Here is a 41,048-nt window from a genome sequence, read left to right as displayed (position 1 = left end):
CGCCACTGGCCAGAGAATTCTTCACATAGAAAACATTCCCCCGCCGCACCGCAAACGTATCAACACCATCACCATCCCAATCACCGACCAGGACCTCATCACCAACCCGGCCATAGGAGAACACGGCATCCGCCACGCCACTGGCCAGAGAATTCTTCACATAGAAAACATTCCCCCGCCGCACCACAAACGTATCAACACCATCACCATCCCAATCACCGACCAGGACCTCATCACCAACCCGGCCATAGGAGAACACGGCATCCGCCACGCCACTGGCCAGAGAATTCTTCACATAGAAAACATTCCCCCGCCGCACCGCAAACGTATCAACACCATCACCATCCCAATCACCGACCAGGACTTCATCGCCGGCCCGGCCATAGCTGAAAACGAGGTCGGCCACGGTGGTCTGCCAGTTATTGGATAGGTAGAACATATTTCCGGTGCTCGGTGCCGGCGCGGGTGCCGGTTCGGATGTTGGCGCCGGCACAGGTGCCGGTTCGGATGTAGGCTCCGGCCGCGTGGGTTCCGGTGCAGGCTGAGTCGGTTCGGGCGCGCTCGGCTCCGGTGAAGTCGGCTCCGGCTCAGGTTGAGTAGGCTCAGGTTGAGTAGGCTCCGGCGCAGGCTGCGTAGGAGTTGGCACCGGCGCGGGATCCTCCTGCTCCGGAATCACCTTGAGCCCCACCTTGAAGGGGTCATGATCCGAGGAACGGAAAGCGCTCTCGTCCCACAGATCCTTGATGTTGTAGTTATAGCGGGAGTATTCCAGGGCCACTGCCTCGGGGGAATTAATATTCCACACCTGCCCGCCGGTGGCGAGCTTCGCGGCGGCTGGATTCGCCAGCACGTGATCGAGCGAACCCACCAGCCCCGAGAATTGATAGGTGTAGGTATCCGGCTGGAAATGCGCGTGCAGGTTGGTGTATCCGGCCTTCTCAAAGACCCGGATCGGATCTTCCTTCGAATAAGAGTTGAGATCCCCCACCACGAACACCGGTTTATCGGCAAACTCCGCCGCGATCCAATCGCGCAGCGTCTCCGCCTGCTTGGTGCGCAAAAGGTTGTTATTGCCCTGGTACACATCCTCGTCATTCGCGATCTTCTTGGATAGCGACCCCTTGGACTTGAAATGGTTGGCAATCACCACGAACTCCGGGCCCACGCCTTCGCCATCCACAACCGCCTGGAAGCTTTGCGCCAGCGGCTGGCGCGCGGTTCCGGTGTACCACTCGCTATTGAGGATCTGCGAGGGCCCCACCGCCCGCACCTTGTCCTTCTGGTAGATAAAAGCAAGGCGAATATAGTCCTCATTCTCCCCCACCTTCGCCGGGGAAGGAACATAAGCCCAGCGCTCCGCCTTCGCGTCCGCATTGAGGGCCGCGACTAGCTCCCGCACCGCCGTATCACGATCCCCGCCGGAGACCCGGGCGGTATTCTCAATTTCTTGCAGCCCGAGCACGCTGGCGTCCAGTTCATTGATAGCCCGCACAATCTTGGTTTGCTGACGTGCGAAGGACTCCGGGGTATAGGCCCCGCGCACCTTGCACCGATTCGCCGCGATGGGATTACCTTCGCGGTCGGTGTAGGAACGGCATCCCTTCTCATTTTCACCGAGGCTGGTGAAGTAGTTGAGCACATTAAAGGAGGCGAGGGAAATATCCCCGTCCAGTTTCCCGGGCGCGCCCGCGCGGGTGTTCTCAAAAGTGACGACCTCGGTGGAGCGATCCGTCCCATCTTCCAGGGTCACCGGGAAACGCGGCTGCAATTTCCAGGAATTATTACGGAAGTCCATAATGAGCCCGCCCTGGAGAGTGGCGGCGGCCCCCACTCGCACCGGCACGCCCTTGGCGGAGGCATTATCGGCAAAGAGGTAGGGCACCGGCACATTCGTTTGGGCATTGCGCCCGAAGTAGGCCCGCGAGCGCCCATCATCCAATACCAGCACATTCGCCGCGTTATAGGCATCCAGTGCCTGCACCTGCTCCGGATTCTCGCTCGGGTTGAAACGTTCGCTGGGCTGCCACAGCGGCTGGGTGCCGCAGGCCAGGCCCACTTCGCCGTACTGGTTGGTGGCATAGTTATTGGTCACCGTGAGCGGCCCGGTTACCCGCACGAGCATGCCCTCCACCGCTTCGCGCTGCGCGGCCGTGGCATTGCAGGCAATCTCGACCGGCTCAGGAGCGGCCGGTTTTTCCTCCAGCGCCGTGATAGCAGCGGCATTAATTTCGGTCAGTCCGTAAAATTCGGTAACCGCGCCGCGCACTTCCACATAGGCACCGGCCTCCAGCTGGGCAGCCGCCGTTCCGTAGACGAAAATACCGTGGGAGGCATCGGTATGTTCCACCCCGGGTGTTTGGATATAGGCCCCGTTGAGCCCGCCTTCCGGGTAGGCCGCGGTTACGACGCCGCGCGTGGTCACTTCCTGCCCGGCGAGCGGACTTGCCTGCCCATTTCCCTGGATCTGCGCGATGGGCACGGGCACGGCCGGATCGCTTGTGGTTCCCGTGCCGGGGTCCGTTGTTGGATCGGTGCCGGGACCGGTGCTCGGCTCGGGTTGCGGCTGGGTGCCGGGATCCGGGTGGCCCGGAGTTGCGCCGTCGTTCGCCCGTCCCGGCGTAGCCGGAACAACACTAAAATCGGCCGAATTATTATTCGTATCCGAACCGTTGGGAATGCGAGAAGCGGAGTTCGCGGCCATCTGGGAATTGGAGCCCACGCGGGCTGCCTCGCCTTCCGCCACGCTTGCGTTTCCGTATCCAACCAGGTCAATAGCGGTGGCGGGATCGGCCAGAGCCGCGTCAATACGGGACGACGGCGCCAGCACCACAATCCCGCCCTTGGCCCCAAGGTTGAGCGGGGAAGTGACACCCTCCGGGAGCTGAGAACCGTTGGGGCCATTCGATCCGGCACTTACCACCAGATAAGCCCCGGCCTCCAAGCTGCCGCTCAGGGCCACTTTGGAAGAAATGTTCTTCCCGTGGCTCGCTGAATAGCCCAGGGCCAGATCGCTCAGGTCAACGGCCACCGAGCTCGGGTTATACAGCTCAACGTATTTATGAGTGTAGGTGGACCCGGAGGACCCACCCCGCGTATAAATCTCATTAATAACAATTCCGGAACCGTCCGGCGCGGCGAACGCCGGAAGGAGGTAGACGCCGGGAACCATCAAAGCCGTGGCCGATAGTACCGCAACGCCCGCGAGGGCACGTTTTTTCACGTTGCGACCTTTCTGTGCGATCCGCGCGTGGCGGGCGCGGAGGGTGATTCACGCCGCCTCCACGTTAGCGGTGCCGCATCGCCAACTCTTAAACACCGGGTAAACACCCGGTGACTCTGGCGCGCGGGCGCACCCGTTCCAGGCTAGACCGGGTCGTCGTCGAGCAGCCCGGCGCGCGTCATATCCACCGCAACCCCAATGCGTCCTTCCACACCCATTTTCGCCACGATAGCGGCCAGGTGGGTTTTCACCGTGGATTCGGATAGGTGCAGTTTCTCCCCGATATCGCGATTCGACAGCCCCAGCGAGACCTGCCGGGCTACCTCGAGTTCGCGGGCGGTGAGCCGCGCGATTTTTTCCTGGGCACGCCGGCGCGCGCTCACGGTGCGGGTCGCCGCCAAGTATTCGTATACCTGCTTGGCCGCCCGCGGGGAGAGGGCGCCGTCCCCGGCTGCCACATTGCGGATCGCCTGGAGGAGAACCTGGGGGTCTTCCGATTTGAGAATAAAACCGGAGGCGCCGGCTTCCGCGGCTCGCACCGCTTCATCATCAGCATCCAGGGTGGTCACCACGATCACCTGGGGTGGATGCGGGAAACTCCGCAGCTGGCGCGTGGCTTCGATTCCGTCCATCCCTCCGGGCATCGCCACGTCCATGAGCACGACGTCGACCTTCACCGCGGTGAGAGTTTCCAAAGCTTCGCGGGCCGTACCCGCCTGCGCCACAACCTCACTATCCCGCTCCGGGCTCAGGTTAATAATTTGCACCAGGAGACGGCGAACCATCGGATCGTCATCCACGACCATAACGCGAATAGGTGAGGAAATCGGCACCGAGCTATTTTACCATTCCAGGAGTGCCACCCCGGGTACTCCCGTCCCAGGGTAGGTGCACATGAACTGCGAAAACACCGCCCGTGGTGCTGAAGGTGGCGCGCCCGCCCAGGGCCTGGGCCCGCGCCTGCACCCCGCGCAATCCCGAGCCTGCCCCGCGGACGCTTTCGCCCTGTTCACCTTCAGGTGTGGCAGGCATGGCATTGCGCACCGCGATATCGAGCCCCTGCTCGGGACCACCACTCACCCGCACCCGGGTGGTTTCTTCCGGGGCGTATTTCACCGCGTTAGTGAGCAATTCTTGGACGATGCGGTAGCACGCCGTCGTTACCGCGGCCGGGGCGCGTTCCGCATCCGTAATAAAAACATTGGCGACGACGGGATGCCCCGCCGCCAGCACCTTATCGATATGATCCGCTAATTCGGTGAGGGAACGCGGCGGGCGATAGGCCGAGGAACTCGGATCACGCATCACCCGCACGAGGGAACGCAAATCATCGGTGGCCTGCCGGGAAGATTCCCGCAGCGACCTGGCCGCTTCTTCTAAATCGGCATCCCCGCGCGCCAGCAATTCCAAAGAACCGGCCTGCAGGCTCATAATGGCCAGCTGGGACCCGATGGAATCGTGAATTTCCCGGGCCAGGGCATCGCGTTCTTCTTTGCGGGTGAGCTGGGTTTCCAGCTCCTCGGAGGCGGCGGCCGAGGCTTGGAGTTCCTCGCTGGTGGATTCCAGCCGATCATGGGTTTCTTGGAGTTCTGCGGTGGCACTGCGCCACAGCCCCCACCCGATAGGAAGGAGCACCGCCACCGCGTAGAGAACCAGGAGCGGCACAATATTATTCGGGAAATCATCCAGCGGATTCTGGTGGTTGAGGAAGCCCATCACCCAGGACGAGTTGTAATCTTTCCCGGTCAGTTCGCGGGCGAATTGCCAGGCGGTAATGAGGGCATACATGGCGCAGACGCCCAGGGCGCGGCGTCGTCGCCCCTGCACGCGGGCCCCCGCAAGATAGCGCGGCAGCAAAAACCCGACCACGGGGCCGATAGCGCCCAGCGTGGAACACACGGCCGCAACCGCGAGCGCGCGGCGCGGATAGCGTTCCCGGCGCGCCACCCACACGCCCGCCGTAATGCCGCAGCACATGGAGAGGAAAATAGCGGCTTCGTCGAGGGTGCCGAGCCAGCCGGGAAGCGCGCGGATTTTTGTGCGCTCAATCTGGTAGCCGACCCCCACCGCCATGACGATATATATGGCGGCTGTTTTGAGGTAGAAGGGGATGGCGGCCGGCCCGCGCCGGCGCGCTGGATTCTGGCCCGCACGCGCCGCCGCACCGCTGCGATTCTTCGGCGCGTGATCTGTCATGCCTGTGATTGTACGACCCGCCCGCGCGCTCCAGAACCGCCGTTCGGCCCGCGGATAATACCCGAAGGGATGAGCCGGCTCTGCCCATGTGGAGGATGTGCCCGCCGCGCGGCCCTTCTACCCTGGAGGCGATACGTGAGCGACTCTGGCCGCCGGCTTATGACCGGGCCGGGGCGGCGCCCACCGCTGTAGATAAAGAAAGGTTCTCGCATGTCAGCATCCACGCCGCCGGTGTACGGCGCAGTTCCCGCTCCGGAGCAGAAAAAGAATTGGTTTGCGCGCCATAAGCTCCTTACCGCGCTCCTCGTTATTGTGGTGCTCGCGGTTATCGGTGCCTCGCTCTCGAAGCAATCCGATGGCAAGCCTGCCGCCAGCTCCAGCTCGCAGGCCGCCGATAGCGCCGCCGCTGGGAACGCTGCGGATAGCGCGGATAAGGCAGATAAGAAGGCCGAGTCCGAGGGCGCGCAGGATAATAAGAACGACGACGCAACCGTGGGCATCGGCACTCCTGTCATTCTCGGTGATTTTGAAGTGACCGTGACGAATGTGGACAAGGGCGTGAGCCATATCGGCAATGACGTGCTCGGTAAGGATGCCACGGGTCAGTACGTCATTGTGGACGTAACCGTGAAGAACACCGGGAAGGAAGCGGCTGGATTCTCCGAATCGGAGCAGAAGCTCGTGGATACCGAGGGGCGCCAGCATTCGGTTTCCGGCGATTCCCTGTATCTGGGCGATGCGTCGATGATTTACGAGAAGGTCAATCCGGGGAATACCGTGACCGGGAAGCTGCTCTACGATGTGCCAGCCGACGCGGTTCCGGCCAAGCTGGAGCTGGAAACCGGGTGGATCCATAACGCGACCGTCACCTTGCAGTAAACGCTGATTACTTCGCTGATACCGCTGCGCGGTTATCGCCTGGCGTTTATCTTCGCGGCCCTTCGCTCTAGAATCGAGCGAGGGGCCGCAGCACATTCACCCAGCTGAGCGGGCTCCGCGGCAGCACTCTTAGCCATGAAGAAGCGAAGGAAGGCGGCTCTCAGCTATGTCACAGCTCGACACTATCTGGTGGCAGGTTTTTGCCCTGGGCGCCTGCGGGGCGCCCATTCGCGAGGGGCATAACCCCCTAACCGCGGCCGGGGAGATTCCCGAAGCCACTCCCGGTGAACACCGTTTACGAGCCTTGGATCCGTGGCTGGATTATCTTATTGAGCTCGGCGCGAATGGCCTGCTCCTCACCCCGATTTTCGCTTCCGTTTCCCACGGTTACGACACCCTCGATCATTTCCGCCTCGATCCGCGCCTGGGCGATAACGCGGATATCACCCATCTCATTGAAGAAGCGCACCGCCGCGGCATCCGGGTGCTGTTCGACGGGGTTTTCAACCATATTTCCCGCTTCCACCCGCAGGTGGAGGAGCTGGGCCTGCGCACCGAGAGCGGCGATTTCCACACCTGGGAAGGCCACGGGGATCTCATTACCCTCGATCATTCTTCGCCGCACGTGCGCGAGCTGGTCCGCGAGGTCATGGAATTCTGGCTGGAACGCGGTATTGACGGCTGGCGCCTAGACGTGGCCTACGCGGTTCCGACCGATTTTTGGGCCGAGGTGCTCGGGAAAGTCCGCGAGCGATTCCCGGAAGCTCTGTTCCTGGGCGAAGTTATCCACGGTGACTATTCCGATTTTGTGGCGCGGTCCAGGGTGGATACGCTCACCCAGTACGAACTCTGGGCCTCGATCCGCCAATCCATCGCTTCGCGTAATTTCTGGGAGCTGGACTGGAATCTGGGGCGGCACGCGCAGTTCTGCGAACATTTCATTCCCAATACTTTCATCGGCAATCACGATGTGGAACGTATTGCCACGGCGGTGGGTCCGGCCGGCGCGGTGCTGGCCGCCGCGGTGCTGTTCACCGTTCCGGGAATGCCCTCGATTTATTACGGGGACGAACAGGGCTTCACGGGAACTAAACTCGAGGGCTTTTCTGCCGACGACCAGTTGCGCCCGCCCCTGCCCGAACGCCCCGAACAACTCTCTGACCTGGGCGCCGGGATATATAGCGCCTACCGCGCTCTCATCGCGCTGCGCCGCACCCACCCGTGGCTCACCCGCGCCCGCCTTGAGGTCACGGGCAAGGATAATACCTGGATCGAGTACCGCGTGTGGGAGCGTGAGCACGACGACGCAGCCCCCGGCGGTGTGGACTCCGGCCAACCCGCCGAGCTGCGGGTGCGCCTCGATCTCGAGCCGCACCCGCGCGTTCGTATCACCGGCGTTGCTGCCGGAACTGCGGGCGCGAGCGCCACGGGCGATAGCAACTCGGGCGCTGGCGACGCGACTACCACCGCCGGGAATCCGGGCGGCGAAGTTGAGCTCTTCTTCTGGCACGCCGACGCGGAAAGCGGGGAGTAAACAATGCTTATCCTCCTCCCTCCTTCGGAAGGGAAAACCGCACCGGCCAGCGGCCCCACTCTGGATCTCAGCGCCCTGAGCATCCCGGAATTCACCGCGCTGCGCGCCGAACTGGTGGCGGAGCTGGAAGCCGTATCTCGCCGCCCCGATGCCCTTGATATTCTCGGGGTGGGTCCGAGCATTGCTGGTGAAGTCGCCACGCAAATCACGCTGCGGGAACAGCCCTGCGCTCCGGCCTGGCAGGTCTATACCGGAGTGCTCTACCAGGCTCTCGATATGGGAAGCTTTTCTGCCACCCAACTCACCCGCGCCGGCGAGCACACCCTGATTTTCTCCGGTCTTTTCGGAGCCACGTCACCGCTTGACCTCATCCCCTCCTACAGGTTGGGAATGAACGTAGAACTGGGCGGCGCGAAGATTTCGGCCCGCTGGGCACCCCTCTGGCCGGTTCTTAACAGTCGGGCCACCGGTTTGGTCATCGACGCGAGATCCGGTGCCTATGCGGGATGGAAGGTGCCAGCTAGCTGCGACGTCGTGAAAATAACCGCCACCCGCATCACGGGCGCAACGTCCCGTACGATCTCGCACGCCGCGAAATATTTTCGCGGGCGGGTGGCACGCCTGGCTCTCCTGGCCGATACCCCGCCGCGCGAAGCTGAAGAATTGGCGGAATTGTGCCAGCAATTGGTGGGCGAAAGAACCGCGGCCGGGGCGATCACCGGGGTGGAATTAGGACCGGCGCGGCGTGGGGTGCGCGAGCTCGCGGTGGTGGAGACCGTGGATGCGGGGCGCGCCCACTAAGCTGGGACCGTGCGTTGTTCGTATTTTGAGGCGGGGACCTGCCGTTCGTGTACCCGGATGGGTGAGGCATACCCCGCTCAGGTAGCGGACAAAGAGGCGCGCCTGGCTGAATTGCTGGCGCCCTTCGACCCGGTGTGGCTACCGCCGGCGCTCTCCCCCGAATCGCATTTTCGCAATAAAGCGAAACTTGCCGTGGGCGGAACCACGCAGGCGCCAACGCTGGGAATTTTGGATCGGGGCATGCGCGGGGTGGACCTGCGCGCATGCGGACTCTACGAAGAGCCCATTACCGCGGCGCTCCCGGTGCTAACCGAGTTCATCGGGCGGGCGCGACTCACGCCTTTCGACGTGCCGAGCGGGCGCGGGGAATTGAAGAATATTCTCCTCACCGCGGCGCCGAGCGGTGAGCTGCTACTACGTTTTGTGCTGCGCTCAACCGAATCGGTGGTGCGGATTCGCAAGCATCTGCCCTGGTTACGTGCGCAACTCCCGAACGCGCGGGTTATTTCTGTCAATTTGCTGCCGCAGCGCGCCGCCCTCGTGGAAGGCGAGGAAGAGATTGTGCTGACGGCGGAGGATACGCTCCCCTTCCCGCTCGGCACGGTCACGCTCTACCTCACCCCGCGTTCCTTCTTCCAGACGAATACCACGATTGCCCGGGCGATGTACGCACAGGCGCGAGACTGGGCCGCCGGTTTGGAGGGGCTGCGCACGGTATGGGACTTGTATTGCGGGGTGGGTGGTTTCGCGCTGCACGTGGCCGGCCCGGGGCGACGCGTGACCGGCGTGGAGATTTCCGAGGCAGCGGTGGATTCCGCGCGCCGCGCTGCCGCGAACGCCGGTAGTTCCGCGCAGTTTTTTGCCGGCGACGCCGCACGTGCCGCCGGCAAGCTCGGCGGCACGCCCGATCTGCTCATCGTTAATCCACCCCGGCGTGGCCTGACAGATCTCACCGAGTGGATTGCGGTCAATCCCCCGCGCTGGCTCATCTATTCATCGTGCAATCCCACCACGCTGGCCAAAGACCTGGGGCTGCTGGATGGCTTTGCCGTGCACGAAGCACGCCTCATGGACATGTTCCCGCAAACCGGGCACATGGAATGCATGGTGCTGGCCGAGCGGGTGGATTAAGCGGGGCCGCACCAAGCGCTAAGCGCCAAGAGTCACACCGGCCAAATCACACCGCCAGTTCCCGATAACGCCCACTTGCACATGCCAATACATAAGCACCTCCTCTTCTATAGGAGGGGTATTTTATGGCCACGACAGCTAATCTCTACGTCCGCATCGATCCCGATGTCAAAGAGCAAGCAGAGTACATTCTTAATTCTCTGGGACTCCCGCCGTCGAGTGCTATTACCATGTTTTATAAGCAGATTATTCAGCAGCAAGGGCTTCCCTTTGACGCAAAGCTCTCGTATAGAAAACCAGTCGGCATCAGCTCGCTGACTCGAGATGAATTGATGCTCGAATTGGACAAAGGCTACCAGTCAATCCTGTCCGGAGATACCGAGCCGGCAGACGAGGTATTTGAAGCCTTGGACAAGGAATTTAATGCATGAGCTATGCCGTAGTTATTTCACGAGAAGCCAAGGAAGACCTACGGTCCATCTATGCCTATATCGCATTCAATCTTCGGTCTCCCCGAATTCGGTCTCCCCAAACCGCACAGAGGCCAATAAGTAGAATCAAAATGGCGACAAAAGGCCTTAACAACTTCCCGAAGCGGCATAGGCTCGCTAACTTTGAACCGTACAGAAGCCGTGGACTCCGCATTAATTCATGTGATAATTACCTTATTTTTTACTTCACGCAGGAATCGGTCAAAGAAGTTCTTATTTCAAGAGTACTGTGCGCTAAAAGGAATATCGAAAGCGCATTGGCGAACTAAAATACGTTTTCCACATCATATACAATACTGGATTCTCATAACGAGACCAGCTTGCCAAGAATAAGCTACCTTGCAGAACTTCATACCCTATATGCGTCTTTAAGGAGTCGGTCTACTTCATCTGCACTATATGATTTTCCGCTCGCCAGAGAGTCGATTCCTTTTTGCAACTCTACGGTCAGTTCTTCTTGCGACAGATTACCTAAGGCAACTGGTTCAACCGACATCCGAAAATCTGCCGGCACCTCTACAGGCTCATCCTTGGTAGTCGTCATAAAGCCTCCTTTTCACCGCTGCTACAGTACTGTGGTTGTCACGGTAACTCCTTAGAGTTAATCCACAACCACACTGCCGCCTGTTGCCGGGATACCCGCGTTGTACATGCGCGGTTATCCTCCGGTCACTTGTGCTTCCCTGAGTGCGATAGCAGAATCACCACATGGCTACCCCAGAACTCACCAAATCATTGCAGTAGCATCTACCAAATCATTGCAGTAAACCTTACCAGATCATTGCAGTAGAAACTGATCAATCGGCCCAATATCAAGGGAAAACCCGGCCGGCGCCGCTATTGCACACCAACGCAGTTCGCTCCCAGCTCGCGGCTTCCACACTCACCGCAAACCGTAGCGTTTGAGGTGACGCTGGGCGCGCGCGGAGTTGTCATTCTGCAAGGCGAGCAGTTCTGCGTAGATACCCCCGGATTCAGCGAGCTCAGCCGGACTACCCACCTCATCAATGCGCCCGGCGCGCAGAGTAATAATGCGGTCCACGCTGGCGATGGTCGAGAGTCGGTGCGCGATAATAATCGAAGTGCGATCCTTCATGAGTTCTTCCAAACCGGCCTGCACCCACCGCTCGGAGCGAGTATCCAGCGCGGAGGTCGCTTCGTCCAGTACCAGAACCGGGGCGGCTTTGAGCATCGCACGAGCCACCGCGATGCGCTGGCGTTGCCCACCGGAAAGCTTGAGCCCGCGCTCCCCGATGACAGTGTCATAGCCGTGGGCAAAGCGCCGAATAAAACGATCCGCGTGGGCACGGGTTGCGGCGTCGAGAATTTCTTCTTCGGTAGCATCCGGGCGTCCGTAAGCAATATTTTCCCGAATTGTTCCGGAGAAAAGTGCCGGATCCTGGAAAACTACCCCGATAGCGGCCCTCACCTGCCGAAGCGACAAATCCGCGATATCGCTGCCGAAGAGCTCAATGTGCCCGGCCCGCGGTTCGTAGAGCCCCAGAAGAAGCGAGGTGAGAGTGGTTTTCCCACCTCCAGATTCGGAAACGAAAGCCACTCGTTCCCCCGGCTCGATAGTGAAACTAACATCGCGTAAGACATCTGGATCTGTGCCGTATCCAAAAGTCACGTTCTCGAAACGAATTGCCGGCACATCAGGCTGAGCCTCCACCGCGTTGTGGTGGAGCGTGCGGGCCGTACGCGGGCGGGCCGGTGCGGCGTCGTCGTTAAAAGTAGGGTCAGCTCCGCCAGAAAGAGCAGCGGAGTTGGATATAACGGGGCGCTGCCCGCGTTCGGTTTCGGTGAGCTCCATAACCTCGAAATAGTCGCGCGAGCCGGCGATGGCGTGCTGGGTGGTGTCCACGATCCAGCTCATTGACATGACTGGGCGGCGCGCCATCCCCACGAGCTGCACCAAGATGACCATATCTCCCACGGAAAATTGGCCGCGGGCGGTGCGCAGGAAAATAATGGCGTAAATCGCGAAGAAAATAATGGCCATAACCATACGGCGCAGGAAATCCATACCGTGCCAGTGGCGGGATTGCTTGGCGGTGAGACTCTCGGCGTGCTCGTAGTGGCGGGCGAAATGCGCGAGTTCGCCGCGTTCACGGGTGAAGGATTTGACCACGCGGATCTGGCCGATTACTTCGTTGAAGCGCCCGCCGGCCACATCGATATCTTCGTTTTTCTGCGCTTCTAGGCCCTGCCAGCGCCGCGAGGTGAGGGCCGTCAGCCACATGTAGATCGGGAAAATAATAAGCAGAAGGAGGCAGAGTAACGGGGAATATATAAAGGAAATAACCAGGACGGCCAGCACCGTGAGCAGCGTGGTGAAAAAGGAGTTCGCGAAGCTTTTGACGAAATTCGTGACCTCCATAATGGAGCGGTTGAGGCGCGAGGTGATGGTGCCGGTGAGTTCGCGATCAAAATAATCTTGGGGAAGGGTGAGGAGTTTATCGAAATAGCGCACGGAGAGGATGGAGCGCATTTTTTGGCTCATGAGATCTCCGGCGTATCCGCCCAGCGAGTCCACGGTGGTGGAGAAAAAGTCGATGGCGAGGAACGCGCCCGCCAGCAGGATCACCCGCCGCACCGCCACCCCAACGTCGAGGCTGCCGCTCACGGCAGCAACGGCGGTATCGGTGGCGGCCCCGAGCACGAAGGGAACGATAATGGTTCCGGTGGTTACGAGGATGGAGGCGAGGGCCACCGCCACGTAGTAGCGCGACAGCGCGGAGGTGAAACGAAAAATTCTTAGCAGTGCGTGCACATAGTGACCCTAGCAGTACTGCGCGGTGTTCCCGGGACGTTCGCGTGCCGCGCCGCTTTCGTGGTTGTAGTCGCGACTGTGGTCACGTTCGTGGTTGTAGTCGCGGCTGTGCTCCCGATCCAGCTGCACCGCGAGCGCGGCGAGGAGCAGATCAAGGGTATGGGGTTGGTAGCGAGCCAGTTCGGAGCCGGGATGGCGGGTGGAACTCGCCGTGGAGCTTGCGCGAGAAGGCCCGGTACTTTCTTGGGCACGTAACTGTGCGAGGCGCTGAGCAGCCTGGTGGCGCAGATATTCGCGTAGATCTTTATGGCCGCGGGTAAGAACGACGTCGCCATCCGCCCCGGCAGCGAAAATCCGGCGAGCATGGGCGCGCCGCTCGTTAGCGCGTTCCCGCTCCGCCGCGAGTTCTTGTTCGGCGCGCTGGAGGGAGCGGGTGAGCTGGTCAATACGCTCTTGCATCTGGAGGATGCGGGCGATTCCGGCCAGATTGATACCATCTTCCTGCGACATGCGTTGAATTTCTTGGAGTCGTTCCACATCCTCCAGGGAGTAGCGCCGCCCGCCTCCGCGAGTGCGCCTGGCAGATACCAGCCCCAGGCGGTCATATTGGCGCAGCGTCTGGGCATGCATACCCGCAAGTTCGGCCGCTACTGACACCGTGAGTAGCGGTGCGCGTCGATTCGCCATACCTCCTCAACCTCCTTCATTGGGGTTCCGGGCCCGGCCCCGGGTGGGGCCGGGCTAGCCGAACGCCTTGTTCCTTGTGCCGCTTCGCTATTCTGTCGCCTACACCTTCGCCATGCGGATGAAATCCGCCCGCGGGTCGGCGTCGCTTGTGGCTTTGGCGAACAGTTCCACGGTTTTACGGGCATCATCCGAAAGCCGGGTGGGAACCACAACCTTGAGACGCACGTACATATCCCCGGCGGATCCCTTGGCCGTGAGGCCCTTGCCGCGTACCCGCAGAATTTTGTCCGTGGAAGAACCGGCCGGGATTTTCACCCGGACGGTCTTACTTGCCAGCGTTGGTACTTCTACGGTAGCCCCGAGAGCGGCTTCCGGGAAAGATACCGGGACGTTGACGTACACGTCCTTACCCTGCACATCGAAAACCGGGTGGGGTTCCACGTGGACGGTCACGATAATATCGCCGGCCGGCCCACCGTTGAGACCCGGGTGGCCCTTCCCGGCGATCCGAATTTTCTGACCATCGCTCACCCCGGCGGGGACTTTCGCGGTCACGGATTTACCGGAGGCCGTCTGGATTTTCACGGTGGCACCGTCCACAGCCTGACGGAGCGGGAGCGAGACTGCGGCAGTCATATCCGCACCCTTCTGGGCCCGACGCTGGGAGCCGAAGCCGGAGAAGCCACCGCCTCCCTGACCGCCCCCGAAAAGTCCGCCTAGGACATCCTCGAAATTGCCACCGAAGCTACCCCCGCGGGCACCGCCCGCGGAAGATGAGGCGTGGTAGGTTCCGCCGCGGCCGCCGGAGAACATCGAGAAGATGTCCTCAAAACCGCCGCTGCCTTGCCCACCGGCCCGGAAGCGGGGCCCGCCGGCCCCGAGAGCCCGGATCGCATCGTATTGTTTGCGATCCTCCGGGTTGGAGAGAACCTGGTAGGCCTCCCCCACCTTCTTGAACTTTTCTTCGGCGTCCTTCGAACCGCCATTCCGATCGGGGTGGTAACGGCGGGATAGCTTCCGGTAGGCCTTTTTAATATCCTCCTGGGTGGCGTCTTTTTTCACGCCGAGTTCCTGGTAGAAATCCTTATCGAGCCAATCTTGGCTTGCCCCTGCCATATGCTCACCTCCCCTTTCTTATCGTGCTGAGTATGCTCGGTGAAATTAGTGTGTACTCCGTATTGTTGCTACCTACGTACGGGTGGGTGCCGCGCGGGCCGGCCGTGTATGCGGAGCCGACCCGCGCCCACTTCCCCGCGTTATTCCGGCGAAACGACTCCCACCCGGGCCGGGCGGAGCACCTTATCCGCCACGGTATAGCCGGGTTGGATAAGCGTCTCAATAGTTTGAGCGGTCGCTTCAGCCGAGGAACGATTCATGAGCGCTTCGTGGTATTCCGGATCAAATTCGTCACCAACCGCACCGAAGCGCGCCACCTTGAACGTGGAGAAGAGGATCTGCTCCATTTTCTCCGCGATCAAACCGGTGGGCCCTTCCAGGTCACCGTGCTGGCGAGCCAACTCCACATCGTCAAGAACCGGAAGCAATGCTTCGATCACCTTGAGAGTGCCCGAATCGCGGTGCGCTCCAGCTTCCTGCTTGGAGCGGCGCACGTAATTCGTGTACTCCGTTTCGGTGTTGTAGAGCGATGCCTGAGCGCGTTTGAGCTGATCCTCCAGGGTGCTGATGGTGGCCATTGCTTCGCTAAGCGGACCGGAGGCAACACCCTCAGCACCGGCGGATTCGGCCTCGGATGCCCGCGCATCGCCAACCTCGCCCGCGCCAGCTTCATCGGCCACGGCCGCGCCAGCCGCATCCGCAGCAGCCGGTGAGGCCGCGGCGGTAGCTGCGTCGTCGTTCCCAGAAACAGCGCCCGCACCGGAACCGGCGCCGGGCTCCTCCACGCTTTCCGGACCGTTGCGATTCAGATCGTCCTCACTCATTACTTATTCTCCTCATCGTCCACCACTTCGGCGTCGACGATATTGTCATCAGAAGAACCGGCCGCACCGGAACCACCCGCGGCCCCGCCGGACGCATTCGCACCACCGGCCTGCTCAGCAGCCTGGGCCTGCGCGTAAATTTCCTGCCCGATCTTCTGCGACTTCTCGTTGAGTTCGGCCAGGGCGCTCTTGACGTCCTCCACGTTGCCGGTGCCCTTGAGGGTTTCACGTAGCTTGGCGATAGCCCCCTCCACTTCGGTGACGGTGGCATCGGTGAGCTTGTCCTTATTGTCCTTGATCAAACGCTCAATGGAGTACGCGGTCTGCTCAGCCTGGTTGCGAGTATCGGTTTCTTCCTTGGCCTTGGCATCCTCGGCGGCGTGCTCCTCAGCTTCCTTGACCATGCGGTTGATTTCCTCTTCGGAGAGGGCCGAACCGCCGGTAATGGTCATGGACTGTTCCTTGCCGGTGGACTTATCGCGCGCGGATACGTGCACGATGCCATTGGCGTCGATATCGAAAGTGACCTCAATCTGCGGCACCCCGGACGGAGCCGGCGCGATCCCGGTCAGATCGAAAGTGCCCAGCGGCTTGTTATCGCGGGTGAACTCACGTTCGCCCTGGAACACCTGGATGGATACCGAAGGCTGGTTATCTTCCGCGGTGGAGAAGGTTTCCGAATGCTTGGTAGGAATAGCGGTATTGCGCTTGATGAGCTTGGTCATCCTCCCGCCCTTGGTTTCAATACCGAGGGACAGCGGGGTCACGTCAATAAGCAGCACATCCTTGCGGTCCCCGGTGATCACACCGGATTGCAGCGCCGCACCCACAGCCACAACTTCATCAGGGTTCACACCCTTATTCGGTTCGCGCCCGTTGGTGAGTTCCTTGACCACTTCGCTCACGGCCGGCATACGGGTGGATCCACCCACCAGCACCACGTGGTCAATATCGGAAACCTGGATGCCCGCATCGCGAATCACGTTCATGAACGGGGTCTTGGTGCGATCCAGCAGATCCTTCGTCATATCCTCGAACTTGGCGCGGCTGAGGGTTTCATCCACGTGGATAGGCCCGGATTCGCTCATGGAAATATAGGGCAGCGAGATCTGGGTGGAGGTAGCGGCCGAAAGCTCAATCTTCGCCTTTTCCGCGGCTTCCTTGAGGCGCTGCAACGCGATCTTATCCTTGGACAGATCCACGCCGGAAGCGTTCTTCACCTGGTCAACCAGCCAGTTGACGATGCGCTGATCCCAATCATCCCCACCGAGCTTGTTATCCCCGGAGGTGGCCTTCACCTGGATGAAGGAGAAATCATCCTCATCCTTGCCCACTTCCAGGAGGGAGACGTCAAAGGTGCCGCCACCCAGGTCAAAGACGAGAATTGTTTCATCTTCCTTGCCCTTTTCCAGGCCGTAGGCCAGCGCCGCCGCCGTGGGTTCATTGACGATGCGCTGCACATTGAGACCGGCGATAGTGCCGGCATCCTTGGTGGCCTGGCGCTGCGCGTCATTGAAGTAGGCCGGCACGGTAATAACCGCATCCGTCACGGTATCGCCCAGGTAGGCTTCCGCATCCTTCTTCAGCTTCTGGAGGATAAACGCGGAGATCTGCTGCGCGTTGTAATCCTTACCGTCAATATCAACCTTCCAATCATCGCCCATGTGGCGCTTGACGGAAGAAATCGTGCGATCAACATTGGTGACAGCCTGGCGCTTAGCCACTTCACCCACGAGCACTTCTCCGCTCTTAGAGAAGCCCACTACGGACGGGGTGGTGCGCGCACCTTCCGCGTTCGCGATGACCGTGGGTTCCCCGCCTTCGAGGACGGCCACCACGGAGTTGGTTGTTCCCAAGTCAATACCTACTGCACGTGCCATGATTGCTCCTTCTGCATTCGTGCCGCAGATCCGCGGTACCGGCAGTACCGGCCGCGAACCCTTCGACAAAGTTTCCTTCCAAGTCTGAACGATCCGAGAACCTATGTCCAATCGGCTCGCCCTTTCTTGAGTCCACCAAACTCAACCTTGGGGTGCCGGTTTTTATTCCCGCTCTTTTTTCGCGAGCTGCGTCACGCCCGTGCGCACTCTTTTTTCGGCACGACGACGCCGCTGCGCCATCCCGGAATCCGGCGGGCTACGCCAGGTAGACTTGCACCATGACTCTGAGCATCGGTGTGGATGTTGGCGGCACGAAGGTGGCCGCCGGCGTCGTCAATGAACAAGGTGAAATTTTGCAGCGGGTCCGGCGCCCCACTCCGCGCCAGGATTCCGAGGCCTTTATCGCAACCATCGCCGTCTGCGTCAACGACCTCAAATCCTCGGGTGCTACCACCGTGGGAATCGGGCAGGCCGGCTATATCGCCGCGGATCGCGATACGTTGATTTACGGCACGAATGTCCCCCTGCAGAACGGACGGCTCGGTTCGCGTATCGCTGAGCTCACCGGCATGCCCGTCGTCGTTGAAAATGACGCCAACGCGGCGGCCTGGGCCGAATACCGTTTCGGTGCGGCCGCGGATGCGGAATCCGCCGTTGTGGTCACGCTCGGCACCGGGCTGGGCGGCGGCGTCATTATGAACGGGAATCTGCTGCGCGGAGCTTTCGGTTTCGGCGCGGAAATCGGGCACATCCACATGGTTCCCAACGGGCCGCTGTGCGGGTGCGGATCGCGCGGCTGCTGGGAAGTGATGGGCTCGGGCAGCGCGCTGGTGCGTTTCGCCACCGAACGGGCCGCGAATTACCCCAGCGGGGCCGCCCGCATCCTGGAACTGGGTGAAGGGCGAGTGACCGGCCCGGCCGTGACCGCGGCCGCTCAGGAAGGCGATGAAATGGCCCTCGATGTTTTCAATGAGCTCGCGCATTGGAATGCCATCGGCTTGGCGGATATGGCAACCATTTTCGATCCGGAAATCTTCGTAATTGCCGGCGGGGTGAGCGAGGCCGGTTCGCTCGTACTCGATCCGCTGGTACGCGAATTCCCCGAAGTTCTCCCCGTGGCGAAATACCGGACGTTGCCGGAGATTCGCCTGGCGCGGCTCGGGAACGACGCCGGGATTATCGGCGCCGCTGACCTGTCCACCATCGAATAAAGTCGCTGAGTCGCAGCCGTGTGAGCTGCGCGCACGCGCACACTAACACCAACCAGACTGCGCGCCGGAATAACAGCACCGGTTTCCACCGGTAGCGAGTATTTCCGGCGCGCAGCTGATTTTCGTTTCGACGGCGGTTTTTCTGTCATAGGCCAGCTTTAGGATGAGCCTATGAGTGAAAACATAACTACTGGCGCGTCCGCCACCGCGCGCGCCGCTGAACAAAGTGCCGCGGATTACCGCACCATTACGGAAGTTTCTGATTATCGGCGGGCCGAACGCCTGGTGGATACGCTCTCGGATGCCGGGTTCCCGGTGGAAAATGTGCGTATCGTCGGCGTGAATCTGGAAAGCGTGGAGCAGGTGACCGGGCGCCTCACCACCGGGAAAGCCGCGCTATACGGTGCGGCGGGCGGGGCTTCCTGGGGTCTCTTCTTCTCCTTCTTCTTTATTCTTTTCGCGCCGGCCGTGGTGCTCTGGCAGGTCCTCCTCTTCGGGCTCGCCTGCGGCGCGGTGCTCGGGGCCATTATGGGCGCGCTCTCGCACGGTTTCACCGGCGGGCGGCGTGATTTCGCTTCGGTGCGGGCCACCACCGCCAATTCTTATGAAGTGCAGGTGCGGCGGGCTTTCGTCAACGAAGCCTACGCAACCTTGGCGCAGGCCGGGTATTCGCTGAGCTAAACAAGCGCCCGCTACGGCCGCGACATTCGGCTTTACCGTGCTCCCAGCGGAGCTACCCACTACTATGGTGGGTGGCTCTGCTGCCGAACGTGAGGGAAACTTATGGTTGTACGCCACGAAATCCGCCCGCCTATTACCCGGCTTCCAGACGGGACCATCAAACAGATCAACCCGTTTTCCGGCACCGAAGTGTGGACCCAGCCAGGCCGCGCCAACCGCCCCCTCAAGGCGGAAGTTCCCATCGCGGAACCGTTGAGCGCGGACCACCCGGAAAACTTCTGTTCTTTCTGCGCGGATCGGGTACTGGAAACACCGCCGGAAAAGGCTCGCATCGTCGGTAACCCCGCCACGGGCGAAGCTCGGATCACCTATGATGCCCCGGTGGATTCTCTGGCGGATCCGTGGGATTTCCGGCGGGTTCCCAATCTTTTTGAGATTGTTCCCTTCCAGTACTGGACTACCAACTACCAGTACGAACTCACCACCCGCCGCCAGGATGCTTTTGAGCGCTACACCTCAGATGCGGCGGGGCGGGCCCACGTGCTCTCCGTGGCTCATAACAAGGCCATTGCTTCGGGCATGGATGAGGATGCCTGGAATGCGCTTCCGGAGCGGGAGCGCCTATTGAGCGCGCTGCCTTTCTACGGGGGCGGGCATGACCTCATTATCGGGCGCCACCACTATGTACCAGGTTCGGATTCCACCGCGAATCGGGCCGGCTCGGGTACCCTCACCCCGGCTGAGCACTACTGGTACTTCCTACTTACTGCGGATGCCATGCGCGATCTGTACGAACAAAACCGCTACGTCAAATACGTGCAGGTATTCCAGAATTGGTTGCGACCGGCCGGAGCCTCGTTCGAGCACCTGCATAAGCAGCTGGTGTCCATTGATGAACGCACCGTCAATCACCGCTACGAAGTGGACCGGGTGCGCGATAACCCCAATATTTTCAATGAGTACGGGGTGGATTACGCCGGTTACCACAATCTCGTTATCGCGGAGAATAAGTACGCGGTGGCCTACGCCGGGTTCGGGCATCGCTACCCCACTCTCGAAGTATGGTCACGCTCGGAAGCCTCCCAGCCCTTCGAACACACCCGCCACGAATTACGCGCCGTTTCGGATCTGGTGCACGCTATGCACGCGGCCACCGGCCCTGATATTCCCACGAATGAGGAATGGTACGCGCCTTCACGGGATATGGAAGTAGCGACCCCGTGGCGGGTGCTCCTCAAGTGGCGCACCTCCACGCTCGCCGGTTTCGAAGGCGGCACCAAGATCTACGTCAATACCATTGACCCGTGGTCATTGCGGGATCGGGTGGTTCCCCGCTTGCTGGAGCTGCGCGCTGAAGGCGCCATTGCCTCCACGATCAATATCGCCACCGAATGCAGTTGCGAAGTCAATTCGCTGCGTTACGGAATGGGAGAATTAGGAGTGCGCGGCAGGTAGCGTGGGCCGCGGCCCGGCCGCGGCTAGCTAGGGCAGCACCCACTCCGGCCTGGCTCGTAGAAAGGAAACTCCATGTCGCAGATTGCTGAGACCGCCCTCGTTTTTGAGGGCGGTGGTATGCGCGCGAGCGCCACGGCTCCGGTGGTTATCAAACTCATCGAGGCTGGGCTGGAGTTTCCGCACGTTTCGGGCATTTCGGCGGGTTCCAGTCACGTGGCGAATTACCTCAGCCGTGACCCGGTACGGGCGCGGCGTTCTTTCGTGGAGTTCGGAGCGGATCCGAATATTGGCAACTGGCGGACCTTCCTGGCTGGCAAGGGCGCGTTCAACTCGGATTATATTTACCGTCACACCTCACGTCCCGGCGAAGCGCTCCCTTTCGATTTCGCTACGTTCCAGTCCACTCCTGGAGATTTTGATATCAGCGCTTTTCGTTTGAGCGACGGCGCAGCCGTGCACTGGCACCGCAGCGATATTAACGTTCTTGACGATCTGCTGGTGCGGGTGCAGGCATCCTCAACGATGCCTGGCATTATGCCTTTCGTATCACTGGACGGTGAGCTTTATGCCGACGGCGCCCTCGGGCCATCCGGGGGTATACCTATCGATGCCGCTGAGGCTGCTGGCTTCGAGCGCGCCGTCGTTATTATGACGAAACCGCGCGATTATGTGCGCCCGGCGCCTTCCCGGAAGGCCACTGCGCTGATCAGGGCGGCTTTCCGCAAATACCCTCATCTCGTTACCGCGCTGGAGGAACGCGCAGCGAAGTACAACGCCACCCGGGCCCATCTTTTTGATTTGGAAGCGCGGGGGCGGGCCTACCTTTATTTCCCGCGCCACCAGCTAGTCTCCAACCGGGAAACCAATGTGGCGAAGCTAGAAGCTTCCTTCACGGCAGGCACCGCCCAGATCAACGAGGACTTCCCCGCGATCCTGCGCTTCCTCGAGATGTAGGCTACTTGCGCTGATCTTGCCGCCGCTTTGCGTGCAATGCGGAAACCAGCGGAAGCACGATAACCAGCATGAGGCAATACGCGATCAAGTCCGAGCCATAGTCCGCCATCAAGGTCGAGAACTGATCCTTGTTCTTTACGTACATCCAGATAAAGAACAAGCCCGCCATCAGGCAGGTGGACACCAGGGTAACCACGTAAACCCGCAGCCAATCTTTCTTATAAAAAAGCTTCCTCATGGAGCTATCCTACCTATTTAGACCACGGAGTAAGGCACCAAATAGCAGAACCCGCCAACATCGCAGCCAGTCCTACAACACCTCCTTTAATGGCGTTTTTACCCACGATTTTCACGATCTTGATTGCCGCTTCTTTCCATAGACCCCTTTCGATGAGCGACCCAATAGCGCCCGAGAAGAGCCCTCCTAACGCGCCTAAACCGCTCGCGTCGATAATGCATTGGGCATACGGACTCAGACTTCTGGTAGTGTTTCCCGCGCTCCCAGCAAAGCGCGTATCGCCATTCAGCATCGAAACGATCACCGCTAAATCAGATTGTGGCACCTCAGATTCCATGCCGGATTGTGTGATGTACCATTTTCCACTTTTATTCTGCGATAAATAGACAGAAAACAGCGTTTCAATATCCGCAGCCACAGCGTCAATCTCTTCCGCATCAAGGTCAACGCTTTCCACCCCTTGCAACTCGTCAACGCTAAGCACAGCCGAAGAATCGCCGTGCATTGCATTTGGTTGCGCAACCGCAATTGAGGTAGTGCCAAGAGCCAAAGCTATAGCCAATGCGCTCGACACCGTTACCTTTGTCGCAAAAATACGCGTATTCATGAAATGTGTCCTTCCTCTTTGATCGGAATCATGAACGTTTTAAAGCTAGTCACTACAGACGGTTTAGAGATACCGACGAATGTCGGTTAGCTATACCGACGTTCATCAGCCAGAATTTAATAACAGAAGCATCGACTCAAAAATCGATGAAGTCGAAAAGAAAGGAATTCCATGCCCACTCTTAGTGCCGTGGTAGCTCTATGTGCGTTAGTCTTCCCCGCAACTACAATGCCAATTACTACCCCAGCCTGTGCCGGAAGAGAAATGCACTATAGCGTTAACAAAATTTCCGGTGACCACAGCTGGTACATTCCCCAAGCCGCGCCTCCCAGGATCTGCGCGGCAATGCCGAAGCTGCATAGTTGTGAAAAGTATCGGCCGCGGTAAAACGATGCCCTACTTCGTGACACTGCACACCCCTGCCCCTAGTTATACACTCTCATCTAATGAACGGCGGGCACTATTCGTTATCAGTGCGGTTGCCTTCGCGGCAATCGATATTATCACTGCTATATTGGGCTTTTACACTTTCGAGATGTGTTATCTCTTGCCCAATATCTGCTTGTGGACACTATTTGCACTAGCGGGATTTTTCCGAGTGTGCGAACCATTGTTTATAGCAAGTTACATCACGCTTAACGTTTATGATGCTGTTGGCGTCGCTCCTAGTTTTGCCGTAACACTTTTACTCGTCATATGGCTCCTACGATCCTGGATCATTCCGGTCATCGCCACCATGATTGTCGAGGCGACTGTGTCTATCGTTATAAGCCCGACTCCTGGGCTACAAGTATTCAGCTCATTAATTACCAACATAGGCACCTTGGCCGTTGGCTTGGTTCTGCTCTGGCAAAACAATCGCCGTGCTTTGGCAGAAGAAAGAACGAAAGAAGCCTTTGAAGCCGTGCGGCAAACTCGACAAGAGTTAGCACGTCAACTGCACGACAGCACAGCAAAAGACCTGGCTCATGTTGCGATTCTTGCCCAGGATATTGCCATTCGGCATCCCGATCTATCCGAGGAATTAGACAAGCTTGTCAAGGTTGCCACAAGCGCTTCGAGGAGGATCCGTCCGCTCATCCTCTCCATGGATACAACGGCAACCGAAACCCCGCTGTCCGAGGTAATCACGCAAGTATCCAATATGTTGAGCACCAGAGATATAACTTTGGAAGTCAATATCACCGGCGACATTGATACCCTAACGACGCGGCAACAGCGCCGTACAGCGGCTTTAGCAATTCGCGAGTGCGCCTCCAATATTCTTAAATACGCACCCGCCGGCTCGGAAGCAAATCTCGTTATAGAGGTAACAACGGCACCTAATCTGCTCGCACTTTCCCTAAGTAATCAGATCGCTTCACAACCGCAGACTTCACATATGAGCAGTGGATACGGTTTGGCAAATCTGGCTAACCGAATCAGAACCGAAGGGGGAACGATACAATCCAGCGCGGTAGATCAACAGTGGATAACCTATATAACTTTGCCCGCCCACCCATCTGTTCCTTTGGAAACTGCGAGCACGCAAACCGCTATCCCGAAAGAGTAGCGCATGGATAACATTAGAATTTTACTTGCCGATGACGACCCCATTATCCGCGAGGGCCTTGCACGGCTACTCAATGAGCAAGAGGGCGTTACTGTAGTCGCTACCGCTGCTGACGGCGCGCAAGCAATTGATCAACTTAGTCACCAGAACGTGGACCTTGCTCTTCTTGACGTGGATATGCCGGTCATGAGCGGCATCGAAGCCGCTAAACGAATTAGCCACGATTCCCCTCACATCGTGATCGTTATGCTCACCGTATTCGAACACGAAGAATCTCTCGGGGAAGCTATAGGCGCTGGCGTACGCGGTTTTCTCACTAAGGACATCATCGCTCCGGAACTCGCCCAACTGATCCGCAAGGCCTACAGTGGGCAGCAGGTTATGGCACCCCGTCCGACCGAAATCCTGATCACTTCCTACGAGAAAGTCCAGCAGAGCAAAGAGGAATACGCAGATTTCGTTGCTGCGGTAGAGCAATTACCGGATCACTTGCGCCCCGTTTTCCAATTGCTCCTCCAAGCTCTGGCGAACAAGAATATTGCTCGGCGAACCGGACTAACCGAAACTACCGTGCGCTCCTATGTTTCCGATATCCTCAACCGCACCGGGTGCGCAACGCGTGCTGAACTAGGGATCACCGCTATCAAAGCTGGAATCACAGGTTGATGGAAGGATCAACAGTGCGGGTAGGCCAACCCTCAAGCGCCGCCATCCACGCACCTATAAAATCCCGGTAATAATACCGACACTTATCGGTAGTCCAGAAATATCCTTGCGTGGTTAACTGGTATCACCTCTCAACGCAGAGCCGCACCCGTTTTCTCAAGGTGCAGCCCACAACCCGATGAGGGTACATGACCGAAACTAATAGATATGGAACCGCTCATGACTGACAAGACTAGAGCCCGCATAGCGGATATCTGCGCCGGATTGGTCGCTTTGCTTGTGGCTTTCCTGGCAAAAGAGCCGGGCTGGAATATGCATAACGGCTTGATGTGGTTCGCGGTCTTCGCTGCCACATATGTCGCGCTACGCCTATCCTTCATGCTTCCCGGAATTATCAAGGGTGTTCGTCAAGCAAAAGATGACTAGCTGTACTGTTCCGAGAGGTTAGCTAAGCGGGCAAACGCAGCATACCAGCACCACCTACCCCGACATATCAACCAGCCGCCCGCTATCCATGCGCACCACCCGGTCAGCAACGGTCGCCGCTTCGGCATCATTGTGGGTCACGTAGACCGCCGTCGTGCCGGCCTTTTGCAGCACCCGGCGCAGGAATACCGCCAGGTCCTCCCGCAGGCGGGTATCGAGGGCAGAAAGCGGTTCGTCCAGGAGCAGCACCCGCGGGCGCGCCGCCAGGGAACGCGCCAGAGCCACCCGCTGGGCTTGCCCACCCGAAAGAGTCGTGACCGCCCGCTTGGCATAACCGCTCAGTTCCACCAGCTCCAGCCAGCGCTCCACCTCCGCCTCTACCTCGGCGCGCGAACGGCCTTTCTCAATCCCGTAGGCAATATTTCCACCCACGCTACGATTCGGGAAAAGCTGCCCGTCCTGAAAAACCATGCCCACCCCGCGCCGATGGGTGGGAACCGCCGTCATATCAGCGCCGTCGATCAGCACCTGCCCGCCCACTGCCTCCAGCCCGGCGATCCCGCGCAGCAGCGAGGATTTCCCCGAACCGGAGGCCCCCAGCAGCGCCACGGTCGTGCCCGACTCCACGCTAAGATTCACACCGCGCACCGCCTCGAAACCGTCCGGGTAGCGCACCGATACGTCACGAAGTTCTAACACGAAGCTTTCCTTTCTGCTGCGTTAATAACGACGACGCAGCCCCGGCAGGCGCCGCCATTTCACTCAGCGCCATCAGCCCCCCGGTGACCGTACCGAGCACCACCGCCCCGGCCATCGCGGTCCCGTAATTTTCTGCCCCGGGCCTCCCCAAAAGCTGGCCGATCAGCACCGGAAGCGTGGTGGAATCACTGGTGGCCAGGAAGGACGTAGCGCCGTATTCCCCCAGCGAAATAGCCAACCCGAAACCGGCGGCCACCGCGAGCGCGCGGGCGGCCAAGGGCAGGTCGATACTTCTCCAAACCCGCCCCGGCCCGGCCCCCAGGGTGGCGGCAGCCTCGCGCAGACGCGGGTCAATGGCCCGCACCACCGGGAGGATCACCCGGGCCACGAGGGGAAGGGCCACCACAGCTTGGGCTACCGGCACGAGCACCTGCGCGGAAGGTACAAGCATCCGGATGGTGAGGAATAATCCGAAACCGACCGTCACCGCGGAAACCCCCAGCGGCAGCAGGGCGATCCCTTCCGCGGCCGCGCTCACCGGCCGCGGCGGGGCCCACGGGGAGGCCAACGCGAAAGCGAGCAGCGCCCCGAGGAGCAGGGCAAGTGCGGCAGCGCTCAGTCCCGTTGTCAAGGAATTCCGAAGTGCATCGGAAGCCGAGACCCCCGAGAATCCGGAAGAACCGATGAGGTTTCGGTAGTTCTCCAGCGTCCAGGTGCCCGAACGCTGGAAGGAACGCGCCACCAGGGTGAGGAGCGGAGCTCCGATAAGGAAAATAACGGTAGCCGAGCTGATGAGCAGCGCCGGAATATCACTCGGGCCCACTTTCCTGCGGGCAGCCGGGCGCAGGCGCAGCGCCGCTGAGGTGCGCCGGGTGGCCCGGGCCGCCACCGCGGTGGCAATCCCGACGATCACGACTTGCAGCAGCGAAAGCACCGCCGCGGCCCGTAAATCAAGGAAGGTGGTGGTTTGCACCCAGATTTCAGTTTCGAGGGTCCCGTAGCCGGGCGCACCTAAGGTTTGGACGATTCCGAACGACGTCGAACAAAATAAAAAAACAATAGCCGCGCCGGAGGTAATAGCCGGGGCCAGTTCCAGAAGGGTGACGGTACGGAAAGCCCGCCACGGGGAGGCGCCGAGGGTGCGAGCGGCCTCCGCGTGCGGGGGCAGCGCCGCCCACAGGGGCCCTACCGTCCGGGAAATCACCGCGGTATTGAAGAACACCATGGCCGCGACCACCGCCCACGGGCTGGAATCCCAGCCGAGGAAACCGTAGGGGCCGTCGGCGCGCAGCAGCGCCCGGAACGCGGTGCCCACCACGACGGTGGGGAGCACGAAAGGCACCACCACGAAGGCCCGCACCACCCGCACCCCGGGCAGGCGCAGGCGGTAAAGCACATAGGCGAGGGGAAGCCCCAGCACGACCGAGCAGGCGGTGCTGGCCGCCGCCATCCACAGGGTTTGCCCAGCGACTTTCCAGGTGCGCGGGCGGGTGAGCTCGGCGGCAAAACCCGCGGTATCCACCCCGGCCGGGGTGACGAGCCCGCGCGCGAGCATCGCCACCACCGGCCACAGGAAGAACACCGCGAGGAAAAATAGCGGGACCGCGAGCGCGAGAGCAACCACTAGGGAAGCTCCGCGCGGGCGCGGGATACGAAATGTGTTACTCACATTCCCGCGGTGTCACGCCAAGCGCGGATCCATTCGGCGCGCTGGGCACCCACTTCTTTAGCGTCCAGCACGATAGGGTCCTTGACACGCGGGGCGTGCTGCTGCCAGCTCGCGGGCAGTTCCACATCGGCCACCGGGTACACGTACATCGACTCCGGGATAGCTTTCTGCACATCCTCAGAAAGCAGGAAATCAATAAAAGCCTGGGCACCTTCCGGGTTCTCTGCCCCGCGCAGCACCCCGGCGTATTCCACCTGGCGTACGCAGGTCGATTCGATCACGCCGGTGCGCCCGTTTTCAGCAGCCGGGGAGGAAGAATAGGAAACCACCAGCGGGTAGTTTCCCCTACCTTCCGAACCGGAAAAATCGGTGTAGTAGGCATCTGTCCACGAGCCAGAAATGCGGGTTCCGGCCCCGAGCAGCTGGCCCCACAGCTGGGAGAGACCCTCAGTTCCCCCGGCAACGTGCGCGGTAGCAGCCAGGAAAGCCAGGCCGGGCGAGGAAAGCGCCGGATTTTCTACCGCGAGCAGCGCCGCGTATTCGGGGCGGGAAAGATCCGCGAAGCTCAGGGGCGGAGTCATATTTTTCTGGGTAAACCACTCGCGATCATAATTAACACAGACTTCGCCCTGATCAATGGGATTGAGTTTCCCTTCCAGGGCGGTCACCCCCGCGGGGAGCTTCGGGGAAGAATAATCAGCAATGGTATTGCCATCCAGCGCCTGGTAGGCGGTGTAGGTATCCACCCCGAACACCATATCCGCGCCGGGTTTGCCATCCGCCAGCACCAATTGGTTTACAACCTGGCCGGTATCCCCGGGTGCCGATTTCACGATGGTGTACCCGGATTCTTTTTCGAAGCGGGCAATGAGCTCATCGGGTAGGTTGAATGATTCGTGGCTGACCACCCGAACGGTGGTGGGATGATCGCTCGCTGCCGGAGAGGCGGCGTCGTCGTTCTTTGAGCAGCCGGCCAGGGCCAGTGCCGCAACCATCGCGGCGGCCGCAAGTGAGCGGGCGCCGTGCCTATTTTTCTGGACCATGCATCCTCCTCAGGATATAAGGAGGGTCTCCGCGAATGCGGAGGAGAGATCTCGACTCCCTTCGCCGGTACTAACCGGAGCAGGTTCGAGGGTCTGCGTGCCGCGTGCCGGCCGCACTCTCAGCGCTGCTGCGCTCCCCTGTCGTGCCGTCCAGTCTAGTACGGAGGTCCCAGATTTTCACGTATTTTCACGCTCGCGGCCCGGGGCAACTCTTAGGCCCGAGCGCGCACCTGCGAATCGATCACTTCGCCCTTGCCGTACCATTTGGCGGCCTGGCGCTGGGTGAGCTGGGAAACGGCCGCGGCCACCCCCGCCGAGACAACCGCAAAAATAACCGCGTCTACGAGCGGCGCATTCGGATCCTCCGAATCGGGGATCTCCCGCCCGGAAATGCCCTTCCACACCACGTCCACGATTTTATTGGCGACGATCCCCGAGAGCACCCCAACGCCCGCACTCACAACTTTCCAACCGATATCCACAGCGTCCCTTTCTTCGCGCGGCGCCGCCCCGCCTGGAAACCCGGCGCCGCCTCCGATATTTAATGCGTGGAGGTGCTCCCCCGCGCAGAATTCTTTTCCTGTCCAGAACTATTATGACTCAGCCCACGCCCGAAGCGCAGGTCCTCGCGCAATTCGTCCACGACCATGGCATCCGAATCGATACGCCCGGTGCGGTAGCCGGCCCGCGAAAGCATATGCGCAGAAATGGGCGAGGTAATGAGCTGGCAGCCGATAACGAGGAGCAGCGTCCACGTCATCGACGGGTCACGCACCAGGCAGGCCGCGCCCAGGCAGCCCATAATGAGGGAGAGGACCTGCGGTTTTGTGGCCACGTGCAGGCGCGTCATGAGGTCCGGGTAGCGGAACATCCCGATGGCGGCCACGAAGGTGAGGGTGGCGCTGGCCAGCATAAGCACGGCACCGATAATATCCCAAGGGTTCACGGCCGGGCTCCTTCCTGGGTGCCCGCGGCATCCGCCCGCGGAAGGTTCGCGGTATCCGATTGGGTGCGAGCGGTGGGCGGCTCGCGATCCGGATCGTGAGCGGGGCTTTCGTCTTCTTCTTCGTCGGTTGTTTCGCGTTCGTTCGCCTTCGCGAGGCGCCGCATTTCTTTCGGGTCGTTTTGGTCCACGGGCCGAATAAAACGCGCCACGGCCACGGATCCGAGAAAACCGACAATGGCGACGACGACGAAAACCGCGAGCAAATCGGCTCGTCGAGTCACTGCCGCGAGGAGGCAGAGCGCCCCCACCATAATCGAGGTGATCACATCGAGCGCTCCCACCCGGTCGAGGACCGTGGGGCCTTTGACAATACGAACCGTCACCAGCAGCGCGGAGATAGCCAGAAGCACCCCGCAGATAACCATCACGATAATCACCGTTCACCTCCGGAGCTATCGGGAGCGAAGGGAACGGGCAGGCGCCCGGCCTTGGGACTGGAACCTGGCACGAAGCCGGCCTGCACCAGCTCACTGCGCGAGGCAAAAGCACGCAGCACCCGTTCCTCCAAATCGAGCACCGATTGGTGCGCGGCGCTCACTCCCCCGGCCATGCCCACATCGAATACATGCACGTACAAGGTGCCCGAAGCAGCATCGGTATCGATAACGAGCGAGCCGGGCACCAGCGTGGACATCCCGGCGGTAATCGCCAGGTAGGCATCCGAGTGGGAGCGCAGCCGCACGCGGATCACCGCGCCGCGCGGAGTAGCGCGCCGCAGGATAAACCAGGCTTGCTGCCAGGAGGCATGCACGAGGTCGCGTACGAAAATCGCGACGAGGCGGATCACTCCCCAGATTCGGAAACGCCCGTCGAAGGAGGCGGTAGGGAACGGCGCCAGTTCGGTGACGAGGAGCGCGAGGGAAAAACCGGCCACGATATTGGCGGCGCTGACCTGCCCCCAGAGCAGCACCCACACGATGGTCAGCCACATCAGCACCCCCAGGGAGGCGCTCGGGAAACGACCTTCGCGCCGGGTGACCAGGCGGATTGCTTCGCTATCGCGACTCATTGCTCACCTCCGGAGACTGTGGGAACGGGCGTGGGAACCGCCGCGGGCGTGGGCGTAGGTGTGTTGAACGACGGCGCACCGCCCGGCACCGGCGCACCAGCCGGCAGCGACGCCGCGGGCGTGGGGCTCGGGGAGCGCAGCAGGCGCGGGCTTTCCTGCGGTGCGGGAGTGTGGGTGAAGGTGCCGGTATCCGGGGTGGAATCTTCGTGGGGTACCACGGTTTCTTCATCCACTTCCGGGGAGATCCCGGTACCGCGATCCCAATCGGGAAGCACCGCGCTGATATAGGGGGTGCGGGCTTCCAGCTCGGCAGCTGCGCCGTCGGTAAAAGAACGCAGCGGCGCGGCCGCAAAAGTAATACCGAGCATCACCGCGATGAGTCCGGAGGCGGAGATCACCATGCCGCTCGGGTAGGTGGTGGAGGGCAGCTCCGCCGGGGCTTCCTGCCAGAAAGCCATATTCCAGGCACGGATCACGGCGTAGAGAGTAAGGAGTGAGGTAACCAGGCCGGCCGCTATCAGCACCCAGTCAATCGGGGTGCCGCGCGCAGCGCTCGCTTCCAGCAAGCCCACTTTGCCGAGGAAACCGGAGAGCGGCGGAATACCGCCCAGGGAAAGCGCGGGGAGGAAATACAACACCGCAACCATGGGTGCCGCGCGCATAATGGAGCCGAGCCGCACGAGCGACGTCGTTCCTGCCACCCAGCCAATCAGGCCCACCACCAAAAACAGCGCGGTCTGCACCACGATATGATGCACGGCGTAGAAAATTGTGGAGGAGAGTCCCGCTTCGGTGGAGATAGCGATGCCCCAGATAAGGTAGCCGATATGGCTCACCAGGGTGAAGGAGAGCAGGCGCTTAATGTTTTCCTGCGCGATCGCGCCGAGGATACCGATGAGCATGGTGGCCACCGCGAAGCCGGCGAGGATATCGTCCAGGCGCCCGCCCGGGAAGAGCAGCACCTGGGTGCGGATAATCGCGTAGACGCCCACTTTGGTGAGCAGGCCCGCAAAAACGGCCGTGACCGGGCCGGAGGCGGTGGGATAAGAGTCCGGTAGCCAGGCGGCCAGCGGGAAGATCGCGGCTTTGAGGCCGAAGGCCACGAGGAACAGGATCTGGAGGACCATGCGCATTCCCGGATCTACCTGCGGGAGTTTCACGGCGAGGTCGGCCAGATTGACGCTACCTACCGCGGCATAGGTGAGGCCGAGCGCGGTGAGGAAGATGAGGGAGGAAACCATCGAGACGATCACGTAGACCGAGCCGGAGCGCATGCGTTCGGCCGTGCCACCCATGGTGAGGAGCACGAAAGACGCGGCCAGGAGAATCTCAAAGCCCACGTACATATTGAAAAGATCGCCGGTGAGGAAAGCATCGGATACCCCGGCGGAAAGAATCATGAAAGCCGGGTAGTACACCGAGGTGGGGGCGCCGCGTTCCCCGTCGGCCACGCCCTGAAATACCGAGTACACCAGCACGATGAGGGTCACCGTGACCGAGGTGGTGAGCATGATGGTGGAGAGCCTGTCGGCCACCAGGGAAATACCCACGGGTGCCGCCCAGTTCCCCACGTCCAGGGTGATGGGGCCGCGCGCGGAAACGAAGAGCAGAATCACCGCGACCACGAGGACGATGGAAAGCATCCCTACCGCAGTCCAGGCTTGCACGCGGCGCCGGCGCGGAACCGCCAGGAGCACCCCGGCGGCCAGCAGGGGCAGCACAATGGGAACGGGAAGTAGCCAGGAAATCATCGCCGCGTACCTCCCGCGTTTCCGCCGCGTCCACTATTCCGCGGTTTTCCGCCGTTCGCGAGCGAGCCGTCCACGCCGTGGGTGGCATTCGGGTTAGCGACGTAGCGGTGCCGGCGGCGCTGCGGATGCTTGCGGTTCCAGCGGCCCAAACGCCCGAAGCGCGGGGCCGGGGTATCGGTTTCGTCGCGGAATTCCGCGGAGGTTTCCTGCAAGTCTGTTCCCACTTCGGATCGCTGGCTGCTTTCTTCCAGTTGTTGGCGAACGGCGACGGCGCGATCCTCGACGTCGTCGCGTACTTCGTCATCATCGCGCAGCTGCCAGGTGCGATAGGCCATGGCCAGCAGGAAACCGGTGGTGGCCAGGGTAATAACGATCGCGGTGAGCATCATGGCCATGACCAGCGGGTCCGCCCACAGATCCGGCGAACCGTTACCGATAAAGGGCGGATTGCCGGTGCGGCCACCCGCGATAAGGAAAAGAATATTGACGCCGTTGGAGAGGCAGCCCAGCCCGAGAATCACCCGGGACAGGGAGCGCTCCAAAATAAGATAGACCCCTACGGCAACGAAAACCCCGCACATGAGGATGAGGGCGAGAGATACGCTCATTCTTGCTCTCCTTCCGTTGCCGCATCGCGTTGTTCGGCAGCCAGAGCCAGGCGCTCGGCTTCTTGTTTCGGGGAAGCGCGTTCGCTGAGCTCCGCCTGGGATTCCATTTCTTCACGCAGGTTCTGGCGGGCGTCATGGGAAGGTTCGATGCGAATATCAGCATCCCAGACGCCTTCTTCGATCTCTCCGTGCCGGTCAATTTCCCCGCCGAGGGAGCGCAGAATTTCGGCCACCAGGCCAACAACCGCGATATAGACGCCGGTGTCAAAAATGAGCGCCGTCGTAAAATGAACGTCCCCAAAGATCGGAAGCACCATGTCGATTTTCGCGGTTTGTAGCGGGTTACCGCCCAACATGATGGGGGCGAGCGAGGAGAGGGTAGCCAAGCCCAGCCCGGTTCCCAGTAGGTGTGCGGGAAGGATGGGGAGGGTGGCGCCCAGTTCGAAACGGCCGCCGGCCAGGTAGCGCAATGTCAGCGCGATGCCGGCCAGCAGCCCGCCGGCGAAACCTCCGCCCGGCATATTGTGCCCGGCGAAAAGGAAGAAGAGCGAAATAATGAGGATGGTATGGAAAACCAGGCGAGTGCCGATTTGCAACATAATCGGGCGGGAGGCCACCCCGGGGCGGTTCGCGGAAGCGAGCCAGGCGCGGTTACGCCCCGAACGTTTCGCTTCTTCTTCGGCGCGCAGCGAGTTGCGCACATATGCCACCGGGTCGTCACCGAGGCGGTGCAAGCGTTGCGCCCGTTCGCTTTTCGCGCCCAGGATATTGCGCAACCGATCCGTGCCACCGAGGCGGTCGCGCACGAAGAGGAGGGAGGCAATGCCGACGGCGCACACCACCAGCACGGAGGTCTCCCCCAGGGTGTCCCAGGCCCGGATATCCACGAGGGTCACATTGACGATATTGCGCCCGTACCCGAAACGGAAACCTTCATCCGCGAAAAGTTCTGAAATAGGCGCGTGGGTGCGCACCCCGGCCGCCAGGTACGCCAGCCCCGCGAAAAGCACCCCCATGATTGCCGCGAAAACAATGCGGAAACGCTGGGTTCCTTTGGTGCGCCGGGAGGAGAAGTAGGAAGGCAGGCGCCGCAGCACCAGCACGAAGACCACGAGGGTGAGAGTTTCGGAGAGTACCTGGGTGAGCGCGAGGTCCGGTGCCCCGTACATCTCGTAGGTGAGGGCGACGGCGTAGCCACCAATTCCCATGAGGATCACCGCTTTGAGGCGGTGGCGGGAGGCCGCGGCGAGCAACACCCCAAGGCATCCGACAATAGCCACCGCAGCCTGCGCCCAGCTATCGAAGAGTCGCGGCACCACCAGGGTGCCCACCGGGTTGGTGAGCAGGGCGATTCCCACGGTCATGAGCAAGAACCAGAAAATGGTGAGGAGGTAGGTGGGAAGCGAACCGGATTGGGTGCGGGCGGTGACGGTCATGGAGAAACGCTCGGTGCCCGAAACAATGCGCTGGTAGGCTTCCTCGGCGCTGAGCCGGATGGCGTGGCGCTGGGTGAAGGCGGAGATGCGGTGGCGCTGCCAGAAGAGGAAACATCCGGCCGTGAGGATGGCGAGGGTCACCAGGAAGGGGCCGTTGAAGCCGGACCAGAGGTGCAGGTGGCCCTGGTAGGGGGCCAGTACGGGGTATTGGGCCAGGTACTGCTCCAGGAAGGTGCTGATGGGCGCGGTTGCGAGCCCGGCCACCAGGCCCGCCGTCGCCAAAATTCCCACCGGCCAGATCATCACCGCGGAAACGTCGCGCACCTCGGTATCTTCCACGCGCGGTTTGCGCATGAAAGCGCCCCACCAGAAACGCAGGCCGTAGGCAACCGTGAGCGCTGAACCCACCGCAATGAGTACCAGCACCGCAATATCGGTGGCGCTGCCGCCCCATAGCGCACCGAGGGCGCCTTCTTTCGCCACGAAAGCGGCGAAGGGCGGGAAACCCATCATCGAGGCATCCGCCATCCCGGCGAAGGTGGCGACCGCGGGCATATTGCGGCCCACGTTCGATAGTTCACGCAGGTCACGGGTGCCGGTACACACGTCCACGATGCCCACGGAAAGGAAAAGCCCGGATTTGAAGAGGGAGTGGGCCAGCAGCAGCATGAGCCCGGCCAGCAGCATTGCCGAATCCCCGTAGCCGACGAAGAGAATAATGAGCCCGAGCTGGGAGACCGTGCCGAAGGCGGTGACCAGCTTGATATCGGTTTGTTTGAGGGCCCGGTAGCCACCCAGCAGCACCGTGTAGGAGGCGAGGATAATCACCATCCAGTGCCAGGCGGGATTATGCGCGAAACCCGGGGCCAGGCGCGCCACCAGGTACACCCCGGCTTTGACCATCGCCGCGGCGTGCAGGTAAGCGGAGACCGGCGTAGGCGCGGCCATCGCGGCCGGCAGCCAGAAATGGAAGGGCACCAGGGCTGATTTGGAAAAAGCCCCGATAAGCACAAGTACGACGGCGCTTGTTAGCAGCGCGGAATTCCCCGGCGAAAGTGTTGCTTCGTGGGAAGCCACCACGAGTTCGTGCAGCGAGAAGGATCCCCCGGGCATGACGCCCAGCATGGTGATCCCGCCCAGCATGGCCAGCCCGCCCGCCGTTGTCACAATGATGGCCTGGAACGCCGCGCGCCGCGAGGACTGACGGTCGGAATAGTGGCCGATGAGGAGGAAAGAAAAGACGGTGGTGAGTTCCCAGTAAATGTAGAGGGCGATGGTGTTGTCCGTGGTGACCAGGCCGAGCATCGCGCCAGCAAAAGCCACGAAAATCGCGCCGAAACGGCCCAGGTAGGAGGCATCGCGTTTGAAATACCGCGCCGAATAGAAAAGCACGGCCGCGCCCACCCCGGTGGCGATGAGGGCGAGGAGGAGGCCAAGGGCATCCATGCGGATATCGAGATCCATGCCCAGCTGGGGCACCCAGGTGAGCGAATGCTGGTAGATATCACCGCGGAGGATGCGGGGAATGAGAGTGAGGAGCCACAGGAAAGTGCCGGCCGGGATCAGGGCAATGATCGCGAAGCCGAATCGGCCGCGCTGCATAACGAGCGGTGCACACAGCGCCCCCACCACAAATAGCAGGAGCACATATGCCACGGCAGCCTCCGTCCCTTCGAGCTTTGCGATGCACGCTGCGGGTGCTGCGTGCTGAGCATGCGCCGCTAAGCTCCTCCGCGGTGAACCGGGCACGATGCACCCGGTAGGTGCGGGCACCGGATTTTTAGGCGGTGGAGCTCATTGTTAACGCATGGAACATCACTACAGTAGCGAAAATATGCGGGAGTGTCCCGCGTTTCCGCTCTCGATGAGACCGCGCGGCCGGTGCTTGCCTTGGGAGCGCGAGGCTTGCTAAGGCCGGAGTTTAGTTACCGGCTTCCGGGTAGTGGGTTACATCAATACGGTGGAAATTGAGATGGGAGCGCGAGGCCGTGGGGCCGCGCTGGCCCTGGTAGCGTGAGCCACTCGCTCCGGCTCCGTAGGGGTTGGTGGCCGCCGAGGAGAGCTGGAAGAAGCAGAACTGGCCTACTTTCATGCCCGGGTAGAGCTTGATCGGCATCGTTGCCGTATTGGAAAGCTCAAGGGTTACATGCCCCGAGAAGCCCGGGTCGATGAATCCGGCGGTGGAATGGGTGAGGAGTCCCAGGCGCCCGAGGGAGGATTTTCCTTCCAGGCGGGCTGCGACGTCGTTCCCCAAGGTGACCTGCTCAAAAGTGGAGCCGAGCACGAATTCTCCCGGGTGGAGCACGAATTCGCCGTCGGCCGGGACTTCTACCAGGCGGGTGAGGTCGGATTGGTCCGCGGCCGGGTCGATGACCGGGTATTTGTGGTTATCGAAAAGTCGGAAGAAGCGGTCGAGGTGAATATCGATGGAGGAGGGCTGCACCATTGCCGGATCCCAGGGGTGCAGGGCGATGCGGCCCTCGCTCACGGAACGCAAAATATCAACATCGGAAAGTAACACGCCTAGATTCTGACACGCCCGCGCGGGTGGGCGCTACCCGCGCGGCGGTATATGGAGCAATTTGAGCAATTCGGGCGCGCTTCCACGCCGCGAGTGCTGGACCGTGCGTGCCGGACGCACTGGTTTGCAGGCGCCGCAAGCACTAAGCCGCGGGCGCGCTTTGCGCTGGCGGGGATGGCACGCTAGGATAATCACCTAGTGATTCTTTCGCGTTCACGGTTCGGCCGCTCGCGTGAAGTTTCACCGCTTTCGCGGGCGTAGTTCATCGGTAGAATGGCAGCTTCCCAAGCTGCAGAGGCGGGTTCGATTCCCGTCGCCCGCTCCACTATGACGTCGAAAATGATAAGTAGGCGTTTGCGTTAGCGGGTATGCCCCAAGGGGGTCAAGAAAATCCCTTCCGTTAGCGAGTGTATAGCGCGTTAGCCGTGACCTGCCGAAATACTTCCCGAGCACTATCACTTCGCTGTTGCCACGATTTCTGGGCATGAGAAAAGCCCGTCCGCGCACTCATGCACGAACGGGCTAAAAATTTCCCTCTAACCTCCTACAGCTGAACCCTCACTACCTCGCCAACTCGGAACACGAACCGGATCGTATCCTCGCCTACGATGGCGTGATCGATGAGTGCGCTCCACTGCGCGGGACGAAACTCGCTCACCGGTTCGCCCGCCAGATCATTCAGGGTTGTGGTGATGGCGGCATGCTTGGCAGTGTTCGCTACGATATCTGCTTCCAGGCTTGTTTTACGTGCAAGCGTCTTACGGTAGGTAGTATCGAGTTTGGTGTACTTGTTTTGGTAGGCGTCTTGGTCGAGCGCACACCGCTGGTTTTCCGCAATCAGCGTCTCGATCTGCTCGGTGAGTTCCACAAGTTTTGCCTGGCACGCTGCGGCTTGTTCTTCCAAACGGCTCGTATCGAACATGTCGCCAAGCACCTGCGGCAGCTGGCTTTCGTACCGGTGGCGGGCGATCAGTTGGTTGAGCGCTTGGACGAAAGAATCCTTGATCTGCTCGTCTTTCACCGTCGCGCTGCTGCAGGGATGTTCGTCTGTGTATTTGTGGTTGCATTGCCAGACTGTGTACTTGTATTTCGTGTTCGACGCCCACGTTTTACGCCCATACCACGCCCCACACTGAGAACATTTCAGCCGGGTGGAGAATAAGCCGACTTTCGCTGACGATATGTTGGCATGGCGGGTGGCGAGTTCGTATTGCACCTGATCCCAGATACGCGGAGCAATAATCGGCTCGTGATTACCTGATACGTAGTATTGGGGCACTTCACCCTCGTTGACCTTCATCTTCTTAGTAAGGAAATCGGTGGTAAACGTCTTTTGGAGAAGGGCGTCGCCCTTGTATTTTTCGTTGGACAGGATGGAGCGCACTGTCGAGGTTGACCACACTTCTTTCCCACGCGGGGTGAGAATCTTACGCTGCGCGAGCTCGGTTTTAATCTCACTGATCGCCATCCCGTCAAGGAAAAGCTGGTAGATCAACCGCACGGTCGGAGCCTGCGTCTCGTCGATGACGAGGCTGCCACCCTCGCCTTTCTTGTATCCGAGTAGGGATTTGTAGGGCACCATGATTTTTCCATCGGCAAAACGTTTCCTGTGCCCCCAGGTGACGTTCTCGGAGATGGAGCGGGATTCTTCTTGCGCCAAGCTCGACATGATCGTGATGAGTAATTCGCCTTTGGCGTCAAAGGTATAAATATTTTCCTTCTCAAAATAAACCTCGACGCCTGCATCCTTGAGCTTGCGCACGGTAGTGAGCGAGTCGACGGTGTTGCGTGCGAACCGGGAGACGCTTTTGGTGAGGATCAGATCGATTTTGCCTGCCAGGGCGTCATCGATCATGGTTTGGAATCCCTCACGGCGCTTCATAGAGGTGCCAGAGATACCTTCGTCGCAGTACATGCCCGCGAACTGCCAATCATTACGGGAATGAATGTAGGTGGTGTAGTAGTCGATCTGAGCCTCGTAGGAGGAGGTTTGTTCTTCCATCTCGGTAGAGACGCGAGCGTAGGCGGCGACCCGTCTGCGTGCCGGTGCGCCAGATGAGGCTGCGGCAGATCGAAGCTTCTTTGTTGCGGGTATCGCGGTGACGGTGCGGTTCATGCCAGCCTCCCCTCACTGGTTAACCCCACTGGTGTCATGGTTCCATCCGCGAGGTGGAAGGTGAGCTGATGCTCGAAGGCCTCGATCATCACGATCTGCTCGCCAACCTGGACGGGGTCGAAACCCTGGGTGCCGAGCATGTCTGCGCAGGCTTGTTCGAGGAGTGTTTCGCGCAGGTTGTGCCCCCTACAGGGGTTGCCGTTCCCGGTGCAGGCACTCCAGCAGCGCCAGAACTTGTATGAGGTTCCAGACTTGTAGGTGCGGGTTTTGCGTTGATAGTTCTTCCCGCACGCCGCGCAGCAGATCCGCCCGGTGAATACGCCCGTGTTCTTTGACGGGGTCGCCGCCGGGCCCACCTCACGCCTGTGCGCGATTTCTGCTTGCACCGTGTCAAACATCGCCTGATCAATGATCGCTGGGAGGGCTTGCTCGACCCAGTATCGCGGCAGCTCCCCGTCGTTGAAGGAGCGTGTGGGTGCTTGGATTGTGGGGCGGTACATTTTCTGTAGCATTTGGCAGCCCTTGTACCGCTCGTTTTCGAGCATGCGACGAAACACGGATCCGTAGAACCGTCCCCCTCCCCGAGAGCGTTTACCTTCAGCGTTGAGCATGCCAGCGGTCTTTTCCGGGCTGATCCCATCGAGATAATTGGCAAACAGTAAGCGCACGATCTTGGCTTCTTCGTCGATGATGGTGAACTGGCCGTTTGCCCAGTGGTAGCCATAGACAACGAAGGAGTTCGTGCCACCGTTCTTGTATCGGTTGCGGATTGCCCATTTCACGTTCTGGGATAGCGAGCGTGATTCTTCTTGGGCGAACGAGGCCAGCAAGGTTAACAGCAGTTCCCCGTCAGCGCTAAGGGTGTCGATACGTTCGCGTTCGAACCGTACGGCCACGCCAAGGTCTTTGAGCTCACGGACCGTAGCGAGCAGGTCGACAGTGTTGCGGGCCAGGCGTGAGATTGATTTACACAACACAATATCGACACCCCCGCCCCTGGCTGCGTCCATCAAGTCGGCCAGGCCTTGCCGGGATTTCGTTGACGTGCCGGTGATACCCTCGTCGATAAACACGCCTGCATAGGCCCATCCGGGTGTGGACTGGATCAGGCGCGAATAATACGAAACCTGCGCCGATAGGGATGCTAACTGCTCTGTGCCGTTGGTTGAGACCCTCGCGTATGCTGCTACGTTGACCAGTTTCGGGGTCGGCGGCCGAACTGGTGTCACCACACTGATGTGTGCCACGTTTTCTCCTTTCGCGTTAGGTCTATACACGCTCTAAAGGCGGTGTTTATCCAGTCGTTTCGCCCACAATCTGTGGTTGATAGATCGGGTTCCGGTCCTCCCACAACAGCCGATAGGCACGCCGATACTCTGAAGATGTGAGCACACCCCGACTTGCCAGCATGCTTAAGACGTGAGCGTCAGTAATAAAGGCGAGTTCTCGGGCGAACATCTCAGGCTGTGTCATCTGATCAACCCGAGCCGTGAGAGCGTTCATGGTCGTCCGCCACGGGTGCCGAAGCGAGCACGTACATAACAGGCGTGGCAGCAGTACTTTTGGCCCGGTTTGTCCACGATCGCGAAGCGGCGTCCGCAGTGCGTACAGGTCTGCTCGCGCACTGGCTCGGTTTTCTGTCGGTGCCGCCACGCTTTATGTCTGCATGCGGGCGAGCAAAACCGAGCCCGAACACCTCCCCGAATGGGGCTGGCACACCACTGGCATACCTGCCAGGCCATCACCAACCCGGCGTCGAGATTTCGGTTGGTGCAGTACGAGCGGACCTGGTCACGAGTCAGGGCGCAAAACTCGGCAATCGCTTTATACCCCCAGCCCGCCGTGCGCAGGTTACGAATACGTTGTTC

General features: G+C 60.6%; 38 protein-coding genes, 1 tRNA gene and 1 riboswitch. Of the genes, 15 read left to right on the top strand and 24 right to left on the bottom strand.

The window, feature by feature from the left end; genetic code table 11:
- From QP828_RS07645 to QP828_RS07635, 3 genes are all read right to left on the bottom strand, one after another.
- The coding region (locus QP828_RS07645; RefSeq protein ID WP_284891479.1) for an ExeM/NucH family extracellular endonuclease at positions 1 to 3,220 on the bottom strand (3,220 nt) is incomplete at its 3' end.
- Positions 3,221 to 3,363: 143 nt separating this feature from the next.
- A complete protein-coding gene (locus QP828_RS07640; RefSeq protein WP_274734327.1) occupies positions 3,364 to 4,053 on the bottom strand; it encodes a response regulator in 690 nt (229 codons plus the stop codon).
- 4 nt (positions 4,054 to 4,057) lie between these two features.
- The gene (locus QP828_RS07635) at positions 4,058 to 5,416 is read right to left on the bottom strand and encodes a sensor histidine kinase (RefSeq protein ID WP_274734325.1); all 1,359 of its coding nucleotides are present in this window, start codon (positions 5,414 to 5,416) and stop codon (positions 4,058 to 4,060) included.
- Between the two features lie 210 nt (positions 5,417 to 5,626).
- Here QP828_RS07635 and QP828_RS07630 point away from each other — a divergent pair, with 210 nt between their 5' ends.
- The 6 genes from QP828_RS07630 (at position 5,627) to QP828_RS07605 (ending at position 10,521) form a co-directional block, all read left to right on the top strand.
- Positions 5,627 to 6,295 (top strand): DUF4352 domain-containing protein, encoded by a 669-nt coding sequence (locus QP828_RS07630; protein ID WP_274734323.1) that lies wholly within the window; start codon positions 5,627 to 5,629, stop codon positions 6,293 to 6,295.
- Between the two features lie 166 nt (positions 6,296 to 6,461).
- A complete protein-coding gene (locus QP828_RS07625; RefSeq protein ID WP_274734321.1) occupies positions 6,462 to 7,829 on the top strand; it encodes an alpha-amylase family glycosyl hydrolase in 1,368 nt (455 codons plus the stop codon).
- Positions 7,830 to 7,832: 3 nt separating this feature from the next.
- Positions 7,833 to 8,630 carry a YaaA family protein gene (locus QP828_RS07620; protein WP_274734320.1) on the top strand — a complete coding sequence of 266 codons (798 nt, stop codon included), beginning with the start codon at positions 7,833 to 7,835 and terminating at the stop codon, positions 8,628 to 8,630.
- Between the two features lie 57 nt (positions 8,631 to 8,687).
- Positions 8,688 to 9,761, top strand: coding sequence for a methyltransferase domain-containing protein (locus QP828_RS07615; protein ID WP_274734319.1), 1,074 nt, complete (start codon positions 8,688 to 8,690; stop codon positions 9,759 to 9,761).
- Between the two features lie 125 nt (positions 9,762 to 9,886).
- Positions 9,887 to 10,192: a type II toxin-antitoxin system RelB/DinJ family antitoxin gene (locus tag QP828_RS07610; protein ID WP_274734318.1), complete on the top strand. Its 306-nt coding sequence runs from the start codon at positions 9,887 to 9,889 to the stop codon at positions 10,190 to 10,192.
- Complete coding sequence (locus QP828_RS07605) at positions 10,189 to 10,521, top strand: type II toxin-antitoxin system RelE/ParE family toxin (RefSeq protein WP_274734316.1); 333 nt, start codon at positions 10,189 to 10,191, stop codon at positions 10,519 to 10,521. Before QP828_RS07610 ends, QP828_RS07605 begins: the two co-directional genes overlap by 4 nt.
- An 80-nt stretch (positions 10,522 to 10,601) precedes the next feature.
- Here QP828_RS07605 and QP828_RS07600 read toward each other — a convergent pair whose 3' ends face one another.
- The 6 genes from QP828_RS07600 to dnaK form a co-directional block, all read right to left on the bottom strand.
- Positions 10,602 to 10,796 carry an antitoxin gene (locus QP828_RS07600; RefSeq protein WP_274734315.1) on the bottom strand — a complete coding sequence of 65 codons (195 nt, stop codon included), beginning with the start codon at positions 10,794 to 10,796 and terminating at the stop codon, positions 10,602 to 10,604.
- A gap of 339 nt (positions 10,797 to 11,135) precedes the next feature.
- The gene (locus tag QP828_RS07595; RefSeq protein WP_284891474.1) at positions 11,136 to 13,025 is read right to left on the bottom strand and encodes an ABC transporter ATP-binding protein; all 1,890 of its coding nucleotides are present in this window, start codon (positions 13,023 to 13,025) and stop codon (positions 11,136 to 11,138) included.
- Between the two features lie 9 nt (positions 13,026 to 13,034).
- Positions 13,035 to 13,712, bottom strand: coding sequence for a heat shock protein transcriptional repressor HspR (locus QP828_RS07590; protein ID WP_284891472.1), 678 nt, complete (start codon positions 13,710 to 13,712; stop codon positions 13,035 to 13,037).
- A 99-nt stretch (positions 13,713 to 13,811) separates the two neighbouring features.
- Positions 13,812 to 14,828: a DnaJ C-terminal domain-containing protein gene (locus QP828_RS07585; protein ID WP_274734312.1), complete on the bottom strand. Its 1,017-nt coding sequence runs from the start codon at positions 14,826 to 14,828 to the stop codon at positions 13,812 to 13,814.
- A gap of 140 nt (positions 14,829 to 14,968) precedes the next feature.
- On the bottom strand, positions 14,969 to 15,652 hold the full coding sequence (locus tag QP828_RS07580) for a nucleotide exchange factor GrpE (protein ID WP_274734311.1): 684 nt from the start codon (positions 15,650 to 15,652) through the stop codon (positions 14,969 to 14,971).
- Positions 15,652 to 17,532, bottom strand: coding sequence for a molecular chaperone DnaK (gene dnaK / locus QP828_RS07575; RefSeq protein WP_274734310.1), 1,881 nt, complete (start codon positions 17,530 to 17,532; stop codon positions 15,652 to 15,654). Before dnaK ends, QP828_RS07580 begins: the two co-directional genes overlap by 1 nt.
- Positions 17,533 to 17,810: 278 nt before the next feature.
- Between dnaK and QP828_RS07570 the strand changes: the two genes are divergently transcribed.
- The 4 genes from QP828_RS07570 (at position 17,811) to QP828_RS07555 (ending at position 21,833) form a co-directional block, all read left to right on the top strand.
- Positions 17,811 to 18,743, top strand: coding sequence for an ROK family glucokinase (locus QP828_RS07570; RefSeq protein WP_274734309.1), 933 nt, complete (start codon positions 17,811 to 17,813; stop codon positions 18,741 to 18,743).
- 171 nt (positions 18,744 to 18,914) lie between these two features.
- Positions 18,915 to 19,424, top strand: a complete 510-nt coding sequence (locus QP828_RS07565) for a general stress protein (protein ID WP_274734308.1) — start codon at positions 18,915 to 18,917, stop codon at positions 19,422 to 19,424.
- A gap of 102 nt (positions 19,425 to 19,526) precedes the next feature.
- Positions 19,527 to 20,879: a DUF4921 family protein gene (locus tag QP828_RS07560; RefSeq protein ID WP_274734307.1), complete on the top strand. Its 1,353-nt coding sequence runs from the start codon at positions 19,527 to 19,529 to the stop codon at positions 20,877 to 20,879.
- A gap of 72 nt (positions 20,880 to 20,951) precedes the next feature.
- Positions 20,952 to 21,833, top strand: coding sequence for a patatin-like phospholipase family protein (locus tag QP828_RS07555; RefSeq protein ID WP_274735548.1), 882 nt, complete (start codon positions 20,952 to 20,954; stop codon positions 21,831 to 21,833).
- Position 21,834: 1 nt separating this feature from the next.
- On the opposite strand, the gene QP828_RS07550 is transcribed toward QP828_RS07555, so the two are convergent.
- Both QP828_RS07550 and QP828_RS07545 read right to left on the bottom strand, forming a co-directional pair.
- Complete coding sequence (locus tag QP828_RS07550; RefSeq protein ID WP_274734305.1) at positions 21,835 to 22,071, bottom strand: hypothetical protein; 237 nt, start codon at positions 22,069 to 22,071, stop codon at positions 21,835 to 21,837.
- Positions 22,072 to 22,084: 13 nt separating this feature from the next.
- Positions 22,085 to 22,678: a hypothetical protein gene (locus tag QP828_RS07545; protein WP_274734303.1), complete on the bottom strand. Its 594-nt coding sequence runs from the start codon at positions 22,676 to 22,678 to the stop codon at positions 22,085 to 22,087.
- 364 nt (positions 22,679 to 23,042) lie between these two features.
- Here QP828_RS07545 and QP828_RS07540 point away from each other — a divergent pair, with 364 nt between their 5' ends.
- The 3 genes from QP828_RS07540 (at position 23,043) to QP828_RS07530 (ending at position 25,322) form a co-directional block, all read left to right on the top strand.
- Complete coding sequence (locus QP828_RS07540) at positions 23,043 to 24,230, top strand: sensor histidine kinase (protein WP_274734301.1); 1,188 nt, start codon at positions 23,043 to 23,045, stop codon at positions 24,228 to 24,230.
- A gap of 3 nt (positions 24,231 to 24,233) precedes the next feature.
- Complete coding sequence (locus QP828_RS07535) at positions 24,234 to 24,896, top strand: response regulator transcription factor (RefSeq protein WP_274734299.1); 663 nt, start codon at positions 24,234 to 24,236, stop codon at positions 24,894 to 24,896.
- Positions 24,897 to 25,115: 219 nt separating this feature from the next.
- Positions 25,116 to 25,322 carry a hypothetical protein gene (locus QP828_RS07530; protein WP_274734297.1) on the top strand — a complete coding sequence of 69 codons (207 nt, stop codon included), beginning with the start codon at positions 25,116 to 25,118 and terminating at the stop codon, positions 25,320 to 25,322.
- A 54-nt stretch (positions 25,323 to 25,376) separates the two neighbouring features.
- On the opposite strand, the gene QP828_RS07525 is transcribed toward QP828_RS07530, so the two are convergent.
- The 11 genes from QP828_RS07525 to dcd all read right to left on the bottom strand — a co-directional run bounded on the left by QP828_RS07525 (position 25,377) and on the right by dcd (position 37,064).
- Positions 25,377 to 26,021, bottom strand: a complete 645-nt coding sequence (locus QP828_RS07525; RefSeq protein ID WP_284891467.1) for an ABC transporter ATP-binding protein — start codon at positions 26,019 to 26,021, stop codon at positions 25,377 to 25,379.
- A complete protein-coding gene (locus tag QP828_RS07520) occupies positions 26,005 to 27,690 on the bottom strand; it encodes an ABC transporter permease (RefSeq protein WP_284891465.1) in 1,686 nt (561 codons plus the stop codon). The genes QP828_RS07525 and QP828_RS07520 overlap by 17 nt, the downstream gene beginning before the upstream one ends.
- Positions 27,687 to 28,733 (bottom strand): thiamine ABC transporter substrate-binding protein, encoded by a 1,047-nt coding sequence (locus QP828_RS07515; protein ID WP_284891464.1) that lies wholly within the window; start codon positions 28,731 to 28,733, stop codon positions 27,687 to 27,689. The genes QP828_RS07520 and QP828_RS07515 overlap by 4 nt, the downstream gene beginning before the upstream one ends.
- A gap of 39 nt (positions 28,734 to 28,772) precedes the next feature.
- A riboswitch (TPP riboswitch) is annotated at positions 28,773 to 28,883 on the bottom strand.
- Positions 28,884 to 28,945: 62 nt separating this feature from the next.
- Positions 28,946 to 29,215: a DUF4235 domain-containing protein gene (locus tag QP828_RS07510; protein ID WP_274734290.1), complete on the bottom strand. Its 270-nt coding sequence runs from the start codon at positions 29,213 to 29,215 to the stop codon at positions 28,946 to 28,948.
- Between the two features lie 59 nt (positions 29,216 to 29,274).
- Positions 29,275 to 29,679: a monovalent cation/H(+) antiporter subunit G gene (gene mnhG / locus QP828_RS07505; protein ID WP_274734288.1), complete on the bottom strand. Its 405-nt coding sequence runs from the start codon at positions 29,677 to 29,679 to the stop codon at positions 29,275 to 29,277.
- Positions 29,676 to 30,116, bottom strand: a complete 441-nt coding sequence (locus QP828_RS07500) for an MrpF/PhaF family protein (RefSeq protein ID WP_274734286.1) — start codon at positions 30,114 to 30,116, stop codon at positions 29,676 to 29,678. Before QP828_RS07500 ends, mnhG begins: the two co-directional genes overlap by 4 nt.
- Complete coding sequence (locus QP828_RS07495; protein WP_126135811.1) at positions 30,113 to 30,748, bottom strand: Na+/H+ antiporter subunit E; 636 nt, start codon at positions 30,746 to 30,748, stop codon at positions 30,113 to 30,115. The genes QP828_RS07500 and QP828_RS07495 overlap by 4 nt, the downstream gene beginning before the upstream one ends.
- On the bottom strand, positions 30,745 to 32,499 hold the full coding sequence (locus QP828_RS07490) for a Na+/H+ antiporter subunit D (protein ID WP_274734283.1): 1,755 nt from the start codon (positions 32,497 to 32,499) through the stop codon (positions 30,745 to 30,747). The genes QP828_RS07495 and QP828_RS07490 overlap by 4 nt, the downstream gene beginning before the upstream one ends.
- On the bottom strand, positions 32,496 to 33,107 hold the full coding sequence (locus QP828_RS07485; RefSeq protein WP_126135813.1) for a Na(+)/H(+) antiporter subunit C: 612 nt from the start codon (positions 33,105 to 33,107) through the stop codon (positions 32,496 to 32,498). The genes QP828_RS07490 and QP828_RS07485 overlap by 4 nt, the downstream gene beginning before the upstream one ends.
- Positions 33,104 to 36,199 carry a Na+/H+ antiporter subunit A gene (locus QP828_RS07480; RefSeq protein WP_284891460.1) on the bottom strand — a complete coding sequence of 1,032 codons (3,096 nt, stop codon included), beginning with the start codon at positions 36,197 to 36,199 and terminating at the stop codon, positions 33,104 to 33,106. The genes QP828_RS07485 and QP828_RS07480 overlap by 4 nt, the downstream gene beginning before the upstream one ends.
- A gap of 265 nt (positions 36,200 to 36,464) precedes the next feature.
- Complete coding sequence (dcd, locus tag QP828_RS07475; protein ID WP_126135814.1) at positions 36,465 to 37,064, bottom strand: dCTP deaminase; 600 nt, start codon at positions 37,062 to 37,064, stop codon at positions 36,465 to 36,467.
- Between the two features lie 251 nt (positions 37,065 to 37,315).
- Between dcd and QP828_RS07470 the strand changes: the two genes are divergently transcribed.
- Positions 37,316 to 37,389: transfer RNA gene (locus QP828_RS07470), tRNA-Gly, on the top strand.
- A gap of 219 nt (positions 37,390 to 37,608) precedes the next feature.
- On the opposite strand, the gene QP828_RS07465 is transcribed toward QP828_RS07470, so the two are convergent.
- Together QP828_RS07465 and QP828_RS07460 are read right to left on the bottom strand one after the other, a co-directional pair.
- Positions 37,609 to 39,180 carry a recombinase family protein gene (locus QP828_RS07465; protein ID WP_204880315.1) on the bottom strand — a complete coding sequence of 524 codons (1,572 nt, stop codon included), beginning with the start codon at positions 39,178 to 39,180 and terminating at the stop codon, positions 37,609 to 37,611.
- Positions 39,177 to 40,427, bottom strand: coding sequence for a recombinase family protein (locus QP828_RS07460; protein ID WP_270772238.1), 1,251 nt, complete (start codon positions 40,425 to 40,427; stop codon positions 39,177 to 39,179). The genes QP828_RS07465 and QP828_RS07460 overlap by 4 nt, the downstream gene beginning before the upstream one ends.
- Before the next feature lie 300 nt (positions 40,428 to 40,727).
- Here QP828_RS07460 and QP828_RS07455 point away from each other — a divergent pair.
- Positions 40,728 to 41,048, top strand: a 321-nt coding sequence (locus QP828_RS07455; RefSeq protein WP_284891456.1) for a hypothetical protein, incomplete at its 3' end; no start/stop codon positions are given.

The organism is Actinotignum sanguinis (assembly GCF_030230305.1).
In the GTDB taxonomy this organism is placed as follows: Bacteria; Actinomycetota; Actinomycetes; order Actinomycetales; family Actinomycetaceae; genus Actinotignum; species Actinotignum sanguinis.
The sequence above is the reverse complement of the archived record's forward strand: the minus strand, read 5'-3'. Positions and strand labels throughout refer to the sequence as shown.

What these genes read in the sequence shown, in the direction of transcription:
- QP828_RS07605 (WP_274734316.1), top strand. Translation starts at nt 10,189, where the DNA reads ATGAGCTATGCCGTAGTTATTTCACGAGAAGCCAAGGAAGACCTACGG.
- QP828_RS07485 (WP_126135813.1), bottom strand. Translation starts at nt 33,107, where the DNA reads ATGAGCGTATCTCTCGCCCTCATCCTCATGTGCGGGGTTTTCGTTGCC.
- QP828_RS07585 (WP_274734312.1), bottom strand. Translation starts at nt 14,828, where the DNA reads ATGGCAGGGGCAAGCCAAGATTGGCTCGATAAGGATTTCTACCAGGAA.
- QP828_RS07580 (WP_274734311.1), bottom strand. Translation starts at nt 15,652, where the DNA reads ATGAGTGAGGACGATCTGAATCGCAACGGTCCGGAAAGCGTGGAGGAG.
- QP828_RS07550 (WP_274734305.1), bottom strand. Translation starts at nt 22,071, where the DNA reads ATGAGGAAGCTTTTTTATAAGAAAGATTGGCTGCGGGTTTACGTGGTT.
- QP828_RS07615 (WP_274734319.1), top strand. Translation starts at nt 8,688, where the DNA reads ATGGGTGAGGCATACCCCGCTCAGGTAGCGGACAAAGAGGCGCGCCTG.
- QP828_RS07600 (WP_274734315.1), bottom strand. Translation starts at nt 10,796, where the DNA reads ATGACGACTACCAAGGATGAGCCTGTAGAGGTGCCGGCAGATTTTCGG.
- QP828_RS07555 (WP_274735548.1), top strand. Translation starts at nt 20,952, where the DNA reads ATGTCGCAGATTGCTGAGACCGCCCTCGTTTTTGAGGGCGGTGGTATG.
- QP828_RS07535 (WP_274734299.1), top strand. Translation starts at nt 24,234, where the DNA reads ATGGATAACATTAGAATTTTACTTGCCGATGACGACCCCATTATCCGC.
- QP828_RS07630 (WP_274734323.1), top strand. Translation starts at nt 5,627, where the DNA reads ATGTCAGCATCCACGCCGCCGGTGTACGGCGCAGTTCCCGCTCCGGAG.
- QP828_RS07610 (WP_274734318.1), top strand. Translation starts at nt 9,887, where the DNA reads ATGGCCACGACAGCTAATCTCTACGTCCGCATCGATCCCGATGTCAAA.
- QP828_RS07490 (WP_274734283.1), bottom strand. Translation starts at nt 32,499, where the DNA reads ATGATTTCCTGGCTACTTCCCGTTCCCATTGTGCTGCCCCTGCTGGCC.
- QP828_RS07560 (WP_274734307.1), top strand. Translation starts at nt 19,527, where the DNA reads ATGGTTGTACGCCACGAAATCCGCCCGCCTATTACCCGGCTTCCAGAC.
- QP828_RS07570 (WP_274734309.1), top strand. Translation starts at nt 17,811, where the DNA reads ATGACTCTGAGCATCGGTGTGGATGTTGGCGGCACGAAGGTGGCCGCC.
- QP828_RS07590 (WP_284891472.1), bottom strand. Translation starts at nt 13,712, where the DNA reads ATGGCGAATCGACGCGCACCGCTACTCACGGTGTCAGTAGCGGCCGAA.
- QP828_RS07625 (WP_274734321.1), top strand. Translation starts at nt 6,462, where the DNA reads ATGTCACAGCTCGACACTATCTGGTGGCAGGTTTTTGCCCTGGGCGCC.
- QP828_RS07565 (WP_274734308.1), top strand. Translation starts at nt 18,915, where the DNA reads ATGAGTGAAAACATAACTACTGGCGCGTCCGCCACCGCGCGCGCCGCT.
- QP828_RS07620 (WP_274734320.1), top strand. Translation starts at nt 7,833, where the DNA reads ATGCTTATCCTCCTCCCTCCTTCGGAAGGGAAAACCGCACCGGCCAGC.
- QP828_RS07635 (WP_274734325.1), bottom strand. Translation starts at nt 5,416, where the DNA reads ATGACAGATCACGCGCCGAAGAATCGCAGCGGTGCGGCGGCGCGTGCG.
- dnaK (WP_274734310.1), bottom strand. Translation starts at nt 17,532, where the DNA reads ATGGCACGTGCAGTAGGTATTGACTTGGGAACAACCAACTCCGTGGTG.
- QP828_RS07530 (WP_274734297.1), top strand. Translation starts at nt 25,116, where the DNA reads ATGACTGACAAGACTAGAGCCCGCATAGCGGATATCTGCGCCGGATTG.
- QP828_RS07495 (WP_126135811.1), bottom strand. Translation starts at nt 30,748, where the DNA reads ATGAGTCGCGATAGCGAAGCAATCCGCCTGGTCACCCGGCGCGAAGGT.
- QP828_RS07515 (WP_284891464.1), bottom strand. Translation starts at nt 28,733, where the DNA reads ATGGTCCAGAAAAATAGGCACGGCGCCCGCTCACTTGCGGCCGCCGCG.
- QP828_RS07545 (WP_274734303.1), bottom strand. Translation starts at nt 22,678, where the DNA reads ATGAATACGCGTATTTTTGCGACAAAGGTAACGGTGTCGAGCGCATTG.
- QP828_RS07465 (WP_204880315.1), bottom strand. Translation starts at nt 39,180, where the DNA reads ATGAACCGCACCGTCACCGCGATACCCGCAACAAAGAAGCTTCGATCT.